This window comes from Verrucomicrobiota bacterium, from assembly GCA_016200005.1.
Lineage (GTDB): Bacteria > Verrucomicrobiota > Verrucomicrobiia > Limisphaerales > PALSA-1396 > PALSA-1396.
This window is the reverse complement of record JACQFP010000001.1, coordinates 1-40,606: the sequence shown is the minus strand read 5'-3', so window position 1 is coordinate 40,606 and position 40,606 is coordinate 1. Positions and strand designations below refer to the sequence as shown.

The following is a 40,606-nucleotide window of genomic DNA, read 5'->3' as shown; positions in this document are numbered from 1 at the left end:
ATGAGTTACTGGATCGCGTGATCGCGGGAGTGAAGTTCGTCGATGGTGTCGAACTCAACCCCAAGGCAATAGCAGCGTAAACACATTTACCCTTGGGATGCCCTCCACCCCCCGCCATCCACAACTTTTGGAAATTTCTCTGCGCGCACCGCGAGCGACAGTCGTCGAGGAGTATTTGCCGAGTTACCATGAGCATCCAGTTTATGAGCCGAACGCCTAATCACCAAAGGATGGGAAGGACCGGAGCGCGGAGGGGGCGTGGCCTTGCTGTGTGAGGTGATCGCGCGGAGCGTCCTTTCCATCCGGGGTTGAACCCGCCCGTCGAAGGTTCGTGCATCGTTCTGCCTTGCCTTTTGCTTTTGCCTCCCGTCGCCTGCCAGTCCGCGCGGACGGAGCGCGGCCGCGGCCCTGATCCCCTCACCCGCGCCGGCCCGCCGCGGTTTTTTCGGTTCGCCGTCCGGTTTGGCCCCGCGCCCCCGCGTCGCGCCGCCCTCCGGCGCCGGTTTTTGCGCGTCGCGCCGACACCGCCCCAGCCGCGCGCCCGCGCAGTTTTCGCGCGGCGCCCGTTTCACGATTCACGATTCACGATTCACGTTGCCCCTGCTTACGGCGGCTTGCGCGCCACCGTCCCGATCAGCCTCATCGTCTGCCCGCAGCCCGGACATTTCGGCGGCGGCACGGCGGGAGCGTGGCGGCGGGGAGGGGGGATGGGATTGGGTTGGTGTTTTTGCGGCTCGACAGTTTTTGGCTCACGGAGTATGTAGGTCTTCATGGTGTCTGTTCGTTCGGTCATTTCGGTTGTCTTGGGCGCGAGTCCCACAACTTGTGGCTCGGCAACCCGATTCACCTCGGTTCGCAACCCACGCTTACTCCGGAGAGCAGACACCGCTCTCGCTCCCAGCGAAAGCCATACTGACTAGGCCGACTATGCGCCGACCATTTGTTCGCAATCACTATTTACCGTTGTGGCTGCACCGGCTTGCTTGCGGAGTTTTCGCAGCGCTGATGTTGGCTCTTGGCGGCATGAGTTTTTTGGGACAGGCAGATGGCTCGTGGAGACATTTGATTGCTTTGTGTCTGATTGTTTTGAGTGTTCCGGCTGGCATTTTTTGCGCGTGCATGGCCCATCGTTTTTCCATCGTCGAGGGTTTGGCCGGAGACGTTGGTTATGAGGATTTGGATGAGAAGCATGATGATAAACCGTCGGCCTCCTGATAAGCTGATGGGGTAAGTCATTGGGCGGGGACGAGTTTGAGGCCGAGGGCGGCGGCGGAGTTGTGGAGGCGGGCGAGTTTCTTGCGCTGCATCTTTTCCTCCTCCTTCCGGAACACTTCCGGGTTGAAGGCTTCCCGGTATTTGAAGAGATGCCAGAGGATGCGGGCCAGTTTGTGCGCCATGGCGGTGATCGCCTTGGGCGTTCCCAAGCGCGCCTTCCAGCGGCGGTAGCGGTCGCCAAAGTAATTCTGCGCGGAGTTCAGGCACTGCGCGGCCAGGCGCAAGGCGGTCGCCGCCCAGCTTTTCACATCCCGCGTGGAGGAACTCATGATCTTGCCGCCGGTGATCCGGTTGTCCGGACAGAGCCCGAGCCACGAGCCGAAGTGTTTGGCGGTGGGAAAGCGTTGCGCAAAGTCCGGGCCCAGTTCCGCCACCAGCACCAGCGCCGTGCCGCTCTGCATGCCCGGCACCTGGGTCATGTCCACGCCGCAGGTGCGGTAGAGTTCCTGCCGGGCCGCGAAACGAGGCTCGTTCTTCTGCGGCGATTTATGCGTGCGGGTGCGCGCGGGCAGCGGTTGCGCGGCCACATCCACCTTGGCGGCAAAGCCCTGGCGCCGGCGGGCGATTTCCTCGTCGCAGGCGGTGATCTGCCCCTGATAATGTTTCCAGGTGCCCAGCGTCTGGCGGAGCGTGAAGAGATGTTCCGCCCGCCAGTCGCCCCGCAGGCTCTTGGCGATCGTGTGGTGCTGGCGCGAATGCGTCCGTCCTTGAGTTTGGCCAGCGTGAGGGGTCGCGTTCACCGGCGAGGATGGCCTCCAGAATAGCCAGACCGGTGACGCCCGTCACATCGGCGATGACGTGTTGGAGTTGCAGGTTCATTTGCGTGAGCGCCTTGTGGAGGCGGTGGACACAGGTGGCGGCGGCGCGCACCAGCCCGTCGCGATGGCGCAGCAGGGAGCGCAGGGCGCAGACGGTTTCGGGCGGGCGGAAGCTGCCGCGCAGCAGGCCGACGGAGTGGAGGTATTGGAGCCACTGGCAATCCTGCACGTCGGTCTTGCGGCCGGGCAGGTTCTTGCAATGGCGGGCGTTGACCAGACAGACCTCGATCCCGGCGGCTTCCAGGATTTGGAAGAGCGGAATCCAATAGACGGACGTGGATTCCATGGCGACGGCGGTGACGCCACAGGCCTTGAGCCAGTCGCGCAACGCCTGCAGGTCGTCGGTGAAGGTGGCGAAGGCGCGCACCGGTTTGGGGTCGCGGTTGAGCGGCACCGCGACGTAGATTTCGCGGGCGCCGATGTCAATGCCCGCCGCGTGGGGCTGGAGGACGGGCAGGCTGGGAGCGGTTTTGGAAACGGACGGGATTTTCTTTTTGCCTTTGTAGCGTGGACTCATACTGTTCCTTTCGTTGATCCGGTGTTGGTGAGGGGCGGACGGCCCGCAGCGTCAAAGCAGCAAGTGGAGCAATCTCCTGAGCGGGATGAACGCGCGGCGGTCAGGCCGTGGGTTCTCACCAGTGACTTGCACGGCGGCTGCGGAACCAAGCTAACCAACGGGTTTTGATGACACCAATGGCAGGCCGGTTTACGTGCCGCCGCCCGTCGCCACTAATGGAACCGCATGCACGCGCTCAGCGCAAGTCAGCTTATCGAGTTATTGCCACGCCCCGCAGGCGGGTGGGGTGCTAACCACCAAAGGATGGGAAGGACCGGAGCGCGGAGGGCAGTCTGAACTTTTGTTTGAGGTAGTCGCGCGGAGCGTCCTCGCCATCCGTTAAACACAGAGACACAATTCTGATGAAGGCATATCTCATAACCACCGGCACGGTTTTTGGATTGATCACCTTGGCGCATGTCTGGCGTATATTCGCGGAAGGGTCGCACCTGGCGACGGACCCCGTGTTTCTTCTCCTCACCGTCGCGACCGCCGCCCTATGTTTTTGGGCGTGGAGCTTGCTCAGGCGCTTGTCTCGCTAGCCCTGAATAACTTCAGACAATCTAGATTGGTTGTTGGGCGTATCATCGCGCTTGGTTCCAAACGGACCTTTCTGTTATCAGAGCGCCTATGACTAATCTAAACTCTCTTTCCGCGCAATGGTCGCCACGTGTGCTTGGCATAATGCGAATCGCGCTGGCGTTGCTCTTCACGCAGCATGGAAGCCAAAAGTTATTTGGCATACCTTTAAGCCAGCATCCTGCGCCGTTCGTTCTGTTATCGGTGATGGGCGTGGCCGGGGTGCTCGAGTTCTTCGGAGGTCTGTTTATTCTGCTTGGCCTATCCACCCGGTTCGTCGCATTCATTCTGTCGGGCGAGATGGCCGTGGCTTACTTCATGGCACATGCGTCACGCGGGTTCTTGCCCTTGGTAAACGGCGGTGAATTGGCAGTGTTGTACAGCTTTGTGTTTCTCTACCTGGCGGTCGCGGGTGGCGGTTCATGGAGTGTGGACCATTTGTTGAGCCGAGCAAAAGGCGGACGGAATACGGCTTCGTAAGAATGGTTTCAGAAAATGGGTCGTTAGGCCCTCTATGCCGAACGAAACTTCGCCTTCGGCTCTTTCCTGATGACACTGGTCTTGCCTTCCTTTAGCGTTTGCCCCGCGTTTGAAAACAGAAATTAACCGCGAAATACGCCAAATAAGCAAAAAGTTTTTCAGGAATTCCGTTCGCGTAGTTCGTGTGGTTCGCGGTTTGAATCTGAATGGTTCGCTGTTAATCTCCTCCTTTGAATTGGCGAACGGCTGCCACCTGCTTTTTGAATCTTGTATGGATTTCTGCTTTCTGCTTTCCCAATTTCTTCTTTTCCGCGAGTGTTCGCGGATGGCGACAGCTTGATTTTTATGGACGTGAAGTTACCCAAACTTGGTGAAGGTGCGGATTCCGGCACCGTGGTCAGCCTTTTGGTCAAGGAAGGCGACCGGATTGAACTGAATCAAACTCTTCTGGAGTTGGAGAATGAAAAGGCCGTTGCGCCTATTCCTTCCACCGTCGCGGGTGTTATCACCAAAATCCATGTCAAGGAAGGCGACAAACTCAGCGTCGGCCAGCGCATCCTTACGGTTGCCGCCTCGCCCCGTGGAATAAACGGCGCACCTACTGCAGAGGATGAACCCACGGTTATTCAGCGGGGCGGGGGACAGGCCGAAGCGAGACCGGCAGTGTCTGCCGAAGAAGAGCCTCCATCAAAACCAGAAACGCCTGAAGCTGCAGAGGACAGACGACAGACGACAAAGGACAGAAGTCAGACCTCTGGCCTCCGACTTCCGACCTCCGATCTGCCGGCGGCAGCATCGCCTTCAGTTCGGCAGGCGGCGCGTGAACTCGGCATCGACTTGACCCGGGTGCGCGGCAGTGAGCGCGGCGGGCGCATCGGGATGGCTGATCTCCGGGCTTACGTCCAGCGCCTGCAAAAACTGACGGCGCAACCCAAGCCCTCCGCTGCACCTGCGCAAAAGGCGACTGCAGAAGTGGTCGATTTTTCCAAGTGGGGCGAAATTTCCAAGAAGCCCATGTCATCGCTGCGCAAGGTCATCAGCCGGCGAATGGCGGAGAATTGGAACACGATTCCGCATGTCACGCAGTTCGATGACGCCGACATCACCGCGTTACTCGAACTCCGGAAGAAGTACGCCCCGGCTTACGAACAAAAAGGAGCGCGGCTGACGTTGACGCCGTTTGCGTTGAAGGCCGTTGTGGCAACGTTGAAAAAGCATCCGAGCTTCAATGCGAGCCTCGATGAAGCCGCCGGGGAAGTCCTTTTGAAGGAGTATTACCACATCGGCGTCGCGGTTGATACGGAGGCGGGTTTAATTGTTCCTGTGATTCGCGATGTCGATAAGAAAAGCCTGCTCGATCTCTCGAAGGAACTGGAGGCGCTGGCGCAGAAGGCCCGCGACCGTAAAGTTTCGCTCGATGAACTGAAGGGCGGCACGTTCACCATCTCGAATCAGGGCGGTATTGGCGGTTCGCACTTCACGCCCATCATCAACAAACCGGAGGTCGCCATTCTCGGCCTGGGTCGCGGGGTTCTGAAGCCAGTCGTCAAAGACAAACAAATCGTGCCGCGCATGATGTTGCCCATCGGACTTTCGTATGACCATCGCGTGATCGACGGCGGCACAGCGGCGCGCTTCACAGTGGACCTGGTGCAAGCGCTGGAGAATTTCGCAGAAGCGGATGTAAAGATATGAACGGAGTGGTGGAGTTATGGAGTGATGGAGTGTTGAACCGAAGACGCGGCAGTTTCTCGATATCTCCATCGCTGGAATAACGTCACTCCATTTAACTATGACTGAATACAAGGACAAAAACCGTGGTTACCAGCAATTGCGCGTGTGGCAGGATGCGATTGAGTATTACGCCATGACGTGTCCGGTTTTCCGGGCATTCCCGTATGAGTTGAAGCGAGTCGCCTCCCAAGCCATTGCCTCCGCGGATTCGGTGCATCGCAACATCGCCGAGGGCTACTGCCGGCGTTCGCTGCGTGAGTATCTCCAATTTCTGAATTTCGCCTTGGGTTCGCTCGGCGAAACAGTCTCCGGTTTGTATGCGTATCGAAAGGCCCAGCAACTAGGCGAATTGGATTTCGACCGCTTGAACTCGCTGGCCTACAAACTCGAAAACGGCTTGCTGAAACTCGTGGAAAGTCTGGAGCGAAAGGAAATGGACGGCGATTGGATCGATCATCTGGTCATCAAAGAAAGCAACGTCACCTACGGCTAAAAACCAATACTCCACAACTCCAACGCTCAATTCCCCCCAATACTCCAACACTCCATCACTCCAATTCCTCTATGGACCCAATCAAAACTGAAATCGTGGTCGTCGGTGCCGGCCCGGGCGGTTATGCCGCCGCGTTTTACGCCGCCGACCTCGGCAAGAAAGTCATTCTCGTCGAACGTGACAAACGTCTCGGCGGTGTGTGCTTGAATCGCGGTTGCATTCCGTCGAAGGCATTGTTGCACGCGACACACACGATCACCGCAGCGCAGGAATCGAGTCATCGCGGCATTACATTTGAAGCGCCGAAGATCGACTTGGCCAAGCTTCGCGAATGGAAGGAATCAATTCTGCAAAAGCTTGCCGGCGGCATTGCGCAACTGGCCAAGATGCGCGGCGTGGAAGTGGTCTATGGCCGGGGTTATTTTGAAGACTCCAAAACTCTGCGCGTAGAAACAGAGGAGGGACAAAAATTCATTACTTACGACCAGGCCATCATCGCCGCCGGTTCGAAGTCCGCCATGCCCAAGGCATTTGATCTGGGCAATCCGCGCATCATGACGTCGCGCGAAGCGCTGGACATTGAGGAAATCCCTGAAAATCTTTTGGTGGTCGGCGGCGGTTACATCGGCATGGAGTTGGGGACGGTTTATGCCACGCTGGGCAGCAGGGTCGTGATGGTGGAAGCATTGGATTCGATTCTGATGGGTGCTGATCCTGATCTTGCCCGCCCGGTCATGGCTTACGCGAAGAAGGCGTTCAAAGAAATTCGCGTCAAGGCCAAGGTCTTGAAGATGGCCACGAGTGGCAAGCAGATCAAAGTCGAGTTGGAGGTCGAAGGGCAGAAGAGGGAGGAACTCTACGATCGCGTTCTGGTTGCCGTGGGGCGCGTGCCGAATTGCGATGACCTCGGCTTGGAAAACACCAAGGTGACGTGCGACGACAAGGGCTTCATCAAGGTGAATGAGAAACAACAAACGAGCGACCCGGCGATTTACGCGATTGGCGATATCGCGGGCGGTGTGTTGCTGGCGCATAAAGCCTCCAAAGAGGCGCGCATCGCCGTCGAAGTCATCAGCGGTGGCGCGAGCGCGTTTGAAGGTGTCGTGATCCCCGCCGTGGTGTTTACCGATCCGGAAGTTGCCTGGTGTGGCTTGACCGAAGTCGAAGCGAAACAGAAGGGCATTGCGGTGGAGGTTGTTAAATTCCCGTGGGCGGCGTCCGGTCGGGCGTTGACGTTTGATCGGACCGACGGACTGACGAAGTTGATCATCGATCCCGAAACCGAACGCATTCTCGGCGTCGGCATCGTGGGCCATGGGGCAGGGGAGCTGATTGCGGAGGGCGTGCTGGCCATCGAGATGGGCGCGACGGCGAAGGACCTTGCATTGACGGTGCATCCGCATCCCACGTTGTCCGAGACGTTGATGGAGTGCGCGGAAGTTTTTTACGGACATCCGACGCATACATTCGTGCGGAAGAAACAAACGAGTGCTTGATGGGCCTTCACCACGCCGGAGCGCGGACAGTCTTGTCCTCGAAATGCCGCCTACCAGTTGAGAACGCGCGGACAAGGCTGTCCGCGCTCCGCCGTGCCATAGGAACGCGTCTGAGCGAAATCTTCTTGTTGAATTTGAGATGGGTCGCAGTAGTATTCCGGCTCGCTCGGTTGTATGACGGGCGAAATGGTTCGGGGCGTAGCGTAGCTTGGTAGCGCGTCTGAATGGGGTTCAGAAGGTCGTGAGTTCAAATCTCACCGCCCCGACCATTCATTTGGTCACAGGTTGCAGGTTGCCGGTTGCGAGTTTGCGCAACCGTTGGTTTCCCGGCGGATGAATACTCATGAGGCTGCGCGTCGCACGTTGAAACAACGGCATGAATGAAGGCTCGATTACCAAACTCGTTGCGGCGACCAGTCTGATCTACCAAATCCCCTCCATCGTGGAGCGGCTCGATCTGGCGCAACTCTTTCCGCAAAGCCAGCCGTTGGAAGTGGAGCTGGGCAGTGGCGACGGATCATTCCTGGTGAACTACGCCAACGCACACCCCGACCATAATTACCTCGGTGTGGAGCGATTGCTCGGTCGCCTGCGAAAACTCGACCGCAAGGGTCTGCGCGCCGGCTTGCATAACTTGCGAGGGCTGCGCATCGAGTCGGCCTATTTCCTGGAATATTTGTTGCCACCACAATCTGCCGTGGCGCTGCACGTTTACTTTCCCGACCCATGGCCGAAACGGAAACACCGCAAGAACCGGCTGATTGACGCACGGTTTCCGGAACTGGCGAGACGGGCGCTTGCGCCCGGCGGGGTGCTTTATTTGCGCACGGATGATGAAGAATATTTCTCTCAGATGGTCACCGTCTTTGCGGCCAACTCGTCCTTTCGGTTGGTCGAAACTCCGGAGTCGTTGAGCGCAGTGCTCACCGACTTCGAGCGGAATTTTCATGCGCGCGGCGTCGCCACGCGGCGGGCGGCCTATCGATTGGAGTTCAAGCTTTAGCTTTTTGGGCGTCAGTGTCGGTCGATGCAACAAAAGCAAGCTGAAGCTTGAACTCCAACGGTTACACATCGATCACCGGGCCGTCATCATCGCGGTCGGGCGGGCGTTTGCTACGGTGCACCTGAATTCGCGATTTGCCCGTGCCCGTCAGCGTATTGAGCACTACGGACACGATGCTGATGAGGAGCGCGCCCAGCAAGGCGTAGCCGAAGCTATCGACGTGAAACGCCGGGATAAGTCCGCCCACAAGATAAAGCAGCACCGCATTGATCACCAACGTAAACAACCCGAGTGTGAGAATGACCAACGGCAGCGAGAGCAATAACAGTAACGGCCGCAGAATCGCGTTCAGAATGCCCAGCACCAGCGTGGCCGCCAGCAAGCCATCCCAACTGTCGTAGTGAATCCCTTTGACAATTTGGGTGGCGACCAGCACGGCCAGCGTGTTGATGAGCCAGCTTTGCAAAAATGATTTAAGTCCGGGCGGCATTTGTTCGGCGACTTGAAACCCGCAGAGAACCCCTTGAAGAAGCCGGTCCTGAAGGCCACATCAGCAGATCTTCGCGGTTAAATATCCATCGCGTGAAGAAGATGAGTCAACTGGCTGACAATATCAAGGGGCAAACTTTTTCGAAGAGTTTCCTGAGTGGCGACTCAGGGTCAACTGACTTGAACCTGCAGAAAAGTGCAATCCGATCCGCCCTGCAATTCCGCTACTTTCAATCCGGCGGGCAGCAAACAAACTTGGCCGGGCAGCAATTCAACGGAATGCGCGTCACTTCCGACGATCAATCGGCCTTTCAACAAGCCGATTATCCTCAGCCCGGGTTTTCGCAAGAGCATGGCGTTACCGGATCGAATTTCCAACGCATCAATTCGAAACAGCGGGTCGTCAACCAGACGACGCGTTTGTCCATCGCCCATTGGTGTCCATTGACTTTGGATCAGCGACGGTTCGAAGTCGTTGAAATTGATGCTGGCCAGCGATTGGGCGATGTGGAGTTGGCGTGGTTTGCCGTCCAAACCCAGGCGGTTCCAGTCGAACACGCGATACGTCGTGTCCGAGTTCTGTTGGATCTCGAAGATGACGTTGCCCGCGCCGATGGCGTGAACACGCCCACTCGGTAAGAACATGGCGTCGTCCGTTCGCACGCGCAGTCGATGAAAACACTCCGCGACCGTGCCATCTCGAATCCTGCGTTCGAACTGTGCGCGCGTGACGCCGCGGTTCAGGCCGACGAACAGTTCGGCGTCGGGCGTGGCGTCGGCGATGTACCACATCTCCGTCTTCGGCTCGCCCCGTGGAATAGAAGGCAGGACCGCCGCCGCACTGGATGGGCTCATTATTCCACGGGGCGGGCCGCCGAGTTGCGCGGTGACGGATGCTGGAGGATGCACTTGCAAAGAAAGTTTCTCCTGGGCGTCGAGAATCTTGACCAGCAGCGGAAAGCGTCCGGCCTGCGACTTGGCTGAACCGAGTAATTCTTGCGCGTGATTCTCCATCAACCAGCGCAGGTCCTTGCCGCGCAGCGGGCCGTTGGCAATCACACTCACGTCGTTGGGGCGGTCGGAGATCTCCCACGATTCGCCGATGGGAACGTCCGGCGGCAACGGTTTTCGGTAAAGCCGCTCCAGGTTTCGCCCACCCCAGACACGTTCCTTGAAAATCGGATGGAAGGTCAGCGGGTAGAGCATGGAAACTTTTCGAATGATTTTCCTGGAAGATCGACTCAACGATTCAATCTGTCATTCAGAACAACACCATCCGAAACTGGAAGATTGCTCAGGCCGCGGCGGAGGTTTGTTTCTCCACAAAATGGCCATGCGCGCGAAACTTGGCGTAGCGTTCCTTCAGACGCTCCTCGCCCGTGAGCTTTTGTAATTGGTTGAGATGTTTGAGTAGATGCTTCTTTAAGCTCTCTGCGGCCATGGCTGGATCATTGTGCGCGCCGCCGAGCGGTTCGGGTATGACCTCATCCACAAAACCCAATTCCAGAAGGTCTTTGGCGGTGATTTTCAAAGCCTGGGCGGCCTTCGCCGACGCGGTGCGGTCTTTCCAAAGAATCGCCGCGCAGCCTTCCGGGCTGATGACCGAGTAGTACGCGTTTTCCATGATGAGAACGCGGTCGGCCACGCCGATGCCCAGAGCGCCTCCGGAACCGCCTTCGCCAATCACCGCGGCGATGATAGACACCTCGAACAACATCATCTCGCGCAGGTTGACGGCAATCGCCTCGGCAATGTGACGTTCCTCTGCGCCGATGCCGGGGTACGCGCCCGCGGTGTCGATGAGGGTGATGATCGGCAAACCGAACTTGTCGGCCATGCGCATCAGACGAAGCGCCTTGCGATAGCCCTCCGGGTGGGCGGAGCCGAAATTGCGCATGATGTTTTCCTTGGTATCACGGCCTTTCTGGGTGCCGATCACCATGACCTTGTGGTCGCCCAGCTTCGCGAACCCGCCCACCACGGCGCGGTCTTCGGCGAACAACCGGTCACCATGCAGTTCGTTGAAATCGTTAAACGTGGATTTGAGGTAGTCCAAGGTGAAGGGACGTTTCGGGTGGCGGGCCAGTTGCACGCGTTGCCAGGCGGTGAGGTTGGAAAAGACTTGTTTGCGCGTGGCGGCGATTTTCTTCTCGATCTGCTGGATTTCCTGCTGGAAATTGACGCTTAAGGAGTGGGTTTCCTGGTGCTTTTTAAGTTCCTCCAGCTTGTTCTCCAACTCAACAATCGGCTTCTCGAAATCGAGCTGATGCTTCATGACGTGAAGTTTAATGGTTTGCCCGCCGAGAGGCAACGCTGAATTGAGGCGCGGCGGCCCAGGTTTTCAGCGCAGAAACAGCTCGGCGGCAGAATCAGCGAACCGCAGTCCGGCTCGCGTCAGCCTGAAGCCATGATGGTCAATCCGGCCCCAGCCCTGCCCCACCAACTGATTCATCTCGTCTGACCATTCCCGACGCAGATCGTTGCCGGCAATCTGTTGGAATTGCGCAAACGGCCAGCCCGCGTTCATCCGCAGACCGAACGCCGCAATTTCGCCCGCGCGTGAAAGGGGCGAAAGTTCTTCGCGCGATTCAATCGCCCGCGCCCCGCGTTCCAACTGCTGGCAATAGCGTTGCGTGTTCGACCAGTTCTTCGTCCGGACGCCGCGCACATAACTGGTCGCACTGGGACCCAACCCATAAAACGAACCGCCACGCCAATAGTTGATGTTGTGCCGGCAGGCGCGGGTGGGAATGGAGTGATGGAGTGATGGAGTGATGGAGGGGACGATTGCCGGGTCCTCATTGCTCCAACGCGCCAACACTCCGTTTTCACCGCGCGTGTCGCGGGCGAAGTTGGCGATTTCATATTGCACAAAACCAGCCTGCGCTCCGCGTTCGATCAACTCGTCATACATCCCGCAGGCCAAATCCTCGTCCACATCAAACTGCCCCGCCTGAAGCTGCGCGTAGAGCGGTGTGTCTTCCTCATAAATCACTTCGTAACAGGAAAGATGTTCGCTGCCCAAAGCCATCACTTCGGTCAACGTATCGCGCCAGATCGACATCGTCTGGCCGGGAACCGCAAACATCAGATCGATGTTGAGGTTATCGAAGCCGGCGGCGCGCAAAGTGTCGAAGGATTTGAACACCATGTCACGCGTGTGGATACGCCCCAGGCGTTCGAGCAAAGTTTCGTCAAGGGATTGCACGCCCATCGAGATGCGATTGACGCCGTAGTCGCGCAGCAACCGGGCTTTGTCGAGCGAAACCGTCGCAGGGTTGCATTCCACCGTCCACTCCGCCGCTCCAAGGAGGTCGAGGCGTTCCATTGTTTTCAGGATTTTTTCCCATTGCCGCAAGTTCAAGAGCGAAGGTGTGCCGCCGCCGAAGAACACGGTGCGCGGCTTGAGCTCGGCGGCCACCAGCTCCAGTTCGCGGATGAGTGCTCTCACATAGCGATCGATGATTTCGCCATTGGAGGCCTCGGAATAGAAGGCGCAGTACTCGCATTTACGCGCGCAAAACGGCACATGCACGTACAGGCTGGTGATGGGTTGGGTGGCTGGATCAGACCTCATGACATTGCGTGCACAGGCTCGAGCGCTGAAGAAAAAAGCCCCCGGCCCACTGGCAGGAGGCTGGTGTTGATGGGTGACAATCTAAATCGAATGCCTAGGCAGGTTGGACGTGCTGGACGTTCTGGGCCTTGGGGCCTTTCTCGCTTTGAACAATGTCGAATGTTACCGCTTCCCCTTCATTCAAAGTTTTGAAGCCGGTGCCCTGAATCGAGGAGTGATGCACGAATACATCCTGCCCGGAGTCCTGGGCGATGAAACCAAACCCCTTTTTGTTATCGAACCATTTGACTTTGCCGCTGGCCATATTTTTCTCCTGAGGTGCTTGAGTGCGCCGGCTCAAAAAACGAAAGGACACAAGCTCTTCGTTTCAGCTTGTGTCCCGCAATCGCTTCGTAAGGCAAGCATACGACTCAAATTTGATTGCGGGCAGAATAAAAGTTTGCGCCGCGGCGGTCAAGTACTTGTTGCAGTAATCTTATTCCCAAGGTTATTCCCCAGCTTATTCCCAATTTCGAGGAAAAAGAGTGCCGACAAAAGCCTCTCAACGCGGCATTGATTCTAGAGATGCAGGTGCTCCCACAACTGCGCGGGAGACAGACGCAAGTTGACGTAAAACGGGCCGAAGTCGCCATAGCGGGCGGTCACTTCATCAAAACGCATTTCATAGACGATCTCCTTCAAGGCATCAACCTGGTGGGCCATCAACGTCACGCCCCATTCCCAATCATCGAGACCGGTTGAGCCGGTGATGAGTTGGGAAACCCGGCCGGCGTATTTGCGTCCCACGCGCGCGTGACCGCCCATCAGCCGCTTGCGCGTGGCAAAATCGAGCAGGTACCAATTATCCGCGGCAGCGCGGCGTTTGCTCATTGGATAAAACCCCATGACCTCCCAATCCGGCATTTCGGGATATAGCCGGTAATGTTCGTACTCCACGCGCCGTTTGTTCAACTCGGCCAGACGTTTGCTGAAGGCTTCGCTTTCGGGCGCAAGTTTTTCCTGCTCGGTGAGCATCTGGCGATTGTCCTCCTCGGTGGTCGCGTATTCGGAAAGCTCGGTAACGCTCAAATAGGTGAACCCTCGTTCAATCGCGCCCGGCGGGAAACAGGCTTCCAAATCACGATGCATCTGGGCGAGCTGCCCCAATTCCGCCGCCAACAACATGAAGCCCAGGTCTGCTTTTCCGCCAACGGTCGCATAACTGGTCAGGCGCGGATTTGAAACCGCAGCATTGGCGGCGCAGAGCTGCTCCAATCGGCCACGAACCCTGGCGGATTCGCCCGTCGGCAATTGCGACCAGCGCACGCGATCAATCCGGTAAAACAGGTGCATCGCATGAATGCCCTGATTCAGTTTAACGACCGGGAGTGCCATAAGTATGAGCGAATCGGGAGTGTGGTTCTATCACTCCACGTGGAGCGCCTGTTCCAGAAACTGATCCAGGTGAGTCAGAATCGCGGCGTCATTCACCACCAACGTCGCACCGGCCTGACGCGCCGCCTCACGCGCCTCTTTTTCTTCATCGCTGGAGAAGGCGATCACCGGAAGATGTTTGGTGTCTGGATTTTGTTTTAACCTGGCAATGGCAACCGAGACATTGGTCAGGCTCGAAGCCAGATCGGCCAGCACCACTAATGGTTTTTTTTGCCGGGCGTAATCCACGAGCGCACCGGCATCCGCAATTGTATAAACGCGATAGTTCAAGTCTTGCAGTTTGTTAACGAGTTGGCTGCCCGGAAGTAGTTTTTCGTACAACACGAGCGCGAGCGGTTTCGTCATAAGCCGAGGTTGGAACAGACGCTCAAAAAAAGCAAAAAATTTCCGCGCAGAAGCTGCTTGGAGGGTGGAGGATGCGATCCCCGCCCGGCCGGTTGATCCGCTTCCGGTGAGTGGCAATGGCGACCACCAGGACAATCCTGCAGCGCAAACACGATTCTTCCAACTCGTTCCGGACCTTGCCTGCCTGACCGTTAACTCTTCTGCGCAGAGGCGTTTCCATCGCCTTTTTATTCTCAGGCAGTTGCCGAATTGAAACTTGACTCCCTCAAGAGGAATATTTAATCTCACAGCATAAAGATAGTTTGCTGGTCTGCCAGCGCGCGAAGTCGGAGATTATTCTACCGACTTTTTTGTTCCACGCATGGCACGCCGGAATGAGCTTATGAACGCTGATTTTTTAACAGTACTCGAATATTGGGAGCGGGAAAAGGGCATCAGCCGCGAGATCCTTGTCGCCGCGGTGGAAGACGCCCTGCTCTCCGCCGCCAAAAAGGCGGTCGGCCCGGCGCGTGAACTGCGCTGCGTCATTGATCCCAAATCCGGAGACATCAAAGCGTTCGCCAAGTTGATTGTCTCGGACAAGATTCTTTCCAAGCACGATCAGATTTCCGTGTTCGACGCGCGCCGGATCAAAGCGGACGCGCAACTGGGTGATGAAATTGAAGTGGAAGTCACCCCGGCCGGTTTCGGACGGATTGCGGCTCAGTACGCCAAACAATCCCTCATGCAACATGTGCGCCGCGCCGAAAAGCAGCTCATCCTCTCTGAATTCAAGGACCGCGTGGGAGATATCATCAGTGGAATCGTCCGGCGATTTGATCGCTCAGATGTCACCGTTGATCTGGGCAAGTACGAAGCGCTTTTGCCCAACCGCGAACGTGTGCCGACCGAGGAATACCAGATCGGCGAGCGGATTCGTTGCTACGTCAAGGCGGTCGAAGACGGCCCGCACGGACCGGAGATCATTCTCTCCCGTGCTGACCCGCAATTTGTCATCAAGCTGTTTCAACTGGAAGTATCCGAAATCAACGACGGCACGATTGAGATCAAAGGCATAGCCCGCGAACCGGGTTTCCGCACCAAACTGGCGGTTCATTCGCGCGACGGCAAGGTTGACCCCGTTGGCGCGTGCGTTGGACTGCGCGGTCAACGGGTCAAAAACATCGTCCGCGAATTGAACAACGAAAAAGTGGACATCATCAAATGGGAACCCAACGTCAAAGCGTACATCACCAACGCGCTGGCACCGGCCCAATTGAAATCCTTCGAAGTGGACGAAGCAAATCGCCGAGTTAGAATCATCGTCAGCGAAGATCAACTCTCGCTGGCGATTGGCAAGCGCGGTCAAAATGCCCGGCTGTCCTCCAAATTGACTGGTTGGCAGGTGGATATTGTGCCGGAAGTCGTCGTCACGATGGGTTTTGCCGAAAAGGTTGCCAACGCCGTGGAATTATTGGCGGCCATCCCCGGAATTTCCAAAGAACAAGCCGATACGCTGGTGCATCATGGTTTGACGAGTCTGGAAGATTTATTGCAAGCTGAGGTCGGCGACTTGGCGGAGATCCCTGGCATTGGCGAACAGGCGACCGCCATCAGGGATGCCGCCAGCGCGGAAGTTGCGCGGCGCACCTTAAAAGTCGGCGAACCGTCGGTTACTTAGTCCGGTATCAGCCTATGAGTTCAGTAAACACATCGTCTGTGGCTTAAGCCGATGAAGGCCTTGTGGAAAATCTGGCTCGCAGAATTTGAGTTAAATTATTATGCCCGTTCGCATATACGACATTTCGAAAAAACTTGGTCTCGAGAACAAGGAAGTCCTTGCCAAGGCCAAGGAACTGGGCATTGCCGCGCGCGTCCCCTCCAGCTCGCTGGATAAAATCACCGCCGAATTCCTGGAATTACAACTCACCGGCGGCCGGCCGGTGGTCACGGCCCCTCCTGCGCCGCCTTCGCCACCTCCCCAATCGATCATCGTGGTCACGGAACCGAAGCCGGCGACGACAGATGAAAAGACCAGGGCCGCAACCGGCCCTATCGCTGCCATCGACTTGGCGCCATCCATAGCGGACGAAACCGGGGCGGAGATTCATCCAACGCCGGTGGGCATCGACCAGCCAAAGCCCTCCTTGGAAATCGCCAAACCCCCGCCGCCCCCGCCCGGCCCGCGGGTGGGCGACAAGGTTGGTTTCGTTCAACTGCCCGCAAAACCTCCGCCGCGGGCCGAACAAAAATCAACCCCCGCCAGACGTCCCGCACGCGCCTACCTTGGTACCAAAACGGAGTTCACCCGTCGCGGGGACATTCGCAGTGTCCGTGGCGGCGGCGCGCCACCCGCGGCCCAACCCTTGCCCGGCCAGAAACAAAGTGGTGTCCAAAAGACCAGTGGTGCAACCGCCGAGGCGCTCAAGCCGACATTGCCAAAATTTGTTCCGCCCACAACCGGTGAACTCATCACGCTCAAACCGCCCATCGTCGTGCGCGAGCTGGCCGAACAACTCAAACGCAAACCCTTTCAATTGATCGCGGATTTGATGGAGTTGAACGTCTTCGCCAACGTCAACCAGGCCATCGACGAAGGGATCGCGCAAAAAGTTTGCGCCAAGTACGGATTTCGTTTCGAACTGGAAAAGCGGGAGCGCGGCAGCGGACTGGTTCACGCGCCGGAAAAAAAGGTTGAGCTGGATGTGGATGACAAGCCCGAGGCGTTGAAGCCGCGCGCGCCGGTCGTTACGATCATGGGTCACGTGGACCATGGCAAAACCACGTTGCTCGATGTCATCCGCAAATCCGATGTGGCGGCTGGCGAAGCCGGCGGCATCACCCAACACATCGGCGCCTACACCATTTCCTTCCCGCACCCGGAGCGAAAAGGTGAACTCCAGCAAATCACATTCCTCGACACCCCCGGCCACGCCGCGTTCAGTTCCATGCGCGCGCGCGGAGCGAACGTGACCGACATCGTCGTGCTCGTCGTCGCCGCCAATGACGGTGTGATGCCGCAAACCCTCGAGGCGCTCAGCCACGCGCAGGCCGCCAAAGTTCCGATTCTCGTGGCCGTCAACAAGTGCGATCATCCCAACGCCAACCCGATGAAAGTCCGCCAACAGTTGCAGGAAAAGGGGCTGGTGCCGGATGATTGGGGCGGCGAAACCATCTTCGTCGATGTCTCCGCGCTGACCAAACAAGGCGTGGACAAACTTTTGGAAATGATTTTGCTCCAGGCCGACTTGCTCGAGCTTAAAGCCAACCCCGATCGCCGCGCCAAAGGCAACGTCATCGAGTCCGGCCTCGAACCCGGCGGCCCCACGGCCACGGTGCTGGTGCGCAAAGGCACCTTGCGCGTGGGCGACGCCGTCATCTGCGGTCAGTACTGGGGCAAAGTCCGCGCGCTCATCAACGAAGAAGGCAAGCGCCTCAGGGAAGCCGGGCCATCCGTGGCGGTCAAATTGCTTGGGCTAAACGGTGTGCCGGTAGCCGGTCTGGAATTCAGCGCGGTTGAAGATGACAAGAATGCGCGCGACCTGGCCGAAAATCGCGCCATGGAAGCGCGCGCTTTGGGACAAGAGGCACGGGCCAAGGTGACGTTGGAAAACCTGTTCGACACGATGGCCTCAAGTTCCGCCAAAGTGCTTAAGCTCGTGGTCAAAGCCGATACGCAAGGTTCGGTGGAAGCCATCGTCGAGGCGCTCAAGAAAATTGATTCTGAAAAAGTTTCCCTCGAAGTCATCCATAGCGCCGTCGGCACCATCACCGAGTCGGACGTCCTGCTGGCTTCGGCGTCGCACGCCGTCATTCTCGGTTTTCATACCCGCATCGACAACGGCGTCTCCGACATCGCCAAGCGTGAAGGCGTCCAGATCAAGCTCTACTCCATTATCTATGAACTGATTGATCAGGTGATCGAAGCCATGGCTGGACTGCTCGACCCGATTCTGAAAGAGGTCGTCATCGGCGAAGCCGAGGTGCGCAAGATTTTCGAACTGTCCAAGGGCAGTCCCGTTGCGGGTTGCATCGTCAACAGCGGCCGGATCGTCCGCGGCAAAGTACGCGTGCTGCGCCGCAAGGGACTGATTTACGAGGGCGCCATTCAAACCCTTCGCCGTTTCCAGGACGAGGTCAATGAAGTGCGCAGCGGGATGGAATGTGGCATCCGGCTGGAGGGGTTCAGCGAATTTCAACCGGGCGACACCATTGAATGTTACACGGTCGAAAAAGTGACGCAGAAACTGTGAACTATTAAAAACAGTTTACGATTAAGAGGAGGGAGCATCACGAACCGCGCCATCTTTCTTAATCATATTCTCATTCTTAGAGCTTAATATGCCCTCACTCCGACTCCAGCGGGTGCAAGAGTTGTTGAAACGCCAGATCGGCGAGGTCATCCGCCGCGAGTTCCCCGTCAGCGCCGCCGGACTGATCTCGGTCAACGACGTGGGCGTCTCCGGCGACCTGCATTCCGCCACCGTCTTCGTCAGCATCCTGGGCAACGCCGAGCAACAAAAACGCGGCTTCGGTCTGCTCGTGAAACACCGCAAGCGCATCCAGGGTCTCGTCGCCAAATCCATCATCCTGAAATACACGCCGCAACTGCGCTTCGTGCTTGATGAATCCATCGCCCGCGGCAACCGCGTGCTCGCCATCATTGAGGAACTCGAACCGACCCTGTCGCAAGAATGAATTCCCAACCCAAAATCATCAACCGCATCCTCGAGAGCATTCGCGACTGCCGCACCTTCTGCGTCGTGGGTCACGTGCGCCCGGACGGCGATTGCATCGGATCGCAACTCGGACTCACGCTCGCTCTTCTGAACCAGGGAAAGAAAGTCCGCTGCTGGAACGAGGACGGCAATCCCCGCAAACTCGCCTTCCTCGACCCGGATCATCTCATTCAAAAACCGCGCCCTGGCATGAAATTTGACTGCGTCATCGCCACCGACTCCGCCAGCTTCGAGCGTCTCGGGAAAGTCGGCGCGTGCATCGCCAAACGAAAACTCTTTATCAACATCGACCATCATGCCAGCAACACCCGCTACGCCGATTTGAACTGGGTTCTGGCCAGGAACCCGTCCACGGGAGAAATAATTTTTCGTCTCTTAAAGGCTGCGCGCTGGCCGATCACGCCGCCGATCGCCGATTGCTTGTTTACCGCCGTGTCCACCGACACCGGCTCGTTTCAATATCCCACCACCCGCCCCGGTACTTATCATGTCGCCGGCGAACTGGTGCAACGCGGTGCGAACCTCGCCAAAATCTGTGACGAAGTCTATCAATCCTACCCACTCTCCCGCGTGCGGTTGCTGCGCCACGTCTATAACCATTTCCACCTGACGCACGATGATCAAATCGCCTACCTCTGGTTGAAAAAGGCCGACTACGCGCGCACCGGTGCCGACACCAGCGAGTCCGAAGGCTTGATCGATCACATCCGCGACATCGAACCCGTCGTCATCGCCTGCGTATTCGAAGAAATCGAGCCGGAGCTGACACGCATCAGTTTGCGATCTAAAAGCAACCGGGTGAACGTGAACGACATCGCCTCCCAGTTCGGTGGCGGCGGCCATAACGCCGCCGCCGGTGCGCGCATCCGGGGCAAGCCGCTTTCCGTGCAGCGCAAGGTCATTGCCGCCGTCAAGAAAGCGCTTAATTCCGCCCATTGATTTTTCATGCGCGAATTTGATTCTCTCGACGGCGCCATTCTCATCGACAAGCCGGCCGGGCCGACTTCTCACGATGTCGTGGACGCCATCCGCCGCCAGTTCCAAATCAAAAAGGTCGGCCACTGCGGCACGCTCGATCCCAATGCCACCGGGCTGCTCATCATCGTGCTGGGTCGTGGCACCAAGCTTTCGGAAAAGCTGATGTCCTCCGACAAGGTTTATGAGGGCACCATCAAGTTTGGCGAAACCACGGACAGCTACGATGCCGACGGCGAACTGGTGGCTTCCCTGCCCGTCCCACCCACCGCGGTGGAACAGTTGAACGAACTGGCAGCCACGTTCGTGGGCGATCAAATGCAAATGCCGCCCATGGTCTCCGCGATCAAAAAAAATGGTGTGCCGCTTTACAAGCTGGCGCGCAAAGGCATCGAAGTGGAACGCCAGCCGCGCCTCATTCACATCTACAATTTCCGTTTCAGCGCCTACACCGAGCCGATCGGTCATTTCAGCGTCGCCTGCACCAAGGGCACATATGTCCGGACTTTGGCCCATGAATTGGGCCAGAAACTTGGCTGCGGCGCGCACTTGGCCACCTTGCGACGAACTGTTTCCGGGAAATTCAATGTTGCCGACGCCATCCCGCTCGACGCCGCCCTGAAGCTGTCTTTAAGCGAACTCGAGAAGCGTGTCATTCCGTTTTTGAAACTGGCCGCGAGTTGAAAGCTTCAAGCACCAACCTCCAACATCCAGTGAAGCTCCAAAGCCCCAGTTCAAATCATTTACGTCGTGGCCCGCTGGAAGTTTCGCGCCTGAAGAAGGGAATTTCACTGGTGCTTGGCGCTTGGATGTTGGAGTTTTCTCCGCCATGAATGTCATCCACTCCGCCCGCGAACTGAAACCCGGCGCGCGCAAAGTCTGCGTGGCCATCGGGATGTTCGACGGCGTTCATTTGGGCCACCAGCAGGTCATCCGGCAAACCATTGCCGATGCCCGCCAGCATGACGCAGTCGCGTTGGTGATCACGTTCGATTGTCACCCGAACGCGATTGTGTCGCCGCAGCGCGTACCCCCGTTGATTTACTCCCTGCCACAGAAACTGCGCGGCATTGAGGCGCTCGGCAGCGATTCACTCTTGTTGATTCATTTCGATAAATCATTCAGCGAACAAACCGGCGAGGTCTTCATCCGTGGCCTGACGCGCGACCTCGGTCACCTCCAAAGCCTGTGCGTTGGCAGTTCCTTCGCCTTCGGTCACAAACGGACGGGCAATGTTGCCTTGCTGAAGGCGTTGGGTGCGGAGCTGAACTTTACGGTGCATGGTCTGGCGGCCGTCTCACTGGACGGCAGGGCGGTCAGCAGCACGCGCATTCGTGAGGCCATCCGCGCCGGGGAATTGTATGCCGCCAGCCAGATGTTGGGGCGCGCTTATTCGCTGGCCGGGCGCGTGGTTCGCGGAGATCGATTCGGCTGTCAACTCGGTTTTCCAACGGCGAACCTCGAGGTCAACGGTCTGGTTCTGCCGCCCCGTGGCGTATATGCCGTGCTCGCCACCACCGGTGGAAAGTCCCGCCGAGCCGTTCTGAACATTGGTTTTCGCCCCACGTTGAAAAAGCCCGCGCCGCAGCTCCGCGTGGAAACGCACCTGCTCGATTTTGACGGCGATCTTTATGGCGCGGAACTGGAGGTCACCTTTGTCGAAAGACTGCGCGAGGAAAAAAAGTTCTCCTCCACGGTCGAGCTCAGGAAGCAGATTGCGCGGGACATTGCCGCCGCGCGAGTGCGGTTTTAGGGATGCGAATGCACGGAAGAATAGTTTCCCCTATGGCTGCGCCCGGCCCATCCAAATTTCTTATGCAACCTCGACGTTGCCGCTGATTACCTCGGCCAGCACGCGTCCCATGTCTTCCAGGCGATAGGGCTTGGGAATGATGCCGCTGAAACCGTATCTCCGGTAGTCCGCCATCACCGGATCATAGGAATAACCGCTGGAGACGATTGCCTTGGCCTGGGGATCAAATTCCTTCAGCAGCCGGATCGCTTCGCGCCCACCCATGCCGTTGGGAATGGTCAGGTCCATGATCACAGCCGTAAATGGTTTGCCCTCGCCTTTCGCTGCTTTGTAGAGGGCGAGAGCCTCTACGCCGTCCCGGGCCGTCTTCACTTGGTAACCGCTCAACTCCAGCATCGAGCCGACCACGTTCAGGATTTCTTCTTCGTCATCCATGATGAGAACGCGACCCTGACCCGTAAACAACGGCTTCTTTCGGTCGGGCGGCGGGGCCGGTAACTCCGCCTTGAAAGTGGCGGGCAGATGGATGTGAAACGTGGTGCCGGCTCCCACTGTCGATTCCACTTTGATCTGGCCATCATGCTTGCGGATGACGGAATAAGCGGTCGCCAGTCCCAAACCGCTGGCCTGCTTTTTGGTGCTGAAGTAAGGATCAAAAATTCGCGGCAGATTTTCCGGGCTGATGCCCTCGCCGTGATCTTTGATGGAAATCTTGATGTATCTGCCGGGCCTCAAGGCGGACGTGAACCCGCCGATCAATTCAACGTTCTCCGCCCGCACTTCAATCTTTCCGCCTTCAGGCATCGCTTGCACGGCGTTGATGACCAGGTGACTGATGGTCTGCCGGATTTGGGTTTCATCCACCTCCACCGGCCAGAGATCGGCGGGCAGCGAGAACTCACTGTCCACATTGGTGCCGTGCAGACCGAACTGCGCCGCTTCCCGGATCAAATTGGAAATCTGGAGCGGTTTGCGGATGGGCGAGCCGCCACGCGCAAACGTCAATAATTGCTGCGTTAAATCCTTCGCCCGCATCGCCGACTTCTCCACGGCCTCCAGCCGGCCCAGCAAGATTTCGGGAGATTGCGTGGACATCCGGGCCAGCGAGATATTTCCAATGATGCCCGTCAGGATGTTGTTGTAGTCATGCGCAATACCGCCCGCCAGCAAACCCACCGATTCCAGCTTGCTTTCTTTCAACAATTCCACTTCGGATTTTTGCTTCTCGGTAATGTCACGGAAAACCACCACCACGCCGTAGATATTTCCCTCCTCGTCTCGAATCGGCGTGGCGCTGTCGGAAATGACCCGCTCGGTTTTGTCCCGCGCAATCAAAATCGTCGAGCTTTGCAGCCCCGCAGCGCCGCCGACCCGCATGACATTTTCCACCGGGTTGGCGCGGCGCTCCCTGGATTTTTCATGAATGATGTGGAACAAATCGCTGAGCGGCTTGCCCACCGCTTCGCGTTGCGGCCAGCCGGTCATTTGTTCCGCGGCATTGTTGATGGACACCACCTTCCCTCCCGTGTCGGTCGTGATGACGCCTTCGCCGATGGAATTCAAGGTGACCGTCAAGCGCTCCTTCTCCGAGGCCAATTCGGTTTCGATCTGTTCGGCGCGCACCCGGCCTTTCACCTGCGACCAAAGGATGGCAAAAATCAAAACACTGGCCTCCAACCCGCCAAACAACACGATCAACGGCAGATAAACTGGCAGGTCCACTTTATTGGTTCGCACCAAATAATAAGCGCCGACCACGAGTCCCACCGAGATTAACAAAAACGAGTAGGCCGTTCGCATACGGCGAACGTGCCCGGCCAGACTTGACGCTTCTGTTCTCATCTTCTATTTGGAATAGTTAACTGCCAATCCCATGCTAACTTCCAGATTTCTCTGAACACATTTTCTAGTTTTCCTGTCGATGTGTCATTAACATAATTACACGAATGAACACCGGCATCCATCAGATCAACGAAACCGTCCGGGACGCCAGCGCTTTTGTGCGGCCTCTCTTTAATGAAATCAGCAAGGTCGTCATCGGTCAAACTTATCTGGTCGAGCGTCTCGCCATCGGTCTGCTGGCCAACGGCCATGTCTTGCTCGAAGGCGTACCGGGTCTCGCCAAAACACTTTCCGTCAAAACCCTTGCCGCCACGCTTCAGGTCAAATTCGCTCGCTTGCAATTCACGCCTGACATGCTCCCCGCCGACGTCATCGGCACGCAGATTTACAACCCGCAATCCGGCGGCTTCACCACGCGGCGCGGGCCGATCTTCGCCAACCTGATTCTTGCCGACGAAATCAACCGCGCACCGGCCAAGGTTCAAAGCGCCCTGCTCGAAGCGATGCAGGAAAAGCAAGTCACCATCGGCGAACAAACCCACAGACTGGAAGAACCCTTCCTCGTGCTCGCCACACAGAATCCCATCGAACAGGAAGGCACTTATCCGCTGCCGGAAGCCCAGGTTGATCGCTTCATGCTCAAACTCAAGATCGGTTATCCCTCGCGCGACGAAGAACGCCAAATCCTCGACCTCATGGCCCGCACTTCCCACTTGCCAACCGCCGGGCCGGTAGTGACGCCAAAGCAGATCCTCGACGCGCGTGAAGTCATCAACGACATCTACGTGGACGACAAGGTCAAGGATTACGTCGTCGATCTGGTCTGCTGCACGCGCGATCCCGGCAACTACCAAATCCAACTGCAAGGATTGATTCAACTCGGCGCTTCACCGCGGGCGACCATTGCGCTGACTCTCGCCGCCAAAGCCTATGCCTTCCTGCGCGGACGCGGCTACGTCACACCGCAAGACGTGAAAAGCATCGGCATGGACGTGCTGCGCCACCGCGTCGCGATCACCTACGAAGCCGAAGCCGAAGAAAAAACCAGCGAAACAGTCATCCAGAAAATCTTTGATGAATTGCCCGTGCCGTGAGCTATGCCGACCATCTTCATTGAAGGCTACAAATTCCGTTTTTACTCGTCGGACGTGCATGAGCCGCCGCACGTTCACGGCATTCACGCGGAGAAGGTGGCGAAAATCTGGCTCAATTCACTCGAAGTCGAATACAATCACGGCTACAATAAAGCTGCATTGAATCGGGTGTAGAAGCTGACACAACAAAACGAAACCAAACTGTTGGAAGCATGGCATGAATACTTTAACCGCTAAAACCACGGAACAAGTCCACGCCCAGAGCGTCCGTTTCACCAACGGCACGCTGCACGTCCGGCTCGACGACTGGCGCGAAATAAGCCTGCCGCTGGCCGAAGTGCCGTGGCTGAAGTGGCTGGCCAAAGCCACGCCCAAGCAACGCGCCAACTGGAAACTTGAGCCGGGCGGCTTCGCGATTTACTGGCCGGACTTGGACGACGGCATCGAGGTTTGTCATCTGCTGGATTTGCAGCCAATTGCTTGAACACGCTCTTTGCCGTCACCTGCGAAGCCGAGGCCGAGGAAAAAACCAGCGAAACGGTCATCCAGAAAATTTTTGATGAGTTGCCCGTGCCGTAAAACCCGTTACCTTGATAACCATGAAAAATAGATTCACCGCAGTGATCAAAAAAGACTCCGACTGGTGGATTGGTTGGGTCGAAGAAATCCCCGGCGTGAACTGTCAGGGCAAAACGAAGGCCGAGTTGTTGAAAAATCTCCGCTCCGCCTTGAGCGAAGCGCTGGAGTTCAACCGCAAAGACGCGCGCAACGCCGCGCAGAATGATTACGAAGAAGCCGCGATTCTGGTGTGAAACACCCGCGAACTCATCCGCCATCTGGCCGCTCACAGTTGCCGGCTCGTCCGCGAAGGGGCGAATCACTCATGGTGGGAAACCCCCGCACTCAATCGCCGCTCGGCTGTCCCGCGCCACACGGAAATCAACCGCTTCCTCGCGCGAAAAACCTGCCGAGATTTGGGAATCGAAGAGCCATGACCGCCTGCGAAGCCGAGGAGAAACCCAGCGAAACGGTCATTCAGAAAATCTTTGATGAGTTGCCTGTGCCGTGAACAGGGCTCGGCAATCAAATGCGTCAGCCAACGACCAAAGATTTTGCAGAATACTTCCAACTAGCACTGGAAGTTGGCCTTTGCCGGGAAAACGACATCGAAGCATGGGCAGACAAAATGATCGCCGAAAGTAGTGCAAGCACTCCAGATTGGTTGCTAAATCTTTCAATCGATAAGGAAGCTAGTAAACGCAGGCTTCTGGACGCTGTTCCAGGCAAATCAGATTTGCCCACTGTTTGGAATCTAGTGCTGGCTCGCTTGGGACTCGCGGCGCGAACTAAGCAGTTTACTGGAGAACAGGTTGTTAGGATTCTGTTTCGATGGGTAATAAACCAGCAAGTTCCAAAAGAGCACGAGTCTGCGGTTTACGTCCTTGATGATGGTTTTGACGGGATCAAAGAAGGTTGGTATTCACTCGACAAGTTTAAAAAAGATTTTGAGGGGTTTTTTAAACCATTCCGCACTTACGAGAGTTTGGTACCTCAGACAAACCTTCAAACGTCGCCATGATCCCTCACGAAATCCTCAAAAAAATCCGGCAGATCGAGATTCGCACGAACCGCATCGTGACCGGGTTTGCGGCCGGAGCGCGGGCTTCAGCCCGCTTCACCGGCCGCACCACTGCCGCGTCCAAAACGAACCCACCACGCAATCCCGTTCGCCCGTTGAAGCGGCGTGAACGCCGCGCTTCCGCCGCCCCGGAGCGCGGCTGTGTGCGAAGCACCAGCCGCAGCACGCTCGACATTTCCAACGCGCTCACGAATCACCACGCGCTGCGGCTGGATTTGCGACCACGGCCGTGCTCCATCATCTCATTAACACCGGGCTTCAGCCCGGTGAATGGCGATGGGGAGACCTTTAACCGTTTTAACGGTTTTCCGCGCGCAGGAAGGCCGTTGAAACGGCTGGAGTTTCTTGGTCACGTTCGCACCTGGCTGAAGCCCGGTGTTAATGAGATGACCTATGCAGAGCGGGCTCGGCGTGCGCGTAGGCGCTTCTTAAGATCCGCTCGCACCTTTTCCCACGGAATGCATCTCTCAGGATGTGCGATCGCTTCACGCGCCCGTCGCTCTAATTCCTCGATTTGCTCCGGCGTCGGTTCGGGGTCAAATCCATTCTCTTGGATGTTTCCCCAAACTCGTTGCGCGAGTTCGATACGGTCGCTGCGGCTCAACTTTGCATCAATCTCGGCCTTCAGAGTTTTCCAAGCGAATAGACCTTCGGGCATTGGCGACGCTTTCCAGCCTTGGAAGCCATCCATGAATTCATCCCAGAGACGATGTGCGAGTTCAACCCGTTCATCGAAGGGAAGTTTTTTCGCTGCGGAAAAGAATTTCGCTACGGACATGGATTCAATTTATTGCGTTGGCTCATTCACGCAAGTCGAGTTTCTCCATTCACGCCTCACACCTCACGCCTCACGCCTCCCATGATTCCCCGCGAAATCCTCAAAAAAATCCGGCAGATCGAGATTCGCACGAACCGGCTCGTCAGCGAAACGCTTGCCGGCCAATACCACAGCGTCTTCAAGGGCCAGGGGATGAATTTCGAGGAGGTGCGCGAGTATCAGCCCGGTGACGAAGTCCGCTCCATTGATTGGAACGTCACCGCGCGCATGAATCATCCCTTCATAAAAAAGTTCGTCGAAGAACGCGAGCTGACTCTGATGCTCGTTGTGGATGTGAGCGGCTCCGGCTTGTTCGGCTCCGGCGAGCAATCCAAACGCGAACTCGCCGCCGAGATCGCCTCCGTGCTCGCCTTCTCCGCCATCCGCAACAACGACAAGGTCGGCCTGATCCTGTTCACCGACGAGGTCGAGAAATTCATTCCGCCGCGCAAGGGACGCCGTCACGTCTTGCGCGTCATTCGGGAAATACTTTTTTTTGAACCCAAACGTCGCGGCACGGATTTGAATCACGCGTTGGAATTTCTCACCCGCGTCACGCCGCATCGCGCCATCGCTGTCGTCGTGTCGGATTTCTTGCTCGAACAGCCGCCGCCTTACCCGGCGAGCAAAGAACAGGCATGGCGCTCAGACAAAATGGTTACACAGACGCTCGTCCCTGTCTCCTTCCCGGCTCTGCGGCAGGCAAATCGACGACACGATGTCGTTGCCGTGCAAATTGCCGACCGCTACGAAATTGAGATGCCCGCGCTTGGCCGTCTAGTGCTTGAAGACGCCGAAACCGGCGAAGTTATCGAAGTCAACACGAACGACGCGAATAAGCGCAAGACCTTCGCGCATCGTCAGGCCGAGGCGCAAAAGGAGCTCGAACGCCTGTTCCGCTCCGCCCGCATCGATGCGATCCAGTTGCGCACCGACCAGCCTTATGCCGCCGCGTTGGGGCGATTTTTTGAAACTCGAGAAAAGCGTCGTCGTCACGGATGAAAACCAATCTCGCCGCGCTCACTTCTTCAACCACCAATCTGTCCGCCGTACCGACGACGAACGACCTGCGCGCCATCAAACCACCCGTGGCGATTCCGACCGGCTGGGAATGGCTCTGGTGGACACTCGGCGTTCTTGCGTTCGCCGCGCTCATTTATTTCGCCTGGCGTTGGTGGCAAAAACGTCGTCAGCAGGCGTCGCCCATCGTCATCGTGCCGCCGCACATTCGCGCCCGGCAAAAACTGCAGGAGGCGCTGGCGTTGATGGACCAACCCCGCTTGTTTTGCATTCTGGTCTCCGACACCATTCGTCTTTACCTGGAGGAACGATTCAATTTCCACGCGCCGGATCGCACCACCGAGGAGTTTTTGCACGAGCTGCAAGCCACCGATTTGTTGAAGCCGGAGCAAAAGAATAGTCTTAGCGAATTCCTCTCGCGCTGTGACCTCGTCAAATTCGCGCGCTATGAACCTGGTCGTCCCGAACTCGAGGACCTGCACGCTTCCGCCTTGCAACTGGTGGACGAAACCGAACCAAAGTTGCCGGAGAACTCCACCTCTCACGCATCACGCATCACGAATCACGTCCACCCATGACCTTCGCCCAACCATACTTTCTACTGCTGCTTCTGCTCCTGCCGTTGGCGGCCTGGTTGAAGGGGCGACGCGGACAACCGCCGGCTTTCCTGTACTCCTCGGCCCAACTCGTCAAAGGAATCGACCAGATGACCCGTTCCCGCGCTGGCGGCTGGCTGGCAAAGCTGCGTTGGCTCACGCTCGCTTTGTTCATTGTGGCGCTCGCCCAGCCGCAAAAGATCGCGAGCGAAGAAAAGATCAAAGCCAGCGGCATCGACATCGTGGTGGCGCTCGACCTCTCCGGCAGCATGGCCTCCGAGGATTTTGAAGTGCGTGGCCAGCGCGTGAATCGATTGACCATCGCCAAGGAGGTCCTGAAACAGTTCATCGACCGCCGCCCCGGTGATCGCATCGGTCTGGTCGCCTTCGCCGGGCGCGCTTACATCGCCGCGCCCAAGACGCTTGACCACGATTTTCTGCTGCGAAATCTTGAACGGCTGAACTTGAATACCATCGAAGATGGCACCGCCATCGGCTCGGGACTGTCGGCGGCGCTGAACCGGTTGCGCGAACTGAAGTCGAAAAGTAAGATCATTATCCTGATGACAGACGGTCAGAACAACGCCGGCAAAGTCCCGCCGTTGACCGCCGCGGAAGCCGCGCAGAGCCTCGGCGTCAAGGTTTACACGATTGGCGTGGGAATTCGCGGCACCGCGCCCTTTCCGCGCGTGGACGCGTTCGGGCGAAAATTTTACGTGCCGATGGAAGTGGACATTGACGAAGACACATTGAAGAAAATTGCCGATCAAACCAAAGGAAAGTATTACCGGGCCGACAGCACCGACACGCTGAAGAAAGTTTACGCGGAGATCGATCAACTGGAAAAAACCGAGGCGAACATCAAAAAGTTCGCGCGTTACGAGGAATTGTTTCCCTGGGTCGTGTGGCCGGGGCTGTTCCTGCTGTTGCTGGAAATTGGTTTGGGCAATACCGTCTGGAGGAAATTGCCGTGAGATATGCAAACCCCCAAACGCTTTGGTTGCTGCTGGTGGTGTTACCGTTGTTGCTCGCCTTCCTCTGGTGGGCGTGGCGCAAACGGCAACGACTCATCACCCAATTCATCCAATCCCGCCTGTTGGCCGGTCTGATGGCCGGCGTTTCTCTGACTCGCCGGAAGATTCGTCTCGGCCTGATCGTTCTGGCCGTGACTCTCTCGCTGGTGGCGCTCGCGCGGCCCCAATGGGGATTCGATTGGGAGGAAGTCAAACAACGCGGGCTGGACATCGTGGTGGCCATCGACACATCGCGCAGCATGCTGGCTGAAGATGTGAAACCCGATCGGTTGACCAAGGCCAAGTATGCGGCGCTGGACTTGATGCAGCAGGCCCGGTCCGACCGGCTCGGGTTGGTGGCGTTTGCCGGCACCGCGTTTCTGCAGTGCCCGTTGACAGTGGATGACGAAGCCTTTCGTCAGAGCGTCAACGCGCTGGATGTGAACATCATTCCGCAAGGCGGCACCGCGTTGGCCGCCGCAATAGATACCGCCTTGGCTGCTTTCAAGGATGAAGCGGACAACTACAAAGTCCTCGTGCTCATCACGGACGGCGAAGACCACGACAGCGCGGCTTTGGATGCCGCCAAGAAAGCTGCGAAAGCCGGCCTGCGAATCTTCACCATCGGCATCGGCACAGCCGACGGCGAATTGTTGCGCATCCGCGATGAAAAAGGAAACCTCGACTACGTCAAGGACGATCAAGGCAATGTCGTCAAATCGCGACTCAACGAAGCCTTGCTCCAGCAAATCGCGGGAGCAACCGAGGGCGGCTTTTACCTCCCGCTCCGCGGCGCCAAGACCATAGACACACTTTACGAACGCGGTCTCGCTCCCCTGCCCAAATCCGATCTTACCACCAAACACGTCCGGCGTTATCATGAACGGTTTCACTGGCCGCTGGCCGCGGTGATCTTACTTTTGCTGGCGGAAATGTTTCTGCCAGAACGCAAACGGAAGGTTCAGCCAGCAGCCAGCACCGCTGCCACGGCGAACGCGGCTTTGCGGGAAGCGGTCACCGTTTTGATCGTCGTGTTTCTGCCGGCGACACTGCTGGCCTCGCCTTCCAGCGCCCTGCGTCAATACGAAGCGGGAAAATACGAAAATGCTCTCAAAGAATACCAAGAATTGCTCAAACGCAAAGCGGATGATCCGCGCTTGCATTTCAACGCCGGCGCGTCCGCCTACCAGAACAAACAATTTGACGAAGCCGCCAAGGAATTTAACGAGGTGCTATCGGCGCGTGATTTGCAAATGCAACAGCGCGGCTACTACAACCTCGGCAACACGCTCTATCAACTGGGTGAGAATAATCCGGACCCAACCAAGAAAATCGAAGCGTGGGAGAACTCGGTGAAGAGTTTTGATAGCGCGCTCCAGTTGAACCCCCAGGATGCTGACGCCAAATTCAACTCCGAGTTTGTGAAGAAGAAACTGGAGGAGCTCAAAAAGCAACAGCCGCAATCTTCCCAGAATCAATCCAAACAACAAAAGGATCAGCAAAAAGATCAGAAGCAGGATCAGTCCAAGAATGATTCCAAAAAGGACGAGGCGAAAAACTCGCAGTCCGAACAAAAGAAAGATCCGTCCCAGTCCCAACAAAACTCCCAGTCGCAGAAGGAACAGGAGCAGAAATCCGAACAACAAAAGCAGGCCGACGCACAGTCCAAGGAGAAAAAGGATCAGGCCGACAAGAAAAAAGAATCGCAAGACAAGGCATCCGCCCAGCCACGCGATAAAACACCCGACCAAAACGGCGAGGGACAACCGACCGCGTTGGCCGAAGGCCAGATGACCCCGCAACAGGCATTGCAATTGTTGGACGCCCAAAAAGGCGATGAAAAAGTTCTTCCCATTCCGATTGTCAAACAGGCAACTCCAAATCGGCTTTTCAAGAACTGGTAGGCCCAATACGCCATCTTGATTGTCTCCACATTCTCAGAAAGCAAATAGGCAGGTCGCGTGCCCTGCCTGCGGAAATGGTTTGCCGGAAGGATTATTTTGTTTTGTCGTCCTTGGGCGCGCGTGGTTTCCGTTCAGCGCGCTCAGGTTTCTGAGCCGGTTCAGGTTTCGCAGCGCGCTCAACGCTTTCGGCGCGGGGAGCGCGTTCGGGACGACGACCGCGCTTTTCGGTTTTTTCTTCCACCTTCGGCGGGGCCACCGGCACCTCCACTGGCGTGCTGCTTTCGACGCGCACCTTCAGCTTCATCACCACATCGGGATGCAGGCGAAGCTCGACTTCGTGTTCGCCCAGTGTGCGGATGGCATGTTCGAGGTGGATTTTCTTCTTGTCCAGCACCACGTCGAACTGGTGCTTGAGCTGGTCGGCAATCGCGCCCGCCGTGACGGAGCCGAACATTTTGCCGTCTTCACCGGTCTTGACCGCGAGCACGGCGGTGAGCTTGGACAGGCTCTTGGCCAGCTCGGTCATGGTGTTGAGTTCATTAGCTTCGCGTTCGGCGCGGCGCTGCTTGAGCACTTCCAGCCGACGCTTATTCGCGCCAGTGAGAGGAATGGCCAACCCTTGCGGGAACAAATAGTTGCGGGCGTAACCGGCGGCGACCTTGACATGATCGGACTCGCCGCCCAGGCCCACGATGTTGTTGGTGAGGATGACTTCAGTTTTTGGCATTTTGAAAAAGATTAAGTGTTGAGATTTGAAATCGAGTCGCGGTCGGCAACCGGGCGCAACCGCGCAAATTGTCCAGATTAGAATGGAACGTCGTCGCCTTCGGGCGGGCCATCGCCTTCGATTGGTTCGGCAGCGGCAGTCGGCGCTTGAGCAGTTGGTGCGCGTGACGGAGCAGGCGCACCGCCCTCGCTGGCGCGAGGGCTACCCAGGAACTGGACCGATTCCGCCACAACGCCGAGTTTGCTGCGCTTCTGGCCGGTTTGCTTGTCATCCCACTGGTCGAGCCGCAACCGACCTTCGACGAGGAGCGGACTGCCTTTGCGCATGTACTGCGCGACGTTTTCAGCGGTACGGCCAAACATGTCCACGTCTACAAAGGTCACCTCTTCCTTCTTTTCTCCGGTGTCACTGGTCCAGACGCGATTCACTGCCAGACCAATCTTGGCGACAGCGGTTCCTTTCGGCGTGTAGCGCAGCTCTGGATCGCGAGTGAGATTTCCAACGAGGATGACTTTGTTAAAGCTGGCCATAACTGGAATTAGTTGGTGGTTTTAGCGGCGGTTTTGGGCGTCGGCGCCACCGAGATCAAGACCCGGAACACGTCCTCGTTCAAGGCAAAGCGATGGCGCAACTGATTCACCGCGGCGGGCTGGCTCTCAAAGATGACGTTGACGTAAAAGCCGGAACTGTTTTTCTTGTTGGCCACGCGAGAGAAATTTTTTTTCTCCATCTTCTGCACGGTCTCCACTTTGCCACCCGCCGATACAATCTCCGCGGAGATTTTATCGATGGCGTCCTTGATCGTTTCTTCTTTGCCAGCGGTGTTCAAGATGAACAAGCCTTCGTATTTTTTCACTCGGTTCTTTCTTTCTGTTGACCGGAGTCTTGAATCACTCCGTTAAATTGGTTCATTGCTTTCTCGATGCCGGCATTCAACCAGCATTCCGCCTGGTCAGCCGCCCGCGTCAAAACTTTCTCCAACAACTTGCTCTCGTCCGTGCTGAATTCTCCCAGCACGTAATTCGTGATCGCCCGCGCCTGGCCCGCCGCACGACCGATGCCGATCCGCAGCCGCGCAAAATTCCGCGTGGCCAGATGCTGCTCAATCGATTCCAGCCCGTGATGACCGCCGCTGCTGCCGCGCGGTCGCAACCGAATTTCGCCCAACGGCAGGTCCGCATCGTCCACCACCACCATCAGTTTCCCGGGCGGCACCCGATAAAAACTCGCCAACGCTCCAACCGCCTCGCCGCTGTTATTCATATAAGTCTGCGGCTGGCACAACAACAACCGCCGGTCGTCCTGCTTCGCACGCGCGAGGCGCGACTGGAATTTCTTGACGGTTTTCCAACCGGCCTGCCAGCGATCCGCCAACCGTTCGAGCACGAGAAAACCGGCGTTGTGGCGCGTACCGGCGTATTCCCCGCCCGGGTTGCCCAATCCCACAATGAGATGCAAATTCTCCATGCGGGATCACCCACACCGGCGTCGGGCTACTTTTTCTTCTCAGCCTTCTTCTCGGCGCCTTTGTCCGCAGCTTTCTCGGCGCCTTTTTCGGGAGCTTTTTCCGCGCCCTTCTCAGCGGTTTTGTCGCCCGGTTTGGCGCCTGCTTTACCAACGGGTGCCGCTGCCGCGCCTTCCTCATCCTTTTTCTCTTTGATCATCTCGACTTCACCCGGCACAGCCGCCGCGGCCGCTTCCGCTTCCGCCAATTCCTGGGCCTCCGTGATGGGCATGGCCACTGAGAGAACCGAAACGTGTTTCTCGCCTAGGATTTCGGTGCCGGGCGGAGGTTGAATTTCACCAATGTGGATGGATTGACCCAATTCCAGTTTGGAAACATCCACCTGGATGAACTCCGGCAAATCCTTGGGCAACGCGCGCACCTTGAGTTTGAACAAGACGTGTTCCAATACGCCGCCGCCGGTCTTGACGCCCGCCGCTTCGCCTACGGTTTCTACCGGCACCATGACCGTGACTTTTTCGTTTTCGGCGACTTCGTGAAAATCGACATGCAGCACCTGGCCGTTCAGGGCGTGATGCTGGACTTCCTGCACCAAAGCCAGCCGCTTGGGACGGACATCGTCCTGGATGGCGAGGTCCACCAAGAGATTCTCTGACACCGAATGATGAATCAAATCGTCGAGGTCTTTGGTGCTGACTTCGAGGTTTTGCGGCTGCTGGCTGCGGCCATAAATGACCGCCGGCACGCGGCCGGAGGAGCGCAATTTCTTGACCCCGCCGCGGCGAACCTGTGTCCGGGGAAACGCATTCAATAATACTGATTTCATGATTAAATTGTCTGCTGTGCGACGCGCCAACCACTAACTGGTGCGCCCGCCTTTGAATTCAAACAGCGAAGTGACCGAGGAATTACTGTTGATCCGCTTGATCGCTTCGCCCAACAAACCCGCCACCGACAGCGTGGTTATTTTGACCCCGTCAATTGCAGGGCGGACGACAGTATCAGTGGTAATGAGTTCGTCAATATTAGATTTTCGCAATCTTTCGATCCCCAGATCGTTCAATATCGCATGGGAAACACAGGCCAGAATCTGCTTTGCGCCCTTCCGCTTAAGCAATGTGGCGGCGCTTGTCAATGTCCCTGCCGTTTCCGTCAAATCATCGACCATCAAGACGTTCTTACCTCGGATTTCGCCGATGACAGCCATCGATTCCACCTCCAGCGCACTCTTCCGCCGCTTCGCCACGATGGCCAGTCCACCTTCGAGCACCTCCGAATACGCGTGCGCCATCTTCAACCCGCCGACATCCGGACTGACCACCACCAGGTTTTCAAGCTTCTTAGTTCTCAAGTAATCGTACATGACCGGCGCGGCGTAGAGATGATCAACCGGAATGTCGAAGAAACCTTGAATTTGTTGCGCGTGCAAATCCATCGTCAGGACACGATTGGCACCCGCCGCCACCAACAGGTTGGCCACCAACTTGGCCGTGATCGGCACCCGCGGTTGGTCTTTGCGGTCCTGCCGCGCGTAACCGTAAAACGGCAACACCGCGGTGATGCGCGTGGCGCTGGCGCGCCGTAACGCATCCATCATGATGAACATCTCCATCAGGTTCTGGTTCGTCGGCGGGCTGCTGGATTGCACCACGAACACATCTTCACCCCGCACATTCTCCTCGATCTTGACGAAGGTCTCGCCGTCGGGAAACGGGCTGATGTTGCATTTGCCCAACTCGATGCCGATGTATTCGCAAATCGCCCTGGACAAAGGAGGATTGGATGTGCCGCTAAAAATTTTCACAATGAGTCTGCTTTTCTGATTTCGCCAAAATAAAAAACCACCGACCACGGTGGGTTGCCATCCAGCATGAATGTGAACAGGACTCTAGCTTCCACCCTCCCGAGTGCAAGCGCAATTTTGGCCGCAGTTCCAAGCGAAATCTGTTCCGGGACTACTTCGTCGCCTTTTCCAGAGCGTCCAAAACAATCTGCGGCCTCAGCAGCGGCGGAAGAACAATCGGCTCCGCATTGGGGTTCTTCGGAAACACCACAACCAACGGCACGGCATCGCGACCGAAGCGGTGCAGCTCCTTGCCGATGAGCTCGTCCTGAAGCGTGTAGTCGGCCATCAATGTGACGGCTTTTGCGTCGGCGAGCTTTGCTCGAACTTTGGGAACATCAATGCTCGTGCGTAAATTGAGCTGGCAGGTGAGGCACCAGTCCGCGGTAAAGTCCACCAGCACGGAATGGCCGTCTGCGCGGGCCTTTTCCACGGCGGCTTGACTCCACTTCTGCCATTTGATTCCCTCGTGGCGAGTCACCGCGTAACCACCCACCGTGCCCAGCAACAGCAGCGTGATCAGCACCGCCAGCCCGCGCCGGCTGCCGCCGCGCTGGACAAACTCGCCCCAAATCCACGCCGCCATCGCCACCGTTACGAGAAAAATCCCAAACCACAGCGACTGGCTTTTGTTGAGATGATTGAGCGAGAGTTTGTAAAGCCAGACGACCGTGGCGAGCATAGGAAATCCGAGCGCGACTTTGAAACGCAACATCCAAGGCCCGGGTTTGGGCAGAAATTTGAGCAACGCAGGATTCCACGTCAGCACAATGTAAGGCGCGGCCAATCCCAGCGCGATGAAACTGAACGCCCACAAGACGATCAGTGGTGGCTGCGCAAATGCGAACGTCAGCGCTCCGGCGAGGAACGGCGCGGTGCAGGGGATCGCCAACGCGGTCGCCAGCACGCCGTTGAAAAAAGCGCCCGATGCACCACTCCTTCTGGTTAGCGCGTCTGTGGCGCTCATCGCCCCGCCGCCCAGCGTGACTTCAAAAAGGCCGAAGAGATTGAGCGCCACGAGCGTAACCAGGATGGTCATACCGATGACGAAGTTTCGATTCTGCATCTGCATTCCCCAACTGACAACTTCGCCCGCCTTCTGCGCCGCAATCAGGAAGCCCGCCAGCACCAGGAACGAACAGAGTATGCCGAACGCGTAAATGAAACTGAGCCGGCGCGCGCGGCCCGGCGCTTCGCCGCTTTGTTTGACGAAGCTGAAAACTTTCAACGCAATCACAGGCAGAACGCAGGGCATGATGTTCAGAATCAAACCGCCCAAAAAAGCCAGGCCCAGTCCGGTCAACAATGCTACCCAGGAGAATGGAGTTGATGCCGCGTCGCCACCGGAAGAATTCTCGATCGGTAAATTGACTTCCCAGGAAAGCTGTTTGCCGTCCTCTTTGGCGACCAGAATTCCTTGGAGTTGCCTCGGCCAGTTCCATTCAAGCTTCTTCACTTGTTTGCGGAGGCGGATTTTTCCAGCCTCGGCTGTGAGCTGCTCCGCCGAGGACTGGACCTCAATTTGCTCGTTGGCGTAAGGGAAAAAATCGGAGTCGGTTGCAGTTTGGCCCGTAGTCCATTCCATAATGACCGGACGCATGTCGCTGCTGGATGGTTTCTCCCAGCGCGCGATCGCGGACAACCTGTCCGAGGACTTGGGCAGTTTGTTGCGCCACTTTTCGACCAAACTTACTTCAGAAGATGGCTTTAACTCTGACGCGACGAGGAGTTTGGTCGAGACGTTCGTGTTGCCGGGAATGCAGGTATCTTCACATTCGAGCCACGAGACTTTGGCCTTAAGTTCCAGTGGGCCAGGCTTCAAGTCTGGCGCGAGCTTCAACGGAACGAGCAGAACGACTTCGTCGTTGTAGACGTAGCTCGTCTCGTTGGAGATGGTCAGTTTTTCCGGCAGCGGCCACTGAATTTCCCCCGCGCTGACTCCTTGTGGCAATTGCCACGTAATCGAAGTGGCGATTCCTGGCCCACCGGGATTTCGCCAGTACGTGTGCCAGCCAGCCGCCATTTTCAACCGCACGCCCGCCATCACGGTGTCGCCGGCGCGCGCCGTTTCCGCCGACAGCAACAGGCGCACCTGGGTTGTGGTTGCCGCGTTCGCAGACAAACCAGCTACACCCATCAGCAAGGTCGCGCATAATCTCAGAGATAGTCGCACATCCATATAGATGCCCGAAATCGGGAAACATTTGAAATTAATTTGTGGCTTTTTTTTGAACCTTTTCACACAACACTGTGCAATCCTAACAGGTTGAAAAACCAGTGACCCGCGAATAATCTGCGGCCATGGCGTCGCCCAATACGAATACCTACCGCTGGTTGCGAACGGGCGATGAGGTCTTCCCCGCCATGTTGGCCGCCATCCACGGCGCACAAAGAATCATCCGTTTGGAAATCTACATTTACAGCGGCGGTGAGCTGGGCAAACGTTTTCGTGACGCGCTGGTGCGCGCACAACAACGCGGTGTTGACGTCAAGGTGATGCTGGATTCCTTCGGTTCGATCACACTTTCCGGTAGTTTTTGGGACCAGTTGATCGCCGCCGGCGGCCAGTTTCACTGGTTCAATCCGATGTCGCTCCAGCGATTCGGCATCCGCGATCATCGCAAGATGCTGGTTTGCGACGAACAAATCGCCTTCATCGGCGGGTTCAATATCGCTTCCGAATACGAAGGCGACGGCGTGACGAAAGGCTGGCACGATCTCGGATTGCAAATCACCGGGCCGCTGGCGCGAGAACTGTCCGTGGCTTTCGACAACCAGTTTGCCCGCGCTGATTTCCAGCACCACCGCTTCGTGCGATTACGGAAATACGCCGTTAAAAAATCGATCGCAGGGCACGACGGGGAACTGTTGCTGAGCGGACCGGGACGCGGGCGCAGTCCCATCAAACGCGCTTTGCAAAAGGATTTGGTCCACGCCCAGGATGTTAAAATCATTCAAGCCTATTTTCTGCCTACGTGGCGGATTCGGCGTGAACTCATACGCGTGGCGCGACGCGGGGGGCGTGTGCAATTAATTCTGGCTGGCAAATCAGACGTGACACTCTCGCGACTGGCCACGCACAGTCTCTACCAGCGATTTTTACGGGCCGGCATCGAGATCTACGAATATCAGCCGCAAATTCTCCACGCCAAGCTGATCATTGTGAATCATGTCGTTTATGCCGGTTCCGCGAATCTTGATTCGCGCGGCCTGCACATCAACTATGAATTGCTCGTGCGGTTGCAGGATCCAAAACTGGTGGCGGGCGCGCGGGAAATGTTTGCCAACGATCTGAAACATTGCCTGCGCGTTGAACGGGCGGCTTGGCGGAAGTCGCGCACGTTCTGGAACAAGCTCAAGGAACGCTGGGCTTACTTTATTGTGGCGCGCGTCGATCCTTACGTCGCCCGGCGACAGTTGAAAACATGGCGTCACTCACAGTGAACTTTTGAGACAGGCCGGCGCAGGTCATCGGGCCAGCGCCACGAGGTAACGTTGCAGGCGCGCGGTTTCGTCGGGCCGTTCGAGATGGCGATAGATTTGATGCAGGTTGCCGCAGATGCGCATCAACATGCGGCGCGGAGTGACGGGCGCCAGATAGGCATCCTGCAAACCGAAATTGCTGTGCACCAGATAACTGATGCAGTCCGCCTTGTTCAAGAGTTTGCCGCGATTGAATACGTCGATAAAAACTTCGCGCGCGGCGGATTGATACCGGCAGACGAAATGTCCGGGTAATCCAATGCCGCTGACGGGCAGCCGCAGCCGCCGCGCCAGGGAGAGATAGACCAGGCAGAGGTTGATGGGATTGCCGGTGCGCCGGTCGATGACGCGGTTCAAATAACTGTTCTCCGGGTCGTAGTAAGATTGGTCGTTGCCGACAAAACCCAGTTCGCCGAAGAGATACTCGTTGACCGTCGTCAGGAGTTTATCCGCGTCAGCGCTGATATTAATCCGCTCGCGCAGTTCGCCGGCATGACTGTCAAGCAAGGCCTGATACGCTTCGATGTTGATGTCGGGGTATTGCGTTTGCGCCAGCAACCACGCGCCTGCTTCCACATCCAGGTCCTCGCCCTGTTTCAAACAAAAGGTCAGGAAGCGATTGTCCGCCTCCTTGCGCGCCAGATGGTGGACAATCTCCATTGACCGCCGGCGCAACACCGGATTGCTGTCGAGAGCGTAAGGCCGCAGCCACTGGCTCACGGCCGCACCGTGCGAGAGAATCTTGGCGCGCACCTTCCGGTAAACGGCGGTGTCCTCGTCCGCCAGCAGAGTGATCAAGGCCGATTTCTGCTTTTCCGAGAGCGTCGTCTTCGACTCATCAATGATCGTTGCAGTCATAACAATCCTCTGACGCAGAGTTAAGCAGAAAGCTTCGAAAAACTCAAGAACGAATACTGTCTCCAAGATAGTTCTTAAAAGGAAGGAGCCTGAAACCGTGGCTAGTCGGGATCTTTTCGCTCGTCGGCGTCAATTTTCTTCAATGCGTCCCGCACCAGATCGCGTTGCTGCTCCTGCGCGTGGCGTCGCACCGCCTGAACATCGAGCAAGGCCGCCAGGAGGGTCAAGACCGTCAGGACAAGGCAGGCAAACCAGTAAAGGATGAAACCCATTCCGTCGAGATACCCGCTCAACAAAGTCTGTCCCAGAATCAACATTGCGGCAGCGCCCGTCAGACAGGCAGTGCCAAACTGTCGACGTCGGGTGTAAACGGACTTGGCCATAGAGCAAAGCTATCACCATCAATGCTCAATGAGCAGCACAAATCCTCAGTCTTGGGAGAGAAATTTCCAAAAGTTGTGGATGGCGGGGGGTGGAGGGCATCCCAAGGGTAAATGTGTTTACGCTGCTATTGCCTTGGGGTTGAGTTCGACACCATCGACGAACTTCACTCCCGCGATCACGCGATCCAGTAACTCAT

41 protein-coding genes, 1 tRNA gene and 1 pseudogene are annotated in these 40,606 nt (G+C 57.1%); 22 read left to right on the top strand and 21 right to left on the bottom strand.

What is annotated here, in order from left to right:
• Positions 1-604 precede the first annotated feature (604 nt).
• The 3 genes and pseudogenes from HY298_00215 to HY298_00205 form a co-directional block, all read right to left on the bottom strand.
• Complete coding sequence (locus HY298_00215; protein ID MBI3848704.1) at positions 605-772, bottom strand: hypothetical protein; 168 nt, start codon at positions 770-772, stop codon at positions 605-607.
• Between the two features lie 185 nt (positions 773-957).
• Positions 958-1,236 (bottom strand): hypothetical protein, encoded by a 279-nt coding sequence (locus tag HY298_00210; protein MBI3848703.1) that lies wholly within the window; start codon positions 1,234-1,236, stop codon positions 958-960.
• A pseudogene (locus HY298_00205) lies at positions 1,233-2,580 on the bottom strand (IS110 family transposase). Before HY298_00205 ends, HY298_00210 begins: the two are co-directional and overlap by 4 nt.
• A 699-nt stretch (positions 2,581-3,279) precedes the next feature.
• Here HY298_00205 and HY298_00200 point away from each other — a divergent pair.
• The 6 genes from HY298_00200 to trmB all read left to right on the top strand — a co-directional run bounded on the left by HY298_00200 (position 3,280) and on the right by trmB (position 8,434).
• Positions 3,280-3,708: a DoxX family protein gene (locus HY298_00200; GenBank protein MBI3848702.1), complete on the top strand. Its 429-nt coding sequence runs from the start codon at positions 3,280-3,282 to the stop codon at positions 3,706-3,708.
• 345 nt (positions 3,709-4,053) lie between these two features.
• The gene (locus HY298_00195) at positions 4,054-5,403 is read left to right on the top strand and encodes a 2-oxo acid dehydrogenase subunit E2 (GenBank protein MBI3848701.1); all 1,350 of its coding nucleotides are present in this window, start codon (positions 4,054-4,056) and stop codon (positions 5,401-5,403) included.
• Positions 5,404-5,500: 97 nt separating this feature from the next.
• Positions 5,501-5,935, top strand: a complete 435-nt coding sequence (locus tag HY298_00190) for a four helix bundle protein (GenBank protein MBI3848700.1) — start codon at positions 5,501-5,503, stop codon at positions 5,933-5,935.
• A gap of 71 nt (positions 5,936-6,006) precedes the next feature.
• Positions 6,007-7,431 (top strand): dihydrolipoyl dehydrogenase, encoded by a 1,425-nt coding sequence (gene lpdA, locus HY298_00185; protein ID MBI3848699.1) that lies wholly within the window; start codon positions 6,007-6,009, stop codon positions 7,429-7,431.
• 192 nt (positions 7,432-7,623) lie between these two features.
• Positions 7,624-7,700 (top strand) — tRNA-Pro (locus HY298_00180).
• 107 nt (positions 7,701-7,807) lie between these two features.
• Entirely contained in the window at positions 7,808-8,434 is a 627-nt protein-coding gene (trmB, locus tag HY298_00175) for a tRNA (guanosine(46)-N7)-methyltransferase TrmB (protein MBI3848698.1), read from the top strand.
• Positions 8,435-8,495: 61 nt separating this feature from the next.
• On the opposite strand, the gene HY298_00170 is transcribed toward trmB, so the two are convergent.
• The 7 genes from HY298_00170 to HY298_00140 all read right to left on the bottom strand — a co-directional run bounded on the left by HY298_00170 (position 8,496) and on the right by HY298_00140 (position 14,279).
• Positions 8,496-8,924 (bottom strand): phage holin family protein, encoded by a 429-nt coding sequence (locus HY298_00170; protein ID MBI3848697.1) that lies wholly within the window; start codon positions 8,922-8,924, stop codon positions 8,496-8,498.
• Between the two features lie 170 nt (positions 8,925-9,094).
• A complete protein-coding gene (locus HY298_00165; protein ID MBI3848696.1) occupies positions 9,095-10,129 on the bottom strand; it encodes a class I mannose-6-phosphate isomerase in 1,035 nt (344 codons plus the stop codon).
• Between the two features lie 88 nt (positions 10,130-10,217).
• Complete coding sequence (locus HY298_00160; protein MBI3848695.1) at positions 10,218-11,198, bottom strand: acetyl-CoA carboxylase carboxyltransferase subunit alpha; 981 nt, start codon at positions 11,196-11,198, stop codon at positions 10,218-10,220.
• Between the two features lie 66 nt (positions 11,199-11,264).
• On the bottom strand, positions 11,265-12,500 hold the full coding sequence (gene hemW / locus HY298_00155; GenBank protein MBI3848694.1) for a radical SAM family heme chaperone HemW: 1,236 nt from the start codon (positions 12,498-12,500) through the stop codon (positions 11,265-11,267).
• 94 nt (positions 12,501-12,594) lie between these two features.
• Positions 12,595-12,804, bottom strand: a complete 210-nt coding sequence (locus HY298_00150; GenBank protein ID MBI3848693.1) for a cold-shock protein — start codon at positions 12,802-12,804, stop codon at positions 12,595-12,597.
• Between the two features lie 254 nt (positions 12,805-13,058).
• The gene (locus HY298_00145; GenBank protein MBI3848692.1) at positions 13,059-13,874 is read right to left on the bottom strand and encodes a heme-dependent peroxidase; all 816 of its coding nucleotides are present in this window, start codon (positions 13,872-13,874) and stop codon (positions 13,059-13,061) included.
• 30 nt (positions 13,875-13,904) lie between these two features.
• Positions 13,905-14,279, bottom strand: a complete 375-nt coding sequence (locus HY298_00140; GenBank protein ID MBI3848691.1) for a hypothetical protein — start codon at positions 14,277-14,279, stop codon at positions 13,905-13,907.
• Positions 14,280-14,661: 382 nt separating this feature from the next.
• On the opposite strand from HY298_00140, the gene nusA reads away from it, so the two are divergent.
• The 6 genes from nusA (at position 14,662) to HY298_00110 (ending at position 21,725) form a co-directional block, all read left to right on the top strand.
• On the top strand, positions 14,662-15,939 hold the full coding sequence (nusA, locus tag HY298_00135; protein MBI3848690.1) for a transcription termination/antitermination protein NusA: 1,278 nt from the start codon (positions 14,662-14,664) through the stop codon (positions 15,937-15,939).
• 100 nt (positions 15,940-16,039) lie between these two features.
• The gene (gene infB / locus HY298_00130) at positions 16,040-18,511 is read left to right on the top strand and encodes a translation initiation factor IF-2 (protein ID MBI3848689.1); all 2,472 of its coding nucleotides are present in this window, start codon (positions 16,040-16,042) and stop codon (positions 18,509-18,511) included.
• 88 nt (positions 18,512-18,599) lie between these two features.
• Positions 18,600-18,956 (top strand): 30S ribosome-binding factor RbfA, encoded by a 357-nt coding sequence (gene rbfA, locus HY298_00125; GenBank protein MBI3848688.1) that lies wholly within the window; start codon positions 18,600-18,602, stop codon positions 18,954-18,956.
• A complete protein-coding gene (locus tag HY298_00120; GenBank protein ID MBI3848687.1) occupies positions 18,953-19,936 on the top strand; it encodes a bifunctional oligoribonuclease/PAP phosphatase NrnA in 984 nt (327 codons plus the stop codon). Before rbfA ends, HY298_00120 begins: the two co-directional genes overlap by 4 nt.
• A 6-nt stretch (positions 19,937-19,942) precedes the next feature.
• Positions 19,943-20,656: a tRNA pseudouridine(55) synthase TruB gene (truB, locus tag HY298_00115; GenBank protein MBI3848686.1), complete on the top strand. Its 714-nt coding sequence runs from the start codon at positions 19,943-19,945 to the stop codon at positions 20,654-20,656.
• Positions 20,657-20,801: 145 nt separating this feature from the next.
• Complete coding sequence (locus tag HY298_00110) at positions 20,802-21,725, top strand: bifunctional riboflavin kinase/FAD synthetase (GenBank protein MBI3848685.1); 924 nt, start codon at positions 20,802-20,804, stop codon at positions 21,723-21,725.
• A 60-nt stretch (positions 21,726-21,785) separates the two neighbouring features.
• Here the strand turns inward: HY298_00110 and HY298_00105 are convergent, their stop codons facing one another.
• Complete coding sequence (locus HY298_00105; GenBank protein ID MBI3848684.1) at positions 21,786-23,525, bottom strand: PAS domain-containing protein; 1,740 nt, start codon at positions 23,523-23,525, stop codon at positions 21,786-21,788.
• A gap of 146 nt (positions 23,526-23,671) precedes the next feature.
• Here HY298_00105 and HY298_00100 point away from each other — a divergent pair, with 146 nt between their 5' ends.
• From HY298_00100 to HY298_00080, 5 genes are all read left to right on the top strand, one after another.
• Complete coding sequence (locus HY298_00100) at positions 23,672-24,661, top strand: MoxR family ATPase (protein ID MBI3848683.1); 990 nt, start codon at positions 23,672-23,674, stop codon at positions 24,659-24,661.
• A gap of 3 nt (positions 24,662-24,664) precedes the next feature.
• Complete coding sequence (locus tag HY298_00095) at positions 24,665-24,835, top strand: DUF4160 domain-containing protein (GenBank protein MBI3848682.1); 171 nt, start codon at positions 24,665-24,667, stop codon at positions 24,833-24,835.
• Positions 24,836-24,878: 43 nt separating this feature from the next.
• Entirely contained in the window at positions 24,879-25,145 is a 267-nt protein-coding gene (locus tag HY298_00090) for a DUF2442 domain-containing protein (protein MBI3848681.1), read from the top strand.
• Positions 25,146-25,260: 115 nt separating this feature from the next.
• Positions 25,261-25,473 (top strand): type II toxin-antitoxin system HicB family antitoxin, encoded by a 213-nt coding sequence (locus tag HY298_00085; protein ID MBI3848680.1) that lies wholly within the window; start codon positions 25,261-25,263, stop codon positions 25,471-25,473.
• A gap of 275 nt (positions 25,474-25,748) precedes the next feature.
• Positions 25,749-26,240 (top strand): hypothetical protein, encoded by a 492-nt coding sequence (locus tag HY298_00080; GenBank protein MBI3848679.1) that lies wholly within the window; start codon positions 25,749-25,751, stop codon positions 26,238-26,240.
• Positions 26,241-26,691: 451 nt separating this feature from the next.
• On the opposite strand, the gene HY298_00075 is transcribed toward HY298_00080, so the two are convergent.
• A complete protein-coding gene (locus tag HY298_00075) occupies positions 26,692-27,078 on the bottom strand; it encodes an addiction module protein (protein ID MBI3848678.1) in 387 nt (128 codons plus the stop codon).
• Between the two features lie 81 nt (positions 27,079-27,159).
• Between HY298_00075 and HY298_00070 the strand changes: the two genes are divergently transcribed.
• The 4 genes from HY298_00070 to HY298_00055 are packed head-to-tail and all read left to right on the top strand — an operon-like array spanning position 27,160 to position 31,650.
• Complete coding sequence (locus HY298_00070; GenBank protein ID MBI3848677.1) at positions 27,160-28,119, top strand: DUF58 domain-containing protein; 960 nt, start codon at positions 27,160-27,162, stop codon at positions 28,117-28,119.
• A complete protein-coding gene (locus HY298_00065; protein ID MBI3848676.1) occupies positions 28,116-28,715 on the top strand; it encodes a hypothetical protein in 600 nt (199 codons plus the stop codon). Before HY298_00070 ends, HY298_00065 begins: the two co-directional genes overlap by 4 nt.
• The gene (locus HY298_00060) at positions 28,712-29,707 is read left to right on the top strand and encodes a VWA domain-containing protein (protein ID MBI3848675.1); all 996 of its coding nucleotides are present in this window, start codon (positions 28,712-28,714) and stop codon (positions 29,705-29,707) included. The genes HY298_00065 and HY298_00060 overlap by 4 nt, the downstream gene beginning before the upstream one ends.
• On the top strand, positions 29,638-31,650 hold the full coding sequence (locus HY298_00055; protein ID MBI3848674.1) for a VWA domain-containing protein: 2,013 nt from the start codon (positions 29,638-29,640) through the stop codon (positions 31,648-31,650). The genes HY298_00060 and HY298_00055 overlap by 70 nt, the downstream gene beginning before the upstream one ends.
• 91 nt (positions 31,651-31,741) lie before the next feature.
• Here the strand turns inward: HY298_00055 and HY298_00050 are convergent, their stop codons facing one another.
• The 7 genes from HY298_00050 to HY298_00020 form a co-directional block, all read right to left on the bottom strand.
• The gene (locus HY298_00050; protein MBI3848673.1) at positions 31,742-32,377 is read right to left on the bottom strand and encodes a 50S ribosomal protein L9; all 636 of its coding nucleotides are present in this window, start codon (positions 32,375-32,377) and stop codon (positions 31,742-31,744) included.
• 77 nt (positions 32,378-32,454) lie between these two features.
• Positions 32,455-32,907: a single-stranded DNA-binding protein gene (ssb, locus tag HY298_00045; GenBank protein MBI3848672.1), complete on the bottom strand. Its 453-nt coding sequence runs from the start codon at positions 32,905-32,907 to the stop codon at positions 32,455-32,457.
• Positions 32,908-32,915: 8 nt separating this feature from the next.
• On the bottom strand, positions 32,916-33,233 hold the full coding sequence (gene rpsF / locus HY298_00040; GenBank protein ID MBI3848671.1) for a 30S ribosomal protein S6: 318 nt from the start codon (positions 33,231-33,233) through the stop codon (positions 32,916-32,918).
• Complete coding sequence (locus HY298_00035; GenBank protein ID MBI3848670.1) at positions 33,230-33,844, bottom strand: aminoacyl-tRNA hydrolase; 615 nt, start codon at positions 33,842-33,844, stop codon at positions 33,230-33,232. Before HY298_00035 ends, rpsF begins: the two co-directional genes overlap by 4 nt.
• 26 nt (positions 33,845-33,870) lie before the next feature.
• Positions 33,871-34,668, bottom strand: coding sequence for a 50S ribosomal protein L25 (locus HY298_00030; protein ID MBI3848669.1), 798 nt, complete (start codon positions 34,666-34,668; stop codon positions 33,871-33,873).
• Between the two features lie 33 nt (positions 34,669-34,701).
• Entirely contained in the window at positions 34,702-35,646 is a 945-nt protein-coding gene (locus HY298_00025; protein MBI3848668.1) for a ribose-phosphate pyrophosphokinase, read from the bottom strand.
• 151 nt (positions 35,647-35,797) lie between these two features.
• The gene (locus HY298_00020) at positions 35,798-37,858 is read right to left on the bottom strand and encodes a thioredoxin family protein (GenBank protein MBI3848667.1); all 2,061 of its coding nucleotides are present in this window, start codon (positions 37,856-37,858) and stop codon (positions 35,798-35,800) included.
• Positions 37,859-37,986: 128 nt separating this feature from the next.
• Between HY298_00020 and HY298_00015 the strand changes: the two genes are divergently transcribed.
• Entirely contained in the window at positions 37,987-39,129 is a 1,143-nt protein-coding gene (locus HY298_00015; protein ID MBI3848666.1) for a phosphatidylserine/phosphatidylglycerophosphate/cardiolipin synthase family protein, read from the top strand.
• A 24-nt stretch (positions 39,130-39,153) separates the two neighbouring features.
• On the opposite strand, the gene HY298_00010 is transcribed toward HY298_00015, so the two are convergent.
• Positions 39,154-40,026: a hypothetical protein gene (locus HY298_00010; GenBank protein MBI3848665.1), complete on the bottom strand. Its 873-nt coding sequence runs from the start codon at positions 40,024-40,026 to the stop codon at positions 39,154-39,156.
• A gap of 101 nt (positions 40,027-40,127) precedes the next feature.
• Positions 40,128-40,409 carry a hypothetical protein gene (locus HY298_00005; GenBank protein MBI3848664.1) on the bottom strand — a complete coding sequence of 94 codons (282 nt, stop codon included), beginning with the start codon at positions 40,407-40,409 and terminating at the stop codon, positions 40,128-40,130.
• Between the last annotated feature and the right edge of the window lie 197 nt (positions 40,410-40,606).

What these genes read in the sequence shown, in the direction of transcription:
- HY298_00215 (MBI3848704.1), bottom strand. Translation starts at nt 772, where the DNA reads ATGAAGACCTACATACTCCGTGAGCCAAAAACTGTCGAGCCGCAAAAA.
- HY298_00210 (MBI3848703.1), bottom strand. Translation starts at nt 1,236, where the DNA reads ATGACTTACCCCATCAGCTTATCAGGAGGCCGACGGTTTATCATCATG.
- HY298_00200 (MBI3848702.1), top strand. Translation starts at nt 3,280, where the DNA reads ATGACTAATCTAAACTCTCTTTCCGCGCAATGGTCGCCACGTGTGCTT.
- HY298_00195 (MBI3848701.1), top strand. Translation starts at nt 4,054, where the DNA reads ATGGACGTGAAGTTACCCAAACTTGGTGAAGGTGCGGATTCCGGCACC.
- HY298_00190 (MBI3848700.1), top strand. Translation starts at nt 5,501, where the DNA reads ATGACTGAATACAAGGACAAAAACCGTGGTTACCAGCAATTGCGCGTG.
- lpdA (MBI3848699.1), top strand. Translation starts at nt 6,007, where the DNA reads ATGGACCCAATCAAAACTGAAATCGTGGTCGTCGGTGCCGGCCCGGGC.
- trmB (MBI3848698.1), top strand. Translation starts at nt 7,808, where the DNA reads ATGAATGAAGGCTCGATTACCAAACTCGTTGCGGCGACCAGTCTGATC.
- HY298_00170 (MBI3848697.1), bottom strand. Translation starts at nt 8,924, where the DNA reads ATGCCGCCCGGACTTAAATCATTTTTGCAAAGCTGGCTCATCAACACG.
- HY298_00165 (MBI3848696.1), bottom strand. Translation starts at nt 10,129, where the DNA reads ATGCTCTACCCGCTGACCTTCCATCCGATTTTCAAGGAACGTGTCTGG.
- HY298_00160 (MBI3848695.1), bottom strand. Translation starts at nt 11,198, where the DNA reads ATGAAGCATCAGCTCGATTTCGAGAAGCCGATTGTTGAGTTGGAGAAC.
- hemW (MBI3848694.1), bottom strand. Translation starts at nt 12,500, where the DNA reads ATGAGGTCTGATCCAGCCACCCAACCCATCACCAGCCTGTACGTGCAT.
- HY298_00150 (MBI3848693.1), bottom strand. Translation starts at nt 12,804, where the DNA reads ATGGCCAGCGGCAAAGTCAAATGGTTCGATAACAAAAAGGGGTTTGGT.
- HY298_00145 (MBI3848692.1), bottom strand. Translation starts at nt 13,874, where the DNA reads ATGGCACTCCCGGTCGTTAAACTGAATCAGGGCATTCATGCGATGCAC.
- HY298_00140 (MBI3848691.1), bottom strand. Translation starts at nt 14,279, where the DNA reads ATGACGAAACCGCTCGCGCTCGTGTTGTACGAAAAACTACTTCCGGGC.
- nusA (MBI3848690.1), top strand. Translation starts at nt 14,662, where the DNA reads ATGAACGCTGATTTTTTAACAGTACTCGAATATTGGGAGCGGGAAAAG.
- infB (MBI3848689.1), top strand. Translation starts at nt 16,040, where the DNA reads ATGCCCGTTCGCATATACGACATTTCGAAAAAACTTGGTCTCGAGAAC.
- rbfA (MBI3848688.1), top strand. Translation starts at nt 18,600, where the DNA reads ATGCCCTCACTCCGACTCCAGCGGGTGCAAGAGTTGTTGAAACGCCAG.
- HY298_00120 (MBI3848687.1), top strand. Translation starts at nt 18,953, where the DNA reads ATGAATTCCCAACCCAAAATCATCAACCGCATCCTCGAGAGCATTCGC.
- truB (MBI3848686.1), top strand. Translation starts at nt 19,943, where the DNA reads ATGCGCGAATTTGATTCTCTCGACGGCGCCATTCTCATCGACAAGCCG.
- HY298_00110 (MBI3848685.1), top strand. Translation starts at nt 20,802, where the DNA reads ATGAATGTCATCCACTCCGCCCGCGAACTGAAACCCGGCGCGCGCAAA.
- HY298_00105 (MBI3848684.1), bottom strand. Translation starts at nt 23,525, where the DNA reads ATGCGAACGGCCTACTCGTTTTTGTTAATCTCGGTGGGACTCGTGGTC.
- HY298_00100 (MBI3848683.1), top strand. Translation starts at nt 23,672, where the DNA reads ATGAACACCGGCATCCATCAGATCAACGAAACCGTCCGGGACGCCAGC.
- HY298_00095 (MBI3848682.1), top strand. Translation starts at nt 24,665, where the DNA reads ATGCCGACCATCTTCATTGAAGGCTACAAATTCCGTTTTTACTCGTCG.
- HY298_00090 (MBI3848681.1), top strand. Translation starts at nt 24,879, where the DNA reads ATGAATACTTTAACCGCTAAAACCACGGAACAAGTCCACGCCCAGAGC.
- HY298_00085 (MBI3848680.1), top strand. Translation starts at nt 25,261, where the DNA reads ATGAAAAATAGATTCACCGCAGTGATCAAAAAAGACTCCGACTGGTGG.
- HY298_00080 (MBI3848679.1), top strand. Translation starts at nt 25,749, where the DNA reads ATGCGTCAGCCAACGACCAAAGATTTTGCAGAATACTTCCAACTAGCA.
- HY298_00075 (MBI3848678.1), bottom strand. Translation starts at nt 27,078, where the DNA reads ATGTCCGTAGCGAAATTCTTTTCCGCAGCGAAAAAACTTCCCTTCGAT.
- HY298_00070 (MBI3848677.1), top strand. Translation starts at nt 27,160, where the DNA reads ATGATTCCCCGCGAAATCCTCAAAAAAATCCGGCAGATCGAGATTCGC.
- HY298_00065 (MBI3848676.1), top strand. Translation starts at nt 28,116, where the DNA reads ATGAAAACCAATCTCGCCGCGCTCACTTCTTCAACCACCAATCTGTCC.
- HY298_00060 (MBI3848675.1), top strand. Translation starts at nt 28,712, where the DNA reads ATGACCTTCGCCCAACCATACTTTCTACTGCTGCTTCTGCTCCTGCCG.
- HY298_00050 (MBI3848673.1), bottom strand. Translation starts at nt 32,377, where the DNA reads ATGCCAAAAACTGAAGTCATCCTCACCAACAACATCGTGGGCCTGGGC.
- ssb (MBI3848672.1), bottom strand. Translation starts at nt 32,907, where the DNA reads ATGGCCAGCTTTAACAAAGTCATCCTCGTTGGAAATCTCACTCGCGAT.
- HY298_00035 (MBI3848670.1), bottom strand. Translation starts at nt 33,844, where the DNA reads ATGGAGAATTTGCATCTCATTGTGGGATTGGGCAACCCGGGCGGGGAA.
- HY298_00030 (MBI3848669.1), bottom strand. Translation starts at nt 34,668, where the DNA reads ATGAAATCAGTATTATTGAATGCGTTTCCCCGGACACAGGTTCGCCGC.
- HY298_00015 (MBI3848666.1), top strand. Translation starts at nt 37,987, where the DNA reads ATGGCGTCGCCCAATACGAATACCTACCGCTGGTTGCGAACGGGCGAT.
- HY298_00010 (MBI3848665.1), bottom strand. Translation starts at nt 40,026, where the DNA reads ATGACTGCAACGATCATTGATGAGTCGAAGACGACGCTCTCGGAAAAG.
- HY298_00005 (MBI3848664.1), bottom strand. Translation starts at nt 40,409, where the DNA reads ATGGCCAAGTCCGTTTACACCCGACGTCGACAGTTTGGCACTGCCTGT.